The organism is Paenibacillus sp. MZ03-122A (assembly GCF_024213325.1).
Classification (GTDB): Bacteria; Bacillota; Bacilli; order Paenibacillales; family Paenibacillaceae; genus Paenibacillus; species Paenibacillus polymyxa_B.
This window is the reverse complement of sequence record NZ_JANAVI010000010.1, coordinates 115,344-173,014: the sequence shown is the minus strand read 5'-3', so window position 1 is coordinate 173,014 and position 57,671 is coordinate 115,344. Positions and strand designations below refer to the sequence as shown.

General features: G+C 45.8%; 51 protein-coding genes and 2 pseudogenes (2 of these 53 cut by a window edge). 12 read left to right on the top strand and 41 right to left on the bottom strand.

Annotation, left to right across the window (positions count from 1 at the left end; all coding sequences use genetic code 11):
• Nucleotides 1-1,262, bottom strand: partial view of an efflux RND transporter periplasmic adaptor subunit gene (locus NLX74_RS20145; protein ID WP_254329780.1) — the 5' portion only. It extends 199 nt beyond the left edge of the window; 1,262 of the gene's 1,461 nt are visible here — the first part of the coding sequence; the start codon lies at nucleotides 1,260-1,262; its stop codon lies beyond the left edge, outside the window.
• 13 nt (nucleotides 1,263-1,275) lie between these two features.
• Nucleotides 1,276-2,439, bottom strand: coding sequence for a TolC family protein (locus NLX74_RS20140; protein WP_254329779.1), 1,164 nt, complete (start codon nucleotides 2,437-2,439; stop codon nucleotides 1,276-1,278).
• 318 nt (nucleotides 2,440-2,757) lie between these two features.
• Between NLX74_RS20140 and NLX74_RS20135 the strand changes: the two genes are divergently transcribed.
• Nucleotides 2,758-2,946 (top strand): hypothetical protein, encoded by a 189-nt coding sequence (locus NLX74_RS20135; RefSeq protein WP_013370989.1) that lies wholly within the window; start codon nucleotides 2,758-2,760, stop codon nucleotides 2,944-2,946.
• Nucleotides 2,947-3,102: 156 nt separating this feature from the next.
• Here the strand turns inward: NLX74_RS20135 and NLX74_RS20130 are convergent, their stop codons facing one another.
• From NLX74_RS20130 to NLX74_RS20120, 3 genes are all read right to left on the bottom strand, one after another.
• A complete protein-coding gene (locus NLX74_RS20130; RefSeq protein WP_254329778.1) occupies nucleotides 3,103-3,426 on the bottom strand; it encodes an MGMT family protein in 324 nt (107 codons plus the stop codon).
• A gap of 116 nt (nucleotides 3,427-3,542) precedes the next feature.
• Complete coding sequence (locus tag NLX74_RS20125; protein ID WP_254329777.1) at nucleotides 3,543-4,703, bottom strand: rhamnogalacturonan acetylesterase; 1,161 nt, start codon at nucleotides 4,701-4,703, stop codon at nucleotides 3,543-3,545.
• A 237-nt stretch (nucleotides 4,704-4,940) separates the two neighbouring features.
• A complete protein-coding gene (locus NLX74_RS20120; protein ID WP_061832089.1) occupies nucleotides 4,941-5,363 on the bottom strand; it encodes a hypothetical protein in 423 nt (140 codons plus the stop codon).
• Nucleotides 5,364-5,531: 168 nt separating this feature from the next.
• Here NLX74_RS20120 and NLX74_RS20115 point away from each other — a divergent pair, with 168 nt between their 5' ends.
• The 4 genes from NLX74_RS20115 (at nucleotide 5,532) to NLX74_RS20100 (ending at nucleotide 9,401) form a co-directional block, all read left to right on the top strand.
• Nucleotides 5,532-5,957, top strand: coding sequence for a CHRD domain-containing protein (locus tag NLX74_RS20115; RefSeq protein ID WP_023988435.1), 426 nt, complete (start codon nucleotides 5,532-5,534; stop codon nucleotides 5,955-5,957).
• A 319-nt stretch (nucleotides 5,958-6,276) separates the two neighbouring features.
• Entirely contained in the window at nucleotides 6,277-7,467 is a 1,191-nt protein-coding gene (locus tag NLX74_RS20110) for an acyltransferase (RefSeq protein ID WP_254329776.1), read from the top strand.
• Nucleotides 7,468-7,577: 110 nt separating this feature from the next.
• Nucleotides 7,578-8,279 carry a response regulator transcription factor gene (locus tag NLX74_RS20105; RefSeq protein WP_254329775.1) on the top strand — a complete coding sequence of 234 codons (702 nt, stop codon included), beginning with the start codon at nucleotides 7,578-7,580 and terminating at the stop codon, nucleotides 8,277-8,279.
• Between the two features lie 15 nt (nucleotides 8,280-8,294).
• Nucleotides 8,295-9,401 (top strand): sensor histidine kinase, encoded by a 1,107-nt coding sequence (locus NLX74_RS20100; protein ID WP_254329774.1) that lies wholly within the window; start codon nucleotides 8,295-8,297, stop codon nucleotides 9,399-9,401.
• A gap of 12 nt (nucleotides 9,402-9,413) precedes the next feature.
• Here the strand turns inward: NLX74_RS20100 and NLX74_RS20095 are convergent, their stop codons facing one another.
• From NLX74_RS20095 to NLX74_RS20060, 8 genes are all read right to left on the bottom strand, one after another.
• Nucleotides 9,414-10,169, bottom strand: a complete 756-nt coding sequence (locus NLX74_RS20095) for a LutC/YkgG family protein (RefSeq protein ID WP_254329773.1) — start codon at nucleotides 10,167-10,169, stop codon at nucleotides 9,414-9,416.
• Entirely contained in the window at nucleotides 10,153-11,682 is a 1,530-nt protein-coding gene (locus NLX74_RS20090) for a LutB/LldF family L-lactate oxidation iron-sulfur protein (protein WP_254329772.1), read from the bottom strand. Before NLX74_RS20090 ends, NLX74_RS20095 begins: the two co-directional genes overlap by 17 nt.
• Complete coding sequence (locus tag NLX74_RS20085; RefSeq protein WP_254329771.1) at nucleotides 11,679-12,407, bottom strand: (Fe-S)-binding protein; 729 nt, start codon at nucleotides 12,405-12,407, stop codon at nucleotides 11,679-11,681. The genes NLX74_RS20090 and NLX74_RS20085 overlap by 4 nt, the downstream gene beginning before the upstream one ends.
• A gap of 267 nt (nucleotides 12,408-12,674) precedes the next feature.
• Nucleotides 12,675-13,433, bottom strand: a complete 759-nt coding sequence (locus tag NLX74_RS20080; protein ID WP_254329770.1) for a DeoR/GlpR family DNA-binding transcription regulator — start codon at nucleotides 13,431-13,433, stop codon at nucleotides 12,675-12,677.
• A 20-nt stretch (nucleotides 13,434-13,453) separates the two neighbouring features.
• Nucleotides 13,454-14,929, bottom strand: coding sequence for a rhamnulokinase (rhaB, locus tag NLX74_RS20075; RefSeq protein ID WP_254329769.1), 1,476 nt, complete (start codon nucleotides 14,927-14,929; stop codon nucleotides 13,454-13,456).
• Nucleotides 14,926-16,146: an L-rhamnose isomerase gene (gene rhaI, locus NLX74_RS20070; protein WP_254329768.1), complete on the bottom strand. Its 1,221-nt coding sequence runs from the start codon at nucleotides 16,144-16,146 to the stop codon at nucleotides 14,926-14,928. The genes rhaB and rhaI overlap by 4 nt, the downstream gene beginning before the upstream one ends.
• 346 nt (nucleotides 16,147-16,492) lie before the next feature.
• A complete protein-coding gene (locus tag NLX74_RS20065) occupies nucleotides 16,493-18,562 on the bottom strand; it encodes a bifunctional aldolase/short-chain dehydrogenase (protein WP_254329767.1) in 2,070 nt (689 codons plus the stop codon).
• A 265-nt stretch (nucleotides 18,563-18,827) separates the two neighbouring features.
• Entirely contained in the window at nucleotides 18,828-19,841 is a 1,014-nt protein-coding gene (locus tag NLX74_RS20060; RefSeq protein ID WP_254329766.1) for an LLM class flavin-dependent oxidoreductase, read from the bottom strand.
• A 237-nt stretch (nucleotides 19,842-20,078) separates the two neighbouring features.
• Between NLX74_RS20060 and NLX74_RS20055 the strand changes: the two genes are divergently transcribed.
• The 3 genes from NLX74_RS20055 (at nucleotide 20,079) to NLX74_RS25895 (ending at nucleotide 22,114) form a co-directional block, all read left to right on the top strand.
• On the top strand, nucleotides 20,079-20,561 hold the full coding sequence (locus tag NLX74_RS20055) for an RrF2 family transcriptional regulator (RefSeq protein WP_483311660.1): 483 nt from the start codon (nucleotides 20,079-20,081) through the stop codon (nucleotides 20,559-20,561).
• A 31-nt stretch (nucleotides 20,562-20,592) separates the two neighbouring features.
• On the top strand, nucleotides 20,593-21,474 hold the full coding sequence (gene hslO, locus NLX74_RS20050; RefSeq protein WP_069291826.1) for an Hsp33 family molecular chaperone HslO: 882 nt from the start codon (nucleotides 20,593-20,595) through the stop codon (nucleotides 21,472-21,474).
• 265 nt (nucleotides 21,475-21,739) lie between these two features.
• Nucleotides 21,740-22,114, top strand: a complete 375-nt coding sequence (locus tag NLX74_RS25895) for a hypothetical protein (RefSeq protein WP_367997050.1) — start codon at nucleotides 21,740-21,742, stop codon at nucleotides 22,112-22,114.
• Nucleotides 22,115-22,138: 24 nt separating this feature from the next.
• Here the strand turns inward: NLX74_RS25895 and NLX74_RS20040 are convergent.
• The 6 genes and pseudogenes from NLX74_RS20040 to NLX74_RS20015 all read right to left on the bottom strand — a co-directional run.
• A pseudogene (locus tag NLX74_RS20040) lies at nucleotides 22,139-22,385 on the bottom strand (YdeI/OmpD-associated family protein); the annotation flags it as partial.
• Between the two features lie 438 nt (nucleotides 22,386-22,823).
• Entirely contained in the window at nucleotides 22,824-23,540 is a 717-nt protein-coding gene (locus NLX74_RS20035; RefSeq protein ID WP_254329765.1) for an ABC transporter permease, read from the bottom strand.
• Nucleotides 23,541-23,553: 13 nt separating this feature from the next.
• A complete protein-coding gene (locus NLX74_RS20030) occupies nucleotides 23,554-24,504 on the bottom strand; it encodes an ABC transporter ATP-binding protein (RefSeq protein ID WP_235308254.1) in 951 nt (316 codons plus the stop codon).
• Nucleotides 24,505-24,594: 90 nt separating this feature from the next.
• Nucleotides 24,595-25,776 carry an alpha/beta hydrolase gene (locus tag NLX74_RS20025; RefSeq protein WP_254329764.1) on the bottom strand — a complete coding sequence of 394 codons (1,182 nt, stop codon included), beginning with the start codon at nucleotides 25,774-25,776 and terminating at the stop codon, nucleotides 24,595-24,597.
• 221 nt (nucleotides 25,777-25,997) lie between these two features.
• Nucleotides 25,998-27,053 (bottom strand): HAMP domain-containing sensor histidine kinase, encoded by a 1,056-nt coding sequence (locus NLX74_RS25890; RefSeq protein WP_323873420.1) that lies wholly within the window; start codon nucleotides 27,051-27,053, stop codon nucleotides 25,998-26,000.
• 1 nt (nucleotide 27,054) lies between these two features.
• Nucleotides 27,055-27,750 carry a response regulator transcription factor gene (locus NLX74_RS20015; protein WP_013310135.1) on the bottom strand — a complete coding sequence of 232 codons (696 nt, stop codon included), beginning with the start codon at nucleotides 27,748-27,750 and terminating at the stop codon, nucleotides 27,055-27,057.
• Between the two features lie 692 nt (nucleotides 27,751-28,442).
• Here NLX74_RS20015 and NLX74_RS20010 point away from each other — a divergent pair.
• Nucleotides 28,443-29,311, top strand: a pseudogene (locus tag NLX74_RS20010) (aminoglycoside 6-adenylyltransferase).
• A gap of 104 nt (nucleotides 29,312-29,415) precedes the next feature.
• Here the strand turns inward: NLX74_RS20010 and NLX74_RS20005 are convergent.
• The 12 genes from NLX74_RS20005 to NLX74_RS19950 all read right to left on the bottom strand — a co-directional run bounded on the left by NLX74_RS20005 (nucleotide 29,416) and on the right by NLX74_RS19950 (nucleotide 38,549).
• Nucleotides 29,416-29,760 carry a cupin domain-containing protein gene (locus tag NLX74_RS20005; RefSeq protein WP_061831375.1) on the bottom strand — a complete coding sequence of 115 codons (345 nt, stop codon included), beginning with the start codon at nucleotides 29,758-29,760 and terminating at the stop codon, nucleotides 29,416-29,418.
• Between the two features lie 116 nt (nucleotides 29,761-29,876).
• Nucleotides 29,877-30,212 (bottom strand): YolD-like family protein, encoded by a 336-nt coding sequence (locus NLX74_RS20000; protein WP_013310132.1) that lies wholly within the window; start codon nucleotides 30,210-30,212, stop codon nucleotides 29,877-29,879.
• A 12-nt stretch (nucleotides 30,213-30,224) separates the two neighbouring features.
• Complete coding sequence (locus NLX74_RS19995; RefSeq protein WP_254329763.1) at nucleotides 30,225-30,419, bottom strand: hypothetical protein; 195 nt, start codon at nucleotides 30,417-30,419, stop codon at nucleotides 30,225-30,227.
• 104 nt (nucleotides 30,420-30,523) lie between these two features.
• Entirely contained in the window at nucleotides 30,524-31,012 is a 489-nt protein-coding gene (locus NLX74_RS19990; RefSeq protein ID WP_235308250.1) for a hypothetical protein, read from the bottom strand.
• 84 nt (nucleotides 31,013-31,096) lie between these two features.
• Complete coding sequence (locus NLX74_RS19985; protein ID WP_023988407.1) at nucleotides 31,097-31,459, bottom strand: response regulator; 363 nt, start codon at nucleotides 31,457-31,459, stop codon at nucleotides 31,097-31,099.
• A 332-nt stretch (nucleotides 31,460-31,791) separates the two neighbouring features.
• Nucleotides 31,792-32,790 (bottom strand): metal ABC transporter substrate-binding protein, encoded by a 999-nt coding sequence (locus NLX74_RS19980; protein WP_254329762.1) that lies wholly within the window; start codon nucleotides 32,788-32,790, stop codon nucleotides 31,792-31,794.
• Nucleotides 32,791-32,844: 54 nt separating this feature from the next.
• Nucleotides 32,845-33,693 carry a metal ABC transporter permease gene (locus tag NLX74_RS19975; protein ID WP_254329761.1) on the bottom strand — a complete coding sequence of 283 codons (849 nt, stop codon included), beginning with the start codon at nucleotides 33,691-33,693 and terminating at the stop codon, nucleotides 32,845-32,847.
• Nucleotides 33,639-34,346, bottom strand: coding sequence for a metal ABC transporter ATP-binding protein (locus NLX74_RS19970; protein WP_025724201.1), 708 nt, complete (start codon nucleotides 34,344-34,346; stop codon nucleotides 33,639-33,641). The genes NLX74_RS19975 and NLX74_RS19970 overlap by 55 nt, the downstream gene beginning before the upstream one ends.
• Nucleotides 34,347-34,563: 217 nt before the next feature.
• On the bottom strand, nucleotides 34,564-35,586 hold the full coding sequence (locus NLX74_RS19965) for an ABC transporter substrate-binding protein (protein WP_254329760.1): 1,023 nt from the start codon (nucleotides 35,584-35,586) through the stop codon (nucleotides 34,564-34,566).
• Between the two features lie 64 nt (nucleotides 35,587-35,650).
• A complete protein-coding gene (locus NLX74_RS19960) occupies nucleotides 35,651-36,439 on the bottom strand; it encodes an ABC transporter ATP-binding protein (RefSeq protein ID WP_254329759.1) in 789 nt (262 codons plus the stop codon).
• Nucleotides 36,436-37,560: a FecCD family ABC transporter permease gene (locus NLX74_RS19955; protein ID WP_254329758.1), complete on the bottom strand. Its 1,125-nt coding sequence runs from the start codon at nucleotides 37,558-37,560 to the stop codon at nucleotides 36,436-36,438. Before NLX74_RS19955 ends, NLX74_RS19960 begins: the two co-directional genes overlap by 4 nt.
• Entirely contained in the window at nucleotides 37,557-38,549 is a 993-nt protein-coding gene (locus NLX74_RS19950) for a CobW family GTP-binding protein (RefSeq protein WP_254329757.1), read from the bottom strand. The genes NLX74_RS19955 and NLX74_RS19950 overlap by 4 nt, the downstream gene beginning before the upstream one ends.
• 234 nt (nucleotides 38,550-38,783) lie before the next feature.
• Here NLX74_RS19950 and NLX74_RS19945 point away from each other — a divergent pair, with 234 nt between their 5' ends.
• Genes NLX74_RS19945 through NLX74_RS19935 form a run of 3 tightly spaced genes read left to right on the top strand, consistent with a single transcriptional unit; the run spans nucleotide 38,784 to nucleotide 41,893 of the window.
• Complete coding sequence (locus NLX74_RS19945) at nucleotides 38,784-39,785, top strand: permease (RefSeq protein WP_165175431.1); 1,002 nt, start codon at nucleotides 38,784-38,786, stop codon at nucleotides 39,783-39,785.
• An 8-nt stretch (nucleotides 39,786-39,793) separates the two neighbouring features.
• Nucleotides 39,794-40,771, top strand: a complete 978-nt coding sequence (locus NLX74_RS19940) for a TIGR03943 family putative permease subunit (protein WP_254329756.1) — start codon at nucleotides 39,794-39,796, stop codon at nucleotides 40,769-40,771.
• Between the two features lie 18 nt (nucleotides 40,772-40,789).
• Complete coding sequence (locus tag NLX74_RS19935; protein ID WP_254329755.1) at nucleotides 40,790-41,893, top strand: CobW family GTP-binding protein; 1,104 nt, start codon at nucleotides 40,790-40,792, stop codon at nucleotides 41,891-41,893.
• Between the two features lie 317 nt (nucleotides 41,894-42,210).
• On the opposite strand, the gene NLX74_RS19930 is transcribed toward NLX74_RS19935, so the two are convergent.
• The 10 genes from NLX74_RS19930 to NLX74_RS19885 all read right to left on the bottom strand — a co-directional run.
• The gene (locus NLX74_RS19930; RefSeq protein WP_254329754.1) at nucleotides 42,211-46,782 is read right to left on the bottom strand and encodes an S-layer homology domain-containing protein; all 4,572 of its coding nucleotides are present in this window, start codon (nucleotides 46,780-46,782) and stop codon (nucleotides 42,211-42,213) included.
• A gap of 26 nt (nucleotides 46,783-46,808) precedes the next feature.
• Nucleotides 46,809-49,682, bottom strand: coding sequence for an S-layer homology domain-containing protein (locus tag NLX74_RS19925; protein WP_254329753.1), 2,874 nt, complete (start codon nucleotides 49,680-49,682; stop codon nucleotides 46,809-46,811).
• Between the two features lie 680 nt (nucleotides 49,683-50,362).
• Complete coding sequence (locus tag NLX74_RS19920; RefSeq protein ID WP_013310118.1) at nucleotides 50,363-50,608, bottom strand: type B 50S ribosomal protein L31; 246 nt, start codon at nucleotides 50,606-50,608, stop codon at nucleotides 50,363-50,365.
• 17 nt (nucleotides 50,609-50,625) lie between these two features.
• Nucleotides 50,626-50,784 carry a hypothetical protein gene (locus tag NLX74_RS19915; protein WP_254329752.1) on the bottom strand — a complete coding sequence of 53 codons (159 nt, stop codon included), beginning with the start codon at nucleotides 50,782-50,784 and terminating at the stop codon, nucleotides 50,626-50,628.
• Between the two features lie 332 nt (nucleotides 50,785-51,116).
• The gene (rpmG, locus tag NLX74_RS19910; protein WP_007430271.1) at nucleotides 51,117-51,266 is read right to left on the bottom strand and encodes a 50S ribosomal protein L33; all 150 of its coding nucleotides are present in this window, start codon (nucleotides 51,264-51,266) and stop codon (nucleotides 51,117-51,119) included.
• Between the two features lie 68 nt (nucleotides 51,267-51,334).
• On the bottom strand, nucleotides 51,335-51,904 hold the full coding sequence (locus NLX74_RS19905; RefSeq protein ID WP_235308233.1) for a hypothetical protein: 570 nt from the start codon (nucleotides 51,902-51,904) through the stop codon (nucleotides 51,335-51,337).
• Nucleotides 51,905-51,983: 79 nt separating this feature from the next.
• Entirely contained in the window at nucleotides 51,984-53,366 is a 1,383-nt protein-coding gene (locus NLX74_RS19900; RefSeq protein ID WP_061831361.1) for an MFS transporter, read from the bottom strand.
• A 92-nt stretch (nucleotides 53,367-53,458) separates the two neighbouring features.
• Nucleotides 53,459-53,926 (bottom strand): MarR family winged helix-turn-helix transcriptional regulator, encoded by a 468-nt coding sequence (locus tag NLX74_RS19895; RefSeq protein WP_254329751.1) that lies wholly within the window; start codon nucleotides 53,924-53,926, stop codon nucleotides 53,459-53,461.
• A gap of 217 nt (nucleotides 53,927-54,143) precedes the next feature.
• The gene (locus NLX74_RS19890; RefSeq protein ID WP_254329750.1) at nucleotides 54,144-57,173 is read right to left on the bottom strand and encodes a GAP1-N2 domain-containing protein; all 3,030 of its coding nucleotides are present in this window, start codon (nucleotides 57,171-57,173) and stop codon (nucleotides 54,144-54,146) included.
• Nucleotides 57,170-57,671, bottom strand: partial view of a TRAFAC clade GTPase domain-containing protein gene (locus tag NLX74_RS19885; protein ID WP_254329749.1) — the final stretch only. The gene runs 764 nt beyond the window's last position; 502 of the gene's 1,266 nt are visible here — the last part of the coding sequence; its start codon lies beyond the right edge, outside the window; it ends in the stop codon at nucleotides 57,170-57,172. Before NLX74_RS19885 ends, NLX74_RS19890 begins: the two co-directional genes overlap by 4 nt.

The following is a 57,671-nucleotide window of genomic DNA, read 5'->3' as shown; positions in this document are numbered from 1 at the left end:
CCCCCTTCGGATCTCAGCGCAGTCGCAGGTACGAACAGTACATTTTTGTGTATTCCCAAAATAACGGCCACATTCATAATCATGCCTGTTTTGAGCTTGCCTTTCGGGTCATGGACAGACAGTTCCATCAGATACGTCGTCATCCCTTCATCCGTAGAGGCTTCCGGTGAGACGAATTGCACCTTCCCTGGAAAAGATTCACCCGGATAGGCATTGGTAGTCAACACGGCTGAAAGACCCTTCTTTACTTTGACAATGTCGGTCTGACTTACCTTTACAACTACCTTAAGATCGTTGGAATCCGAGTTATTCATGACAATGAATGGAGCGGTCGGACTGGTCCCCACATCCCCGTTCACCTTCAAGATCACTCCGTCCCAAGGTGCTGTGACCTGAAGCTTGTTCAATTCATTTTTCTTCTGCTCCAGTTCCGTCGCCTGTCTTCGAACCTCTATCCGTGAGGCTTGAATATTGGATGCATCAGCAGGAACCTGAATTTTGCGAAGCTCTGCCATTGCCGTACGATATCCGATTTCAGCTTCTGAAATGGTGCGACGTTTTTGCGACATGATTTTGCGGAACTGCAGATCCAGACCATCATAGTCCGTCTGTGCTTTATCCAGTGCTTGCTCTGCCTGCTCCAATTCACTGTTGGACACCGCCCCGGCATCATGTAAAAACTTTTGGTCTTCATATGCCTTTCGCGCCTGTTCCAACTGCTTTTGGGAAGTTTTCTTCTGACTTTCGGCTTCTTCCAATTCAAATGATTCTTGCGCTGTATCGATAGCCATTTTGGCCCGAAGTACATTTGTCTTCTGAATTTCAATATCCTCTGCCTTCGGACCTTTTTCTAATTCAGCCAGCTTGGCTTTGGATATTTCCAAAGTATCAGACGCAGTCTGAATTTGCATTTTAATTTCTGAACTGTCCAGAAGAGCCAGCACCTGTCCTTTTTTCACCTTGTCCCCGGCTTTCACATTTACCGCTGCCAGCTTGTTATCACCTGCACTCGTGAAGTTTAACTTCACTTCCTTGGATGCTTGCACAGTGCCGGACGTGTCCAGCTTCTCACTCACATCGCCGCGCTCTACTTTAAGCGTCTCATCCTGAACTAAAGGTGCCTCCTGCTCCTTGGGCAGATTCAGATATACTGCCGCTCCGCCTCCACCTACAACCAGTAGAACAATTGCAGTCCATATCCACTTTTTTCTCCGTTTTTTCCGTAACTTGATTAAAGCATCATTTAAAACCGTTTCTGCCAACGCCGTTTCCTCCCTATGTGCTCCATGGCTTGTTCAACGTATACTCATTTTGATCCAACTCGAGCGCCAGCTCTTCCATTTGCCGTTCAATCTGGTTCACTTTTAGCTGATTATTTTTCAACTCCGTCTCGATAATTAGACCTCTGGCCCACTTTTTGCGTGATAACTCCAAGGCCTCTTTTGCCGTACGCAAGCTTTCTTCCAGTTGTACGTATTTCTTTTGGTTTTCCTTAACCGTGGCATACAAATTGCGGAGTGATTCAGCAAAATCCTTTTGACCTTTGGCGAGCTCCTCTTTGGCTGTATCGACATCCATTTTAGCTAGATCGTAAGCACCTGCGCCGCTATTAAAATCGAAGTATCTCACATTGAGCTCCGAAGTTTTGATACTATCCTCCAGCTTCCATAAATTCGGATTCATGTCTGTCAGCTGTTGTATATGTAATTCGATATCCAGTTTTTTGGGTTCCTTGTACACAGGTCGATCCACCATTTCATAGGCTGTTCCGTTAGGTTGTCCCATGAGGAAGTTCAGAGCATCCCTGGATTTTTGCAACGCAATTTTCCCCTGTTCTACTGTTTGCTGAGCCTGGTTTCTGGCCTGTGTACTCTCGTTTTTTGCATACTCAGACAGCTTGCCACGCGCAAATTTGGCAAGTGCAATCTTTTCCTCCGCTTGGGCGATTTCAAGCGCTTCTAGATCATTTTTCACTTGATTCTCTGCCACGAACACACTTTGATAGCTTTTCATCACATTAAAATAAATCTGGTCTTTGGCGAACTGCGCCTGCTTTTTGCTGGCTAAATAAGATAGCGTCGAGGAACTGTAATTTCTCCATGACGTTTCATCATCAACATACTCATTGTCTATAAAATCGACAGGTGAATTGCCCAGATCCTTTTCTGCATTTTTCAGTTCCATTCTGCGACGCTCTACGTCCCGTTCGGCGGTACGCGTATTGTAACTGTTCGTCTGTGCCCATTCCGCGGCCTGCTTAAGTGTCAATGTAGGTAAAGCCTGACCCGTTACGGATGATGTCTTCGATGTAGCCCCAGCGGATGGACTAACTGACGTACTTGATGCTACATTTCCTGATAAACTCTCAGCCTGTACAGTGGAGGCCAATCCTGATGATAAGGACAATACAAGCAGCACGGCAGCCGCTTTTTGCTTCATAGATGAATCTCTCCCCTTTCGTGCATTCTTCGAATCATTTCCATTCTTTTCGACATAAATTTCCACGAACTCTTTGCATTCTAATTGTACTTTCAGGTTTATGTTGGTACAAGGTGTCAAAACAATACATTTTTGTAACCTTTACTTCCAGATTACTCGCTTTATACTACTTTTCGTCCAATGGGATATTGATTCAACCTATGTTTACCTGAACTTTACCTAATTTTCAGCTAATTTTAAGGAAACCAACAGCATCTATTAAGGTTTGGAACATATACTAGAGAAAGAATAACAGCCGCTCACTGGGAGGGTTAATAGATGATAAAAGAATCTCGCATGACAACCACTAACGAACCGTCTGATTTGTGGATGACCCGCTTTTTACGTGAATCAGAACAAAAAAAGAAACAACTAATCCGGGAAGCCCGAAAAAATAACGATATACCGCTGATGAACAGCATTTCTTTTCACCTTGCCCAACGGGATCAGCAGCATCTTATCGGATAAAATGACAAGTGAATCTTATGCTATAAATAACAGATTACCTCTAGTTATCTGCTTCGTATGCTAGATGAAAAAAATCCGGGACAAATCGATAATTGATTTGTCCCGGATTTTTGTGATAATCAAATCTAATATAAAACCGCATAGCTTGTTCCGTTCCTATTCTTCCATCTCCGCTTGCGGATCATAGAGATATTGATCTAGTGGAATACGCCCGCTTTCATTAAAACGTATGCCTTCCTCCTCCAAATACAGACGCTGCAGGGATGCAGACTCATCCTCCTGCAAAGCAATCTCCCCCAAGCGATTGACTACTCTATGCCAAGGAAGTCGGTGTTTTTGGCTCAATGTATGCAAAATTCGCACCACCTGCCTGGCACCTCTTGGGCTTCCGGCCTTTGCCGCAATTTGACCGTAAGTCATTACTTTTCCCTCAGGGATCAACCGTATAATTTGAAGCACACGGGCAGTGAAAGGCTGCATGTTCTAATTCCTCCGTATTACTATTGCTTTTTCAATAATTATAGCACTATGAACAGAGGCTAAAAACCCCTGCTCCTACGAATGCAAGAAGCAGGGGAAAACCCATTAATTTAAATTTAGAATCCGCTCAGACCCTGCCTTTTTAAATCCTGTGCTACCAATCGGGCCAATTCCCTTGCACCTTCATAGTTTGGATGAAGTGTATCGCCATTCATATACAAGGCCAGTGTAGCGTCTTTACCAATAGAAGTGAAATAAGCTGAACTAAGAACATTCAGATCGACTAAAGGTGTTTGTTCCTCTTGAGCCAGCGCCAAAATAGCGCTTCTATACCATCTATTTTCTGCGTTGTGTACATGGTTAGCATTAAAGTCAGTGGCTCGTCCTTGCGGAGTTGACAGGATTACCGTCGCCCCCTTAGCCTTAACCTGCCGGATCATATCCCGCATCCAGTCCTTAAACTCCGCTTCGCTTTCGTTATGCTTTGGATTGGTGTCATTAATGCCCAATTGGAGAATAAAATAATCCCCCGGCTTGATATATTGGACGATGGCCTCCAACTGACCGTCCTGGTGGAAGCCTCTAGCAATTTGGCCTCCTGACGCCATATTGCGAATTTGAAAAGTATTCGTGTTCACAAACTCTGGCAGCAGTTGACCCCATCCCGCCTGCACACTGCTATCTAGCGGATAATAATTACAAACCGTAGAATCTCCACCGATATAAATCGTTCGATTCGTAACCGGATTGCTAGATAATTGCCTGATTTCCAATGCACTGAGTGTGAAGACCGCGCCCTCTTTGCCTTCAGTAACCAGCAGATTTAGCTGTCCGTCTGTCACTGGAATTTGAAAGCGATCCTTGGCCCCATTCCCTGTCATATTAATGACCTGATATACCCCTTCAGCCGCAATACTCGAACGAGAGGTATCTCCTAAAGTAACCGACACCTCATACAAACCAGGAGGAAGATCAACGTCAAAAGTATTCTCGCTTTTCGTACCTGTAGCCAGGAACCGTACCGCATCGCTTGCCACTCCAGTCCCCGAAGCACTGACATTACGCATATTCTCAGGGGTACGAAAGCCATAGCCACGTGCTGAGTCATAGGACAGCGAAGCGCTCACTCCAGTATAACCCGTTTCGACCGTACCTCCACCAAAATCAAACTTGTACTCGCCAGCGGATGCATGTGCCGGGGTAGCTATGCCCACACCTGGTGCACCACATAAAAAAGCTGCTAAAAGCATACCAGTCAATCCTATTTTCCACTTCATTCTTCATTCCTCCTCCAGATTTTCAATTGTATGAAGCAAAGGACATTTCGTTTTTTGTAAGCGCATACATAAAATTCTATCCATTGTTGCAGGGTTATGCCTATGTAATTCTTATGCAAAAGAAAAGTAGTTTATTCGTTAAGCTGAAACTTGTACTTGTACTTGTACACAAAAAAGCTTCGCAGTTACAACTGCGAAGCTTTATGAAGCATATTTCGTCATATCAAAATTACTACATTAATCTGCAACCAAAATTCCGTCAAAACTCTCTGGACCTACTCGTACTGTACCCAGCAGGTTAGCAGAAACAAAAGCTGTATAAACCAATTGTGGTGTAATCGGCGGGTTAAAGTCATCGGCTGAGAACGCAATCACCTGTGGAGCTAATAAACTCAAACTGAAAGTAGACGTAGCCGAATAAACAACAGGGTCAGTGACTAGGGTACCTCTTACAATAGTGATCGTTATCCCGACTAAAGCAAGCGGAAGTTGAAGCGATATGGTTCCTTTAAGCAGAACCCGTGGCGTACCTGTAGCTCCCTGTGTGTTTAATCCGATCTGCCCGAACAATTGAGGCGTATTTAAAACAGTGATCGGAATGGCAATAGAGTTAGCTGTCGAAGCATTTTGGGATGTTCTTCCATCAATAAATGTTCCCATGGTTTCCCCTCCTCTCTCTACCAGATATTCATAGACTATGAAAAAGTTTGTTTAGTGCTTGGACTGAATAACTTGTAAAACACACAACTTCTGATGAATAGGCTAATGTGCAGCCCTTTCTCTGGCCCTGTGAATACACTAAACCAACACTGGGAAAGGAGGGATGTCATGTCTAATAAGTTTAGAGCCACCTTAAGGGGGGCTAATGAAGTGCCTCCTGTCAGAACAAATGCGACAGGAACAGCCGAATTTCGTTACCGTCCAACGAGCCAACAATTAAGCTTTGAACTGACTGTACGCAATATCTCACGGGTAACCGAAGCGCATATTCATCTGGGACGAAGAGGTGAAAATGGCCCTGTTGTTGCTACACTGTTTGGTCCTTCGAAGTTTGGGATAACCGTTAGAAGAGGCGTCGTTAGCGGCGTGCTTCGTGCATGTGATCTTACCGGTCCGCTCAGAGGCAGAACCATTTATGATTTGGTGTGCCAAATTAGAGAGGGCAATGCCTACGTCAATGTCCACACGATCCGTCATCCGAACGGTGCCATTCGTGGACAGATTAGACGCGCACCTATCAAACGTTGCAAATAACGAATGAACATGAGTATAAAAAAGAACTTCCATGCCACTCATTTTGAGGCTATGGAAGTTCTTTTTAATTTCAGGATTTTGCAAAATTCGATTCCAGTCGCTCCAAAGTGCAAGATATAGACGAACTAAACCATTTCGATCTATATCTTGTTCATTGGAATTCGCTTATGGGATTTTTGCACAATCCTCAATTCTTAACAAAAGTTAAGAAGTTCATAAGCGTTTCTTAAGCCGTTCCCTTTCAGGTTGTTAAGAACTTTATCTTTTAATAGAAAGAGTTCGACAAGATACAGTTCACTCTTGAAAGGAAATGAAGCTTATGAAGCCTAAGACCAAAGAAAAAATTCCCGAATTACAGTTGGTCAGAGCCATGGCGATTTTAGCCGTCTTGATGGTACATGCCACTTCTTATGCAACGGTTCAGCTTACAAATTCCAGCCTATATGTTGTATACAATGCCCTCAATGTGTTGATGAAGTATGGAACCCCTGTATTTATCGCGCTTAGCAGCATGGTGCTGTTCTACAACTACAAGGATCGTCCGATGGGACGACAGCTCTTAATCCGCTTTTATAAGCAGAGATTGCTGTACATCCTCTTACCTTATGTCATGTTCTCTCTGTTTTATTTCATTCTGTCCCTTATGGCTGGCAGCTCCGAACCATGGAATATAGCCACACTTGCGAAGAGCTTTGCTCTGAAACTGGCCACAGGCAAAGCTTATACTCATTTATATTATATTTTTATCATGATGCAATTCTATCTCGCATTTCCATTCGTACTGTGGCTGTTCCAGCGTTGTCGGCAACTTCCACAATGGTCTATTGTCCTCGGGCTATTGGTACAGTGGTCATTTGTTATTGGAAATAAATTTCTATTTCAGGTTCAAAATAAGGGCAGTTGGGCACTGTCATATATAGCCTGCTACATGCTGGGTGCTGCTCTCGGTTACTACTACCCACAGCTGAAAACGTGGTTTCTGATGCGTAAGGGGGAACGAAGTGTTGCCGGCGTGCTGACATGGATCGCAATTTGGGGTTTATGGCTGATTTCAGCCACCATGCATGTCTATATGTGGTACGAAAATAGAATGTACGGAATCTCGTACAATTCGCTAGTTTTTGAACTTATGTATAATATGTACAGCCTGTCTAGCACGCTGGTAATACTACAGATTTCCTTTTTAATGTTTAGACGACAACATTCCTTTGTCACTCGCAAACTGGAACGTCTGGGCACACTGTCGTTTGGTGTGTATCTGATTCATCCGTTCTTCCTGCTCCTGTATCGGCAGTTTTCACCACATATCGGTTCTCCGCAGCTTATTCATGCGTGGTATGCCGGAGGTTTTTTCTTTGCACTTCTTTGCTCTTGGCTCGTCGTGTCGATCATCTCCCGTTTCCTGCCATTTGCTTGGATCTTGTTCGGTCAATTACCAGCAATAGAAAAAAGACAATTCAAGCAAGAAAACCGTATTTCTTCAACTGAAACAGCACTATCCAAAGGCTGAAGACCCCAAGCAAGCGAACTGAGATGAGTGTCCATAGCCTCCATCTTTAAAAAGGTATATAATACGCCCATATTGTTTACTGCTAGAAAGAACAGAAAGGGTGCACAACCATGCATAACGGAACCATTTTATTAGTAGACGATGAACCTGAAATTATTAAGCTGATGCAAATTTATTTGGAAAATGAAGGATATCGACTGCTCATGGCACGGGACGGACTGGAAGCGCTGGAGCAAGTCAGTCGGGAATCGATAGATGTGATGGTGCTTGATGTGATGATGCCCAATATGGACGGGGTTGAAGCTTGCATGAAGATCAGGGAAACCGAGCATTTTCCGATTATTATGTTGTCTGCGAAGGGACAAGATATGGACAAAATCACAGGACTTAGCGTTGGAGCCGATGATTATGTCACTAAGCCATTCAGCCCGTTGGAGCTGGTGGCGCGCATCAAATCTCAGCTGCGCAGAGTACGGAAATATACCCACTCTTTCCCTGCATTGGAGCATGAAATGATACTGGACGAACTCACCATTAATTCTGCTACGCATGAGATCACTCTCGCCGGAGAATCCATTAAGCTGACCCCGCGCGAATTTGCCATTGTCGAGCTGTTGGCCCGTAATCGTGGTCAAGTACTGAGCATGGAGCAGATCTATGAAAAAGTGTGGAAAGAGCAATATCTGGAATCCAACAATACGCTGATGGTTCATGTGCGTAAAATTCGCGAGAAAATTGAGACTGATCCGAGAAAACCCAAATACCTGAAAACGGTGTGGGGCATCGGCTACAAAATGGAAAAATTCGATTAATGGAGGATTTACGTCTTGAAGGCAAAACGATATGACACGTTGGGATGGAAGCTGACAGCTCTTAGCCTTGCCGCTTTCGCTCTAACCGGACTGATTTTGATGGTGTTTTATTATGGAGCATCCTTGCTGCTATGGCTGAACCCTTCCCGTTCATTTTTTGGCACCCGTCTGGTTCGCTGGACCGTAAATCACATTGGGTCCCCACTGATCATGCTGGTGGGCGGGCTACCTACATATATCTATTTCTTTTTCCTTTTTACCAAAAATACGATTGGCTACCTTCGCGAAATTACGACGGGGATGCAGGAGTTTGCTGATGGAGATCTGTCCTATACGATTCCTGTTTCTTCAGCGGACGAGCTGGGTACCTTGGCGAAAAATATGAACACCATGGCGGACAAGCTCCGTCTCTCACTGGAAGAAGAACGGGCTTCCGCCAAAGCCAAAAACGACCTGATCACCGGCGTATCTCATGATCTTCGTACCCCGCTAACATCCGTGATCGGTTTTTTGGAATATATTGAAACCGACCGCTATCGGGATGAAATTGAGCTGCGATATTATGTGAACATTGCTTATGAAAAGTCATTGACGCTTAAAAAGCTGATCGACGAGCTGTTTGAATACACGCGTGTGAGCGGTGGCAGTCTGCCACTGGAGCTGGAGCCTGTAGATCTCGGCAAATTGCTCACTCAGCTTGCTGAGGAATTTGTACCCTCGCTGGAACAGGCGGACATGTCCTACCGTGTCCGAATCGTCGAGCCTGTTCGGATTCTAGCCGATACAGACGAGCTGGTACGCCTGTATGAAAATTTATTTTCCAACGCTATTCGGTACGGAAAAGACGGCAAACGCCTCGATATCACCATAGGACGCGAAGACGACGAGGCGGTGGTAATCTGCACCAACTACGGCACCCCAATTCCTGTGGAAGATGTCCCGCACTTGTTTGAGCGGTTTTACCGGGTGGACAAATCACGCTCCAAGGAAACTGGAGGCACCGGGCTAGGCCTTGCGATTACAAAAAGTATTACTGAGCTGCACGATGGCCGCATTTCGGTTAGGAGTAATCGCAGACAAACAGATTTTGAAACCCGTTTTCCCCTCTATCATGCTCGTTAGGCGGTCTCCACGCTAGCCCACTAACAACGTATAGACGATGCCGGGTCCATGCACGCCAATCGTCAAATCATTTTCAATATCCGACGAGCGGCTCGGTCCAGTAATAAAATGAATGCCTGCGGGCAGTTGCTCACGCCCGATTTCGTCAAAGCGGCTTAGAATCTCGCCCAGTCGTGTTCGCAAGCGCTCTACGGGCAGAAGAATAATCAGTGCAGTTGGCAAAAGGCTGACTGCACGGCCTTTCTCCGGCGAGGATAACACCGCTACCGAACCGGTGTAAGCAGCCGCTTCGTCGGCGATGACGATGCCAATATCCGCCTCGGCGGCGCGGGCCTTCCAATCCTCGACTGGATCGGTGTTCCACACCGATAAACGGACTTCCGGCAGCACCGATTCCAGCTGGAGCGCATCCAGGTCCGGCTCATTCTGCCGGACGATATAGGCCGCTCCCAGCTCTCGCGCTTTGTGCGCGATCCAGTCTGCGGTCTGCTCCAAATCCGGCAGACGCACGACATGCCCGCCAACACTTGTAAAGTTGACGGTGAATTCCTCGATGCGCTGCTCCGCGCTCCATTCGAATTCGTGCCAAAATGCAGGTGCCCCGCGAAACAGCTGAACTGGCGGCTCGGTTTGTCGAGGACGCTTGAGCCGCGTCGCGATGCCGTCCATAAAGCATACCTGCTTAGCACGCGATTCTGCTTCCATTTGCTGAAGCCACGCTTCATGGGCCGCTTTTGCTTGCGCAGAAGGATTACTCTGTTCCCTCATGCTGCGTCCCTCCTTTACTTCTATCTGCCAAAATCTTCTCCATTCGGCTGAGAACATCCGGCTGCATCACGTTGCGTTCCTGCTCCAGCTTATGCTCCAGCGTGTTCCATTGCTGACGGAAGGATTTTTTCGCCAAAGAGGGAGCCACACGGTACGTATTCCATCCCTTTAGCGGGCCCAGCTTAAGGGTAATTTCGCCCTTACGGACGACCGCTTTCTGGGCAATCCGCCCTAGCCGAATCGCCGCTGCGAATCGCTTCGAGCTGGAAACCACGGTTGCAAAACCTTTCATCCCTACTGTTTCCAGCTTATCTCCTTGTCCCGCCTCTACCTTACGTCTACGCAAATATACCAGCATATCATGCAGCGGTATTTTGACCGGACAGGCTTCATAACACGCACCACACAGACTGGACGCACTCGCAATATCGTTCCACTCTTCAATGTTGCCATGAAGGGCAGGCGTAAGCACTGCACCGATAGGGCCACTATATGTCCCGCCATACGCGTGCCCGCCAATGTGTCGGTACACCGGACAGGCATTCAGGCAAGCCCCGCAGCGAATGCAATTCAACAGCTCTTGAAACTCGGGATTGCCTAGCTGTAGTGAACGTCCGTTATCTACGATGATGATGTGCATTTCGTCAGGTCCATCGGCATCCTGGCTACGCCGGGGGCCTGAAATACCAGACATGTACATGGTCAGCTTCTGTCCGGTAGCGGATCGTGGCAGTAATGTAGCCATGACCTCCAAATCCGTCCAGGATGGAATAATCCGTTCCATGCCCATCAACGTAATTTGCGTTTTGGGCAAAGTGGATACCATTCGTGCGTTGCCTTCATTTTCAAACAGGACCATAGAGCCTGTCTCGGCGATGGCAAAATTACACCCGGTCATGCCAATATCCGCTTCTAGAAACTTCTCACGCAGCTTTTTGCGGACAAAGCCCGCCAAAATCGTCGTATCCGCGGACAGTTTCTCCCCTGCTTCTTTGGACAGCAGCTCGGCAATCTGATAGCGGTTTTTGTGAATCGCCGGAATGACGATATGAGACGGGGGCTCTCCTGCCAGTTGAATAATATATTCACCGAGGTCACTTTCAATCGTCTCGATATCCGCACCCTCTAGCGCCTGATTCAAATGTAACTCCTCCGACACCATCGACTTGGATTTGACGACGGAACGAGCTTGGCTATGCGCAGCAATATCCAGTGTAATACGTACGGCATCGGCTGCTGTGTCGGCAAAATGGATATGCACCCCGTTGGCGCGGGCATTTTCTACAAATAGATTTAAGTAATAGTCCAGATGGGCAATGGTATGAAGACGAATTTGGCGCCCGCGCTCACGCCATTCCTCCCAATTTCCGTGCTGCTCTGAGGCCACCCGCTTACCGTTGCGCAGCCGCTCTGTAGTGAAACGAACTGCATTCCGCAGAAAATCATCATTGAGAGCCAGCTCTGCGCGTTTCTTAACCTTTTGGTTCATGGAATGTGAATGTACGGCGGTCATGCGTGCTTCACCCCTTCGTACAGCAGCTCAGCCAGATGCATCACCCGAACCGGTTCTTCCCGATACCGAAGATTTCCGGCAATGTTCATCAAGCAGGCCATATCCAGTCCGACCAGTACCTCGGCTTCGGTCTCCCTGATGTGGTCCACTTTTTCAGTCACCATCGCTCCCGAAATATCCGGCATTTTCACCGCGAAAGTCCCGCCAAAGCCACAGCAGTCCTCAGCAAAGGGAAGTGGTACTAATTGCAGCCCCTTTACACTGCCAAGCAGCTTCATCGGTTCCTCCTTCACGCCGAGCAAACGTGTGCCATGGCAAGACGGATGGTAGGTTACCTTATGCGGAAAAGACGCGCCCACATCGGTCACGCCAAGCACCTGCACCATAAATTGCGTAAACTCGTACGTCTTTTGCTCAAGCCTCCGTGCCGAATCGAGCCATTCGGGCTCATCCTTAAACAACTCCGGGTAATGATGAATCATATATGTGCAGGAACCGGAGGGGGATACGACAAAATCGCTGTCGTTAAACGCTTTCAAAATCGTTTTGGCCGCAGCCCTCGTTTCATCCCAATACCCGCTGTTATAGGACGGCTGTCCACAGCATGTCTGCACCTTCGGAAAATCCAGCTGAACACCATATCTGGCAAGCAAGCGTGCCATCGCTTCCCCTACCTTGGGATAAATCGCATCACTCAGGCAGGTAATAAATAAAGATACCTTCATACGGAACACCCCTTCCGTCTATGGAATTGCTATTACTTTATAACTGAAAAGTTACCTCTGGTGCCACTGCGCAGTCGGATGTTGCTTCCCATGGCTGTTGCCCCCAGATTTTTTACTCACTGCTAAAAATCCGGGGAAGTGATAATTTAGAAGCTTGCAGCGGGATTCTCGCTTATAACTTTTTTACATCATCAAAGAATCCCCTGCAACAGCGATCGTAAGATCAAATGAAACACAAAGCGGCCTTCACCTTGGAAACTCCCCGCTTTATACAACCGTAACTGGAATCGCCAGCTCCGCAAGTTGACTGCGAATCGGGTCCGACAACCGTGAATCTGTAATGATCTCGGACACTTGCGACAGGCTCACGACATGCGTAAACGCCTGCTGCCCAAATTTGCTCGCATCCGCCAGTAAAATCACACGGTCTGCAATGCTGACCATTTTCTGCTTCAAACGAGCTTGCAGTTCATTCGATTCGCTAATACCGCGATCCAGATGAACCCCTTGGCTGGAGAAAAACAATTTATCCACATAATAGGTTTCTAGTGAACGCTCTGCGAGCGGGCCTACAAATGACAACGAGCGTTGAAGCAACTGCCCCCCCGTCGAAATGACCTCGATTTTTTCCTTACCCGCCAGCTCTGTAGCTACCCGAATCGAATTTGTTAATATTGTCAAAGGAATATCCGGTAAGCTGGACGCCATATACCAGGCGGTTGTGCTAGCATCCAGCAAAATACGATCATTCGGCTGAATCTGCTTGACCGCTTCCTCGGCAATCCTACGCTTTTCCTCTGCGTTCATAATTTCCCGTACTGCATAGGGCGTTTCAGGTTGCTCGTTTTTGACACTAACCGCTCCCCCATGCGAACGGCGCAGTCGTCCCGCCTGCTCCAGGCGGTCCAGATCACGGCGGATCGTTTCCTCCGTTACTTTGCACAACTCACTCAATTCGGACACCCGTATGCTCCCTTTTTCATTAACGAGCTGCACAATCATCTCATATCTTTCTGCGACCAGCATGGCAATCTCACTCCACATCTTTAATGTACAAAAAGTCCCGCCACTCGCCGGAATTGCCCGTAGGCATCCTCCCACACTTCTGACTCGGCAGGTTCATATTCCTCCACGGAAATAGAATCTGCGATGACCCGGCGTGCTTCCCATATATCGGCGAACTTTCCCTGTGTCATCCATTGTACCGCAAGATTGCCGATTGCGCTCGCTTCTGCGGGTCCAGCCCACACGGGTTTTTGAATTGAATTGGCCGTCCATTGGCACAGCAAGCGATTTTGAATCCCTCCTCCGACCATATGCAAACCATTAAACCGTTGTCCTGACACCTGCTCCGTAAGCTCCAAAATGTAACGATACTTTAACGCCAGACTCTCCAAAATACAGCGCGTAATCTCTCCCGGCGTCTCCGGCAACGGCTGCCCAGTGTTGCGGCAATATTGACGGATACGTGTTTTCATATCCCCGGCGTGCAGGAACAGTTCATCGTCCGGATCAATCAAAGAAGTGAATGCTGGAGCCTGTTCTGCCATATGAACCAGTTCGGGGAAGGAATAGGAGTAGCCCTGCCGCTTCCACTCTCTACGCGCCTCCTGTAAAATCCACAATCCCATGATATTTTTAAGCAGTCTGTAAGTTCGACCGACCCCACCTTCGTTCGTAAAATTAAAACGAAGCGTATCGTCATTGATTACAGGCTGTGCCGTTTCCGTTCCCATCAGGGACCATGTTCCGCAGCTCAAGTACGCAAACGAGCGCTCCAGCGCAGGTACGGCAGCCACAGCAGATCCCGTATCGTGCTCTGCTACTGCAATCACAGGAATCGCTCCAATGCCCAGATCGGTCATGACCGACGAGCGGATCGTTCCTACAACATTTCCTGGTTCTAGAACCTCACTAAACCAGGAACGGGGGATATCGATTCCAGACAAAAGCTCTTCATCCCATTTTTGCTGCAACGGATTATATAATTGCGTGCTGGTCGCATTCGAAAACTCATTGTACATTTCACCTGTCAGAAAATACCGCAGCAGATCTGGAATCATCAAGAAATGCTTTGCCTGCTCCAGCAACGGTGAACTCGCCTTTCGCATAGCAGCCAGCTGATAAATCGTGTTAAACGTCAAAAACTGAATGCCTGTACGCTGAAAAATGGACTCTTTCCCTAGCCTTCCCTGTATTTCTTCCATCACCCCCTGGGTGTGCCAATCCCGATAATGATAAGGGTTGCCTAGCAGTTCTCCGGTTTCCCCAATCAATCCAAAATCGACCGCCCAAGAGTCAATCGCAAGACTGGACGGATTCACTCCCATATGTTTGGCTTTGAGCAATCCTTGCTGAACCTCGTGATACAGACGCAACAGATCCCAGTGCAGACGTTCCCCAACTTTGACCGGATCATTCGAAAAGCGATGGATTTCCTCCACCACTATACGTGAATCTGTCAATTCTCCGAGTAGAACCCTGCCACTGCTTGCCCCCAAATCATAAGCGAGGATACTCACCAGCTTGCACCACCCTTGCCTCTTTGTAAAATCTGCGTGCCATAATTAGATGCCAGGTAGGCTTTCATCGGGTCTGTAGGTAATCCCTGCTCTTCACGGATCACTCTGAGCAATGGTGCCACATCAAACTCAAACGCCTGGCGTACAGCATCCTCTGCACCCAGCACATCCTGGCGGTTTGCTGCATCTTCCACCTCTGCATGATTAATCAAGAGTGCCTTTGCATATTGAGTCTGCACATTCAACACGGAGCGAATCATGGCCGGGATTTTGGATTCAATATTGTGCGACTGATCAATCAAGTATGCGATTTTGTCCACGGTTTGGCGGATATCAGCTTCTATATCCTGAGCGGCATTTAAAATTTGATAAAAGATCAAAAATAACTCATACGGATTGGCAGAACCTACAATCAGATCATCATCTGCATATTTATAGCTATTAAAATGGAACCCACCTAGTCGCTGCTCATCAATTAGAAACGCGACAATATGCTCCACGTTGGCTCCCGGCAGATGATGCCCTGTATCCACCAGCACCTGTGCCTGCGGCCCCAGCTTGGTTGCGTAATTGTACGCCATGCCCCAATCGGCAATATCCGTATGATAAAAGGCTGGCTCGAACGCCTTGTATTCAATCAGCATGCGCATGTCAGGTGTGAGCGCCTTATACATTTCACTGAGCGCTTCCAGCATCCAATTTTTCCGTTTGCGAATATCCCCCTGACCGGGATAATTCGTTCCGTCTGCGAACCATAAGCTAAAATCGTTAGAGCCCGTTTCCTTCGCAATATCCACGCATTCCAGCAAATGGTTGATGGCCTTACGGCGGATGGCCGGGTCTACATTGGTGACACTGCCGAGCATGTAGTCCTCGTCTTGAAACAAATTGGGATTCACGGCCCCAATCCGCAAACCGAGGCTTTCGGCATGACCGCGAAGCTTGCCGTAATTGTCTACTGTATCCCACGGAATGTGGATCGCAACGGATGGACATAAGCCTGTCACAGTATGAACCTGCGCGGCATCCTCCAGCTTTTCGAATGGATCACGCGGCACGCCCGTTTTCTGAAAGACTTTAAACCGTGTACCTGAGTCGCCATATCCCCAGGATGGTGTTTCTATGCTAAGCGCTTTCATCTTTGCCTTTACTTGCTCCAAGTCAATGCCTCGTTGTTGCTGTTGCTCCTCGAATAAGGCGTACGCTTTGTCACTCATCGTGGTTCCTCCTTGGAAAATAAAGTGAGTTACGGGGGGAGGCCGCTTCGCGTGCGGATTGTTCTTCCGATCGCTGTTGCAACGGGATTTTTCATTTTATAACACATGATAAGGTTAAAATCCCGTTGCAAAGGCGAACACTTCGTTTCTTCAGAACAATTCCGCCCGCTCCGCTGCTGACCACCCATAAAGTCACTTCTATTTTTAAAGTGTTAGTGTGTATATAAAGGATGAGAACGCGTAAATAAGTAATAATGCTTATCTACGTGTTTTTCAACTAATTAACAAACCCTTCGGAACTATGGTCATGTGGCTTGGATTAGTGTATTTGCCTTCCTTAGGCTTCCTACCGTGTAAAGGCTGCGGGGACGCCACCGTCGATGGTCAGCATACAGCCTGTCGTTTTCTCTGCCTTGGATGAGGCGAAAAAGGCAATGCCCTCAGCGATATCCTGCGGATAAATGTTGACCAACAGCGTCGTCCGTTTGCGGTAATGCTCCTCCAGTTGGTCGGGCTCGATGCCGTAGGCGGCAGCGCGCTCGTTGCGCCAATTGGAGTTCCAGATTGCCGAACCTTGCAGAATGGCATCCGGCAAAATGGTGTTCACGCGGATGCCATATTCACCACCTTCTGCGGCAATACAACGGGCTAAATGTGCTTCCAGCGCTTTGACCGAGCTATAGGCTGTTACATTTTTACCTGCGTAGACTGAGTTTTTGGAGCCGACGAACACCATGCTGCCACCAAGTGTCTGCTCCTTCATGAGCTTGAACGCTTCTCGTGCAACCAGAAAATAACCCGTTCCCAGCACATTCACATTTAAATTCCATTCCTTTAACGATGTTTCATCGAACGGACTGGATGTAGCAAGGCCTGCATTGTTGACGATGATATCTACACCGCCATAGGTCAATGCCGTTTCTGCATAGGCAGCCTGAATCTGCTCCTCCTGCGTCACATCCATTTTTACGGCGATGGCACGGTTTTCTCCGTAGCTGCTATTTATCTCTGCGGCTACCTTTTGCGCGCCTTCCAGATTCAGATCTGCCAGTACGACATGTGCACCTTCATCCACCAAGCGACGTGCGGTTGCACTGCCAATCCCGCCTGCACCGCCTGTAATGAACGCAATTTTACGGGAAAATTCAGCTTCTGCTGGTGCGAGTGACAGCTTATAAAGCTCCAGCGGCCAGTATTCCACGTTGTATGACTCGTTCTCGCTGAGTGAAACAAACTCTCCTAACGCCGTTGCTCCTCGCATGACAGCAATAGCACGATGATACAAGGCGCTGCTTACCTGCGCGTTGCTCCAGCTTTTTCCTGTGTTGATCATACCAATACCCGGAATCAAAATTACGCGTGGCGCAGCCTCAAACATAACATCTCCCTCATGCCGATTGCGCTCGAAATAAGCTTGATACTGTTCCTTATAGACCGCTATACCCTCAGCGAGCTTAACTTTCAAGCCCTCTACGTCCTCCACATTCGGTATCCAATCTACATAGAGTGGCTTCATCTTGGTATGAACCAGATGATCCGGGCATGCTGCCCCAACCTGGGATAAAACAGCAGAATCTCGGCCGTTCACAAACTCCAACACATCCTCCGCGTCATCAAAGGTGAGGATCATCTTTTTCTCATCACTGACTGCACCCCGGACGGATGGCATAACTTGGGACGAAATGCTTCGGCGCTCTTCAGAAGTAAGCGCTTTATATTTTACGCCTCCAAACGCCTGCTTTTCCTCTTGACGAGCTTTAATATAGCTTTCTGCTTCTTGAATGATTTCGATTGTTTTCGCATAAGCCGCTTCGGATGTGTCTCCCCACGTAACCAGACCATGCTTTTCCATCAATACCAATTCAGCTTGTGGATGATCGATTACACCTTGGGCAATCATTTTCGACAGCTTAAAGCCAGGACGGATATAAGGCACCCATACAAAACGGTCACCGAAGATTTCCTTAGCCATTTCCTTACCGTTGTGCGCACAACACAAGCTAATAATCGCGTCTGGGTGTGTATGATCGACATGTGTAAAAGGCAGAAAAGCATGCAATAGCGTCTCAATTGAAGCCCGTGGATGCTTGGCATCTATCATACAGTTCGCCAAATATGCGACCATATCCTCGTCAGACATATCTTCCCTTTCAAATAAAGGACGAATATCCTCCATACGAAGCCCTGTGAAGTTATGCGCTTTCATTGTTGCGAGATCGGAACCACTGCCCTTAACGTACATCACTTCTACTTCACGCCCACGAAAATCTTGTATCATCGTTTTGGCCGAAGTGTTACCGCCTCCCCAGTTGCACACACTCCTATCTGTGCCAATCAGGTTAGAACGGTATACGAGCTCTTCCAGCGTGCTTTTCTGCTCAGATACTTGTGAAGAAATCCACAGACTTTGTACCATAGGAAAAAGACCTCCAAGTTCAGTTTTAGTTTTGAAAGGCTTTATTACAGTGGTTTTTCTTTGTTTATGGAGACTATAACACTTTTGTTTTAATTTGAAAATGAGTAATACAAAAATAATCAAAAATAAATTTTAATTTTTATCTATCTAAAAAAATGGATATATTCATTTGGTAAACGATCATTGCCACGCACAAAATAAAGGCCATGTCAGAATCGGTTATAAGAACCTTTCTGGCACGGCCTCATTCGTTTAACTCATCTAATTACCCAACTATACGCATCACTTTGGCTAGCAGCTCGTACGAGCGCAGGCGCGCCTGATGGTCATATACCTGAGAGGTTGTAATCAACTCATTGGCTCTCGTCTGGTCGATTATCAAATCCATCTTTTGCTTGACGGTGTCGGGACTGCCGATGGCTGAATACCCCAGCATATTACCACGAACCATCTCCTTCTCGTGCTCACTCCATAGCTTTTCCATGTCATCCACTGGTGGCTTCAGTCCTCCGCTGTGCCCGCGCAGCACATTTAGAAACTGCTGTTCTTGTGAAGTGAAGAGCCATTTTGCTTCTTCATCAGAATCTGCAACAAGCACATTAACACCGACCATCACATATGGCTTATCCAGTGCTTTGGATGGCCGAAAATTGCGATGGTACAACTCCAGAGCCTGTAGCAAATGAGCCGGGGCAAAGTGGCTGGCGAACGCGAACGGCAGCCCAAGCTGACCTGCCAGCTGTGCGCTGAATCCGCTTGATCCCAGTAACCAGATGGGAATGTCCAGCCCTTCTCCAGGAACCGCTCTTACTCCAGGAACGGCTCCGTTCAGCGCTGGATTCAGGTAAGAACGCAGTTCATTCAATTGCTCGGGGAAATCTTCCCCAGTACTGTGAAGCCCTCGCCGCAGTGCCCTCATTGCAGGTTGATCCGTGCCTGGAGCCCGGCCAAGTCCCAGATCAATTCGTCCCGGATAGAGCGACTCTAGGGTTCCAAACTGCTCTGCAATCATGAGTGGAGCATGGTTAGCCAGCATAATACCGCCTGAACCGACCCGAATTTTGTTTGTATGTGCAGCTACATGCCCGATGATCACGGACGTAGCCGCACTGGCGACCGCCTGCATGTTATGATGCTCCGTTAGCCAGTACCGATGGTACCCCCATTGTTCAGCATGCTGGGCAAGATCCACCGTGTCACGGAAGGAATCGGCAGGAGTGCCGCCTTCAAGGACAGGTGCAAGATCTAATATAGATAGTGCAACGTTACGCGTAGTCATTATATATAAACCCCCTGTCAAAATATTATTTTATGAATTTTCCTCAACGCCTTAATTCTTTGACCCATCAATTGATGCATCAATTATGATAATGTGTCCCGTTATAAATTGCAAATGATTTAAATTTTTAGTTTTGTTCAAAAACAGTTTACTTTTACGAGAAGCTCGTCTATCATGCATTTATGTGGATAATCATTATCCATATTAGCCTGGTTATAAATATTGAGGTGATTGCTAGTGCATATGAAAACAGGTGTCGAACAATCTGTCTACGCTCTTCTTCTACTCACGATGCTGCCGGACAAAGCTGTTTTACCTGGTGAGGCCATTAGCCAGCAGTTAGGTGCTTCGCCTACTTATTTTCATAAACTGTTACGTAAATTGGTTAGCTCCGATTTGATTACTTCTGTACCTGGTGTCAAGGGCGGGTTCAAATTAAAGAAAAAACCTGAGGATATACGGGTATTTGATATTTATCTGGCGATTGAAGGACAACAGACTCTCTATTCTTCCAGCGGTATCTACAACGATATGCTTGAATTAAAGAAAGACGATCAGTGTTGTTTACTGGCAAATTTGATGGAAGAAGCGGAAGCCTCCTGGAAAGCCGTTCTGAAAAGAGAAACCATCGCGTCACTATCCGCTGACTTTTTTAAAGAAGGATATGATGACAAAATGACTTCTTTGGAGAACTGGATTCAGGAAAAAATGGTCTTGTAAAGAATTCTAATGAACAGAAAGGAATATGAACATGAACGATTATTTAGTAAAAGCTCTTGCCTACAATAACCAGGTACGGGCTTATGCCGTGAGAACAACGGAAACGGTAAGTGAAGCTCAACGGCGTCATTATACCTGGCCCACAGCATCGGCTGCATTGGGACGTTCTATGACGGTCGGCGTCATGCTGGGAGCCATGCTTAAAGATGAGGATAAACTGACGATCAGGATTAATGGCGGCGGACCTATCGGCACTATTCTTGTCGATACCAACTCCAAAGGTGAAGTTAGAGGTTATGTAAAAAATCCACAAACCCATTTTGAGCTTAATCAGATAGGGAAATTAGATGTCGCCAGAGCTGTAGGAACAGATGGAGCGCTAATTGTATCTAAAGATATCGGCTTAAAACACCCATTTGTTGGACAAGTCCCTCTCGTTTCGGGTGAACTGGGGGAGGATTTCACATCTTATCTCGTCCAATCCGAACAAATTCCTTCTTCTGTAGGAGCGGGAGTTATTGTTAACCCGGATAACTCTATTCAGGCGGCTGGAGGTTTTATTATTCAGCTGATGCCAGATACGCAGGAGGAGGTTATCAGTTTTATCGAGAGACGCATTGAGAGCATTCCAAGCATCTCCGCAATGGTCATGGAAGGTCTTACGCCAGAGCAGATTCTGGGTCAGATTTTGGGAGAAAGCAACCTGAACATACTGGAAACCATGCCTGTGCAATTTCATTGTCCCTGCTCAGAAGAGCGCGTTACCAATGCCATTATCAGCTTAGGGAATAAGGAAATAGAAGATATGATCCATACCGATGGACAGGCTGAAGCTCATTGCCACTTTTGTAACGCACACTACCATCTTACCAAAGAAGATCTCGAAGGCATGCTAGAAACAAACATCATTTAAATATGGGCTGTTCCCAAAAAGTAGGTTTAGCTACTGGGGAACAGCTTTTTTCTTTCCCAATGCTTCCGATGATTACTTAATCCTAAACACGGTAGACTTGTTCATGATGTAAGTGGTAATGTTATATTATTCCAATCACTTGAAATGAGGTGCGCTATGCTCGAAAAAGATACGCAGGAAATTTTAAAACGAAGATTGTGCTGGAGGTCTTGCAGGAAGAGCAGACCGTGAACGAGATTGCCGCCAAATATGAAATGAGTCCGTGATGATTAGCTGGTCGAAAGCCGAGTTTCTGAGCCGGGCGTCTATGGTGTTCGAGAAAGGGACGAGTGAAGCGGACAAGATGAGAAAGGAATACGAAAGCAAACAGGAGCGCTTAGAAAAGCTGGTCGGTCAACTTACCGTTGAAGTTGACTGGCTCAATGGGAGCATTACACATCTTCCGGCAATCCCCAGTTCATTAATGAATTTCGGCATTATCGGAATGATCAGCCCGATGCCGGTGAACACCGGAAACAGGTTCAGCATAAGAACACATCATATCCCCCCTCATAATTTAAGGGTTACTGCTCCCTCTGTAATTCTAAGCAAAAAAACACCTGCTCTTCGGCAGATGTTCCTCGCCTTTCGTATTTCTTGAGAATATCCGATCCATTTGTCCGTTCTAATCGTTCAACCCTTTGCCCTCCAGAATGGGCTGTGTGTATGTTTCAACCCTTGAAACGCGCGTTTTGAACTGCTTCGGTTCTGAAAAATACAGCAGATACGCTCTCTGGCGTCCGAGCATCAACGCTTCAAACGCCGTTTTTAGGTCCGGTCGCTCCTCGAATTTAAGCCGCAGTTCTTCGGGAACCGTTACTCGGCATGTTTTTCAGTTCCACTGCAAGACCGGCTTCCTCCATCCAAACAGCGCCTCCTCCTAAACACTGTTGGACAAATAGCGCGCTCAGGGTCAAAGATCATCTTTTAAACGGGTTCTATCCGCTCGTCTATAATTTCTATACGGTGATCTTCCATATTCAATTTAACAATACCGGGATAATTTAATATAATGAAATAATGCGAGCCGTTGCATTCAATAATTTTCGAAAACTTGCTCTGATCGTTATATTTATGCCCTTTGTCACTGGCAGTTTTATATACTGAAAAGATGAATCCGTTAAATCGAAGATCGCTGTGCACTCAACCGAATGTGGGAAAAATAAAGTTTACGGCCGCTTTGATAGATATGGTGGTACACTCTCCAATCCAGCGCTTAGTTTATCGTCAAGCATGAACGTGCGAGCAGCGGAGAGATTGTTGTTCCTTTTCATAATTGATATATCTACAACTCAGTGCATGTAGCGCGTTTATTGCTGCTCGGCAAATCTCCACCAGGCAAATGTTCCGACTATTCCGGCTATTCCCGTAGACGCAAGAATGATTATACTACTCAACTTTAAAAACCCGGTGCTTTGAAATACCGACGGGATGGTCCACGGAAAATAGGGGCCGAATCCAAAAGAGGCCAAAACATTTGAGAGAATGACGATTATCAGGATGAGTCCTAATGGTGCCAAGTATCCCTTGCTCACATTGGCCAGAAGAGTGCCTGGTGTGGTAACAATAATAAACAATAGCGATGTTATAATGAATTTAAAGAAGATATTCCAAATAAAAGAAGCTAACCCGCCCGCAACTCCTAGAATACCCCCCACGGTAAAACCTATGGCAAACATATACATGGAAAGTAATAGGCTCCATGCTAAAATTACAAGAAATTTGGACAGTACAATTTTCGATCTGGAAACGGGCTTTGCAAGCAAATCTTTAATTGTTTTATCCGAAAACTCTCGTCCAAATACCCATGCCGCGATAAAGGTGTACCCGATAAGTCCCAGCGGGGCAAGACTATCAAGCAATTCGGTTAAATACATTTTCCAATTGATGCCGCCGGCGTCACTGGATAAAATAATTCCGACTCCCATCATGATTGGCCCAAATGCAAAAATAAGAAATACCAACCAAAACACATTGGCGCGGATAATCTTGCGAATCTCACAATGTAAGACAGAAAAAATATTCATTATATATTCCCCCTTATATATTCCCCCTTGTCATACCAATTGTGCGGAGAAAATATCCTTCCAAATCCTCCGTAATCACTCGAAGCAATGTTGGCGGTTGATTGGATTTAACCAGCAGTTCGGCCAGTCGTTCAGGACTATCCGCTACGTGGTCATCGGTTAGTTTAATATAGCCGTCTATTATCTCCTCAAATTCATATCCATGCTCTTCAAGCACCTCCTTTAAGGCATGTTTGTCGCGGCCATTCACCACTAAGTTTTTCTGTAACGATTGCTCCAGCTTATCCATTGCGACTTCTTTAACAAGATGGCCATTGTGAATAATCCCAATGCGTGTGGAAACTTTCGAGAGTTCCTCTAACAGATGGCTGGATATAAAAACAGTTACGCCGAAATTTTTCGCTAGATTATATAACATATTCCGTATCTCCGCCACGCCTGCGGGATCGAGACCATTTATCGGCTCATCCAATATTAGAATTTCCGGATTGTGAATCATTGCTTTCGCAAGTCCCAGGCGCTGTTTGTTTCCTAAAGAAAGATTCTTTGCCTTCTTCTGTTTGTGCAGCTCAAGCCCCAACTTATAGATAACCCGATTTACGGAATCTTTGTCAGGCACCCCTTGCATGCGTCGTGCTATGTCAAGATTTTCAACTACAGTTAAATCGGGATAAAAAGTAGCCTCCTCCAAATATCCAACCTTGTCCCATAATTTATAGTTTCCGGCATCGACCTTTTCACCTAACATATAGAGCTTGCCGGAGGTTGGCTTGAGCATCGCCAAGAGCATCTTTATGGTCGTTGTCTTTCCAGCACCATTCAGTCCCAAAAATCCAAATATCTCTCCTCGGCTCACCTCCAGCGAAAGATTGTTCAATGCGATATAGTCGCCAAATTTTTTGTGCACTCCCTCAATTTGTATGGCGGGCGTTCCGCCATTTTTTTCCTTTGATAAAATACTCAAAGCCTTCAACTCCTCCATAAACAGAGAGCTTATTCAGGATTCTAAGTACGACACTCCTGAACAAGCTCAATCAGAAATTTTTCAATATATCTACTTTATGATGTCCTGGCAATCGCTTAAGCGAGGCGAGGCTGGCCCAAGCCCAATTGAGCAGAGCCAATTCAGCACTACCTCATGTAGCACGTTGATGTTGTCTACCTGACAGTGTTCTAATCCGCCAAGTCGTCTATCCTCTATCGGGTAGAACGTCTTGTTTTTCGAACCCGCTTGCTCGTAATTCTTCAAGGCTTGTGTCAGCGGATTTGGCTGAACCAATATCTCTTCCGCTCCGTGCATTACAAGAAGCGGACATTCTATCTGGTGGAGCACGCCCTCAAGATCATAGGCAAAACGCGGATTCCCCGCAAAGTCCTCCAAGCTTTTTGCCCCCAGAATTCTCATGCCATGTACGGCCAGACTCGGTGGCATCCATTTAAGCATGGCATCCCAATCAAAGGCGTGCGTACCGCCGTCGGAGATGACGGCAGCAATCCTGTGATCGAACGAAGCGAATCGCAAAGAGTCGTAAGCCGCAAAACTCTCACCGTGCACGATAATCTTATCGGGATCGACTTCCGGCCGCGTTAGAAGAAAGTCGATTGCTCGGGAATGGAAAGCCTCACTGTCCGCTCGTCTTCCTTTTCCCTTTTCGTACAGCGAGAGGCCGGTGCCAGGCTGGTCATAGACCAGAAAGTTATATCCACACGAAATAAAAGCGGGACCTAGCCAGAAATAGTTTTCAATTGACCACTCGTCGCCACCGTTGAGAGCAAAAAGGGTCGGCTTCGGACCTTTTATCCAGGAAGGGGAGAAGAAGTAACCATCCAACTTGACATCTTCGTAATCGACTTGGATCTTCTCCGGTTGGACATCGAAGTACTTTCCCGCAGCTTCGAAGAGTTCATTTACTTTCTTAAATATACGGATTTTCTCGGTGTCATCATCCATCACCGCATATTCCGCAATTCTGTAGTAATTGCAGGCACGAATGTAGCAGTTTCGTGCTGTATACCAGTTTCCAGCCGTTTCGGCCTCCTTGCCGTGTCTTTCCAATGCCTGAGCCGTTATGAGCCATTCCCTGTGCCACGTGTCCTTGTCATCGGGGTCGATTTTTTTGCAGGCCTCGTAGATCTCGGTGACGTCCGTAGCACCGAGGCTTGCCATACCCAAAGCTTTGGTGACTTGGTATGACATCATGTAGTGATTGGGCCAACGGCTGAACTCAATTGACATTGCAACATCCTCCTTTTCCAGTTCTAGTGATTGTAGTTTTTTTACTACAAGTAATTTTTACAACACAAAGATAAAGCTTCTTTAAAAGAAAAATAAATGTTTATAAAGAGAATATAAAAAACTATAAACCGCTGAAAAAACAAAAAAGGCTGCTGCCTGGGTGTTCACACCCGGCAGCAGCCTTTAACTCCTGTAGTAAAAGAAAATGTGCAAAAATAAAATCAGTGTTGTGCGGCCAAGGGAAGGCTGAATCTTATCCCCAAACCGCCATATTCGGAAGGGTAGGCGCAAATTTCGCCCCTATGATGTTCAATAATGGATTTACAGCTTGCAAGACCCAGACCCAGCCCGCCCTTTTGGATTTGCCGCGATTTATCTACAGTGAAAAATTTGAGGAACAGAGAAGATATATCCTTATCCGGCACTCCAATTCCATTATCTTCGATTTGAAAAAAGGCATGCTGTCCTAGCGGGTATCCGGTCATATACACTTTCAGTTTATTTTTCCCTCCATATCTTACAGCATTGCTAAAGAGGTTGCCGAAAACCCGACGTATCATCGGTTCATTGACCATCAGCAATATATTTTCCGTGAATGAATGGCGGCAAGTAAGCTCGTTGTCAAGTCCCGCCAACTCATACTCATATTCAAGGGCAATGTTTTCGAATAATTTTGAAGCTTTTACAGGTTTAGCTACCATAGATTCCAACTCCAGTTTTTCTTTGGTGAAACTGGAGAAATCATTGATGAGTTCGACCATATATCCTGACTTCCTTTGAATCAAATCATAATATTCCTGCTTTTCAGTTTCTGGTAAATCCTTGTGTGTAGCCAGCAGTTCAGTAAAACCATTAATAGATGTCAAGGGTGTTTTCAAGTCGTGGGCAATTGCCGCGATCATATCGATCTGCTCTTTGTGCGCGAGTTGAAGCCGATGCTCCATCTTATTGAAGTGCTTATAAAGTTCTCCGATCTCATCATTACTTCTCAGAGCTAGCGGAGGCAGTGGATGTACAATATTTACTTCTTCAAGCCTGGTATTCAGAAGCTGAATGGGTTTCTCTATGCAAAAATGAATATAGATAATCAGAATAATAAATATGAAACAGGCAATTGCAAATATGGGCAGGAGCAATGCTATATATCGCGAGTCCAGCAATGAACTGCGTATAGGGGAATATACTGCAAAGACAAGCTTCAGATACATTCCAATCGAAAACATGAATATTATAAACATCAGCAGGAACAAAAGAGGCAGCTTTATTTTCAGTTTCATACTATTGCTCTCTTTCCGTGTATTTATATCCTATGCCCCATATTGTTTTAATAAAGTCATATTCAGAACCAAGTTTCTTACGGATATTTTTTATATGAACCGTTACGGTATTTATTTCTCCGTATTCGTCTCCCCAGACGTTTTCATATATCTGCTCACGAGTCAATACATGATTGGGGTGGCGCATGAGGATAGACAGAATCTGAAATTCCTTCGTTGATAAGTCGAGCTTCCTGCTATTCAGAAATGCTTCAAACGTCTTATCGTTCAAAATGAGCGGAGCATCCGCCTTTTCGTTACTGGGACTAAGTTCATCCCACTCTTTAAAAAGCCTGTCCACTTTTCTGAAGTGAGCCTTTATCCTGGAGACAAGCTCCTGAATACTGAAAGGTTTGGTCATGTAATCGTCTGCTCCTATTTCGAGCCCGACGATTTTATCAATGTCCTTATCACGCGCACTTAAAAACAGAATTGGGACATTATAAGAATTTCGGATACTTCTGCAGACATCAAGTCCATCCATATCAGGCATCACTATATCAAGAACGATGAAATCAATGTGATTTTCTTCCAATGCAGATAAGGCTTCTTTCCCGGAACATGCCGAAATTATTGCAAATTGCTCGTACCTTAAACTCTTTGTGATGAGTTTTACGATTTCTTCATCGTCGTCTACAACTAATATCGTTTTTGGCATCTTTATACCTCCCAACCTCTTTAAATGGACTGCATTTATATAACACACAAGAGCCGCATGGACTCGAATTGACAAAAAAAGTCGCGCTCAAAGCGCCTCTCCAGTTCCGGATATTTCTCCTTTGGATGCCAGTTGAGGTAATAGGATTTCTTGAAGCAACATGTTGATTTCTTTTAAAAATTTATTGTCCGGACTTCCTCCCAGAAAAATGCCTTGGGGGTTGCTCAATACAGCGTTATCCCCATTATTAGATAAAAAATTCTACCCGGTATGGTGCCGCTAATGACACCTTGAATCGATATGTGATGCTTCATTGTATTAAAAAGACCGAATGCCTTATAAAAATAAGATTCTGCGAGTTCCATTCCTTGAATCATGTGATGAGCACACATCTGTCTGATTTGCCTCCCATAAGCCTATGAGAGTTTCGATGGTCTGTACTTGATGCCTCGCTTCATTATGGATAAAACATACAATTCGGTCAAGTGTACTTTTGGTAATGAAGAAGGCCTCGGCAGCACAATTGAATGGCTTCTGTGTATAGGCTATTGTAAGGGTAGGAGACTTTTCCCAGATAAAAGAACTTACAGGAGGTTGTTTTCCTTGATGATCCTTGAGCTAGTGGCCATTATTTCTATTGCTCCCTTGTCCACGTTTTTCTCCTTTCGATACCGTTTGTGGAGACAACTATTATGAGAAGTGAACATGAAATGCTTCATACCATTCTCCATTTTGCTCAAGAGGACGAACGGGTACGTGCCGTGATTCTGAATGGTTCACGTGCCAATCCACATGCTCCACGGGACATTTTTCAGGATTATGATATCGTCTTTCTCGTATCCTCCATGGACAGCTTTATTCAGGAACGTCGCTGGATCAACCATTTTGGTGAATTGATCATTATGCAGACGCCCGATGAGCATATGGAACCTACCCCGATGTCCCATGATCGCTTTGCTTTTCTCATGTTATTTACGGACGGCAATCGCATAGATCTTACACTCTACCCTACGAATAACATCGCCAATTGGACCCGAGACAGCTTAAGTGTACTGCTGCTGGATAAAGACGGGCTTGTGGAGCCTTTCCCACCGCCAAGTCTTCAAGATTATAAGACGATACCTCCAACTGCCCAAGTCTATGCGAATTCCTGCAACGAGTTCTGGTGGGTCAGTACTTATGTGGCTAAAGGGTTATGGCGACAGGAGCTGCCCTATCTAAATTTATGCTGGATCGGCCTGTTAGAGATGCGCTCCACTTGATGCTGGAATGGCATATTGGTATACGAACAGACTTCGCGGCAGATCCGGGTAAACAGGGAAAATATTTCGAGAACCACCTTGAGCCTGGACTTTGGACGCTCTACATCCAAACGTTTGCGGATGCAGATTATGAACATATGTGGCAGTCTCTTTTGATCATGGGAAATTTATTTAGAGAAGTTGCCTTGGAAGTAGCGAACTATTATGGCTACGAATATCCGACTCTGGACGATCAACATGTTACGAACTATCTCCATCACGTAAAAGCTCTCCCAGCAGATGCTAAGGGCATTTATTGATAAAAAAAACCAGTCGGCACTTGATTTTCATGTACTAGGCTGGTTTTATTTTTATACTCTAAGTTATTCTGTCCTATATGCTCCTTTAGGTCTGCTCCAAAATATTATTTTTCGGTCAGAACCCGGTCACCTCTGCTCGCAGGCTGAGAAATAACCAAAAATTCAACATCCTGATTCGTTTCATTAAACATTTGATGAGGCACCATAGGAGGAACCTCACATCCTTCCTGAGATCCTAATTGGATTCGTTCACCATCCACTTCAAGTACCGCTGTGCCTGATAAAATAAAGAAAAATTGGCGCGCATGATGATGATAATGTCTGACCTCATGTGTATTTCCGGGCATCCGCTCATGAATAATGCTCAAATCATTATTTTTCACCAAGCGCCAACCATCACATTGATCTCCCCATATATAATGTTCCGCATTATTTTTACTAATTTTCATTATTGAACTCCTCCTTTTGCAATTACAGTTTATTTTATATATGAATTCATAGAGCTACAATCTTAATTATAAAACGGCAGGACAAATATAAAAAAGTCCGACTTAGTCAGACTTTTTTATATATCTGCCTCGATAATTTCCTCCAACTTAATCCAGCTAAAATCCTCCTCCCCACGGGACAGTTTCACTTCTCGCCGACTTGTATTAATCACCGTGACCAATCCACGAAGCTCCTCATCATCAAACGGGTTGAACACTTTTAGCGTAATAGGCTTCCGTTCGTTATAGGATACGATGATGGCCTGTTCAATCTGCTGCATTTCCTGATCGTCCAGTGCTGGCTTGCCGCGCCTTCCTTGCTCCTTCATCAGTCTTAAATATGCCTCCCGATGCTCAGGCAAAATCATGCGCGAGCTTTCCCATATGCCATTTCCTTCAAGCTTTTTCCCCATCATAAGCCCCTCCTATGCTGTTCTGGTTACCGGATGCCATGCCAATACATGATCTAATCGAAAAACACGTGGCTGGCCTGTCTGTAGACAGGTGGCTCGTATCAAGCCATTCTGCACACGGTGCACCTCGATACGCCGATGAGACAGCTTGCCCTTCCGATCCAAATACACGATTTCCATGATCTGCCCCACGTATTTTTCCAACATGATCCTTCACTCCTTATCAGAACGTTTGTTTGTATTATATGCGAACATGCGTTTGATTATCAATGTAAAAAAATCCCCTGAGGGATTTGACTCTCTCAAGGGAATTAAAATTCATAGGTGGATAGCTTAATATCTTCTTTATTCAAATCTTTCAGCGGGTAGACAGGGCCATTCCAATAAGTCAGAATATCGATCGGCTCATTAGTACCATGTTCTTTTAAAGAAAGAGATAATTCAAGTAATAAATGTGGAAGTTGATAAGAGCTTGTTAAAAACTGATATTCCTCTGGACCTTCACAATCTTCTGCCCGATAGAACACAAAGTATCCCTCGGTATGATCCCCAATGAGTACAATATAACGAGCAAGAAACATAATTTCGCCATTGGCAAAAGGAATGGAATGTGTCGAAGCAGAGATCAAATCAGTCTCTAATCCCTCAATACGAAGGGTAAGTTCATTGTTAAGAGCATCCATTCTTTCTCTTTGTTCGCTGATGAGGTGTTCATAATTTACAGGGACAAGCCCTCCATTCTTGATCGTAGCGATCAATTCGTCTATAAATACTTTTTGAGACAACACTCGATTGCTCATCCTATTCATCTCCATATTCGTGAAAATAAGCATGGAATTCTCGCTTTAATATGTTCAATATTTATGTATTAAAATCTTGATTCATTAACTCCCCAGCATTTTTGTGACTGCATTCACGACCCTTTCCATCTCAAATGGTTTAACAATAAAGTCTTTTGCACCTGCCTGAAATGCTTTTATAATCGCTTCCTGCTGCCCCAAAGCAGAACACATCAAAATGTTGGCTTGTGGATCAAGCTCTACAATCTTTTTAACAGCCTCAAGTCCGTCCATCTTAGGCATATTAATATCCATGGTGATTAAATCGGGACGAAAGTGTGCGTATTTCAAAACAGCATCATACCCATTTTCTGCTTCCGCGATAACAGCGTGACCTAAATCCAAAAGAATATCCTTAAGCACAGAACGCATAAATAAAGAGTCATCCACTACTATAACTGTTGCCAAATTAATCTCTCCAATCCGTTGTCAAATGATATGCACGCCCAAACTTCAATATCGGTGAATAAACTAGTAATATTAATAGAAAGAATCTGTAAAAATAAAAACGCTACCAATGAATTATAAAAGAAATTTGAAACTAGCTACTACAGCATTAGTTTTCAAAAAAACGTTTCACAATGACGTAAATCTTTCCTGTAAAGCAAATTACAAAGCACTATATATCTACTGTATCTAGAGCACTAGCCAAAAAAGTACAATCTTCTTAGACAGACATAAAAAAAGACGCTGGTATCGTTCCCCAACGTCATTTTTTGTACTATTCGTTTAAGGTCTGTTTATTCATTCAAGGCTTTTTTCAAAGCCTCCAGATTGTTTTTCATCACACCAAGGTAATCCAGGTTCTTCTGTTTGTCTTTATCTGTCAACCCTTCAAGCGGATTCAGTACATCGGTTTTTGAACCGATTTCAGTAGCTACGGTCTCAGCGACCTTCGGATCAACAAGAGTTTCAAAGAAAATCGTTTTAACATTATTTTCTTTGGCAAATTTGATAATACCCGCCAGCTTGTCCGGTGTAGGCTCTTGCTCTGGAGATAAACCGGCAATGGGTACTTGGGTTAGACCGTATTGCTTAGCCAAATAGCTAAAAGCAGCATGCTGCGTAATAAAGTCTTTACGTTTTACATCTTTCAGACCCATTTTGAACTCGGTATCCAGTTCTTTCAGCTTAGCGATATAAGCATCGGCGTTTTTCTCATAATCAGCTTTGTTTGCCGAATCGGCTTTTACAAGCCCTGCTTCTATAGCTTCTACTTCTTTTTGAGCTAAGACTGGATCAAGCCATACATGAGGGTCCAGCACATGATCGTGATCATGGCCTTCCTCTGCGTGTGCTTCTTCTCCTTCTTCCTCCTCAGCAGTCCCTTCCATCAGGTTCAACCCTTTGCTCGCTTCAACTACAACACGCTTATCGTTGGACGCGCTGCTCAAAGCCTGTTCTGCCCAACCTTCGACAATACCGTTATACACAAATACGTCAGCATCCTTAACCTGTGCCATATCTTTAGCGCTCGGTTCCCAGTCATGCGGTTCAGCACCAGCAGGAATCAACGCGGTTACGTTAGCATGGTCTCCAGCAACTTGCTTCGTGAATTCATACATTGGATAAAAAGTGGTGACTACATTCAGCTTCTTACCACTGTCTGCTGTTTGTGCCGCATTCGGCTCGGTTTGGGAAGCATTTGTAGCTGCATTATCAGATTTGGCTCCGCAGCCAGATAAAATAAGTGCTAGTCCCGCAGACAATACAAATGATTTTTTGAACCATGTATTCATATTCATAACTCCTTATGTGTTAGATTTTTTGGTAAATTCTCACTGTAATTACACTCACTGGCCTGTCGCCTTCTTCCGCCGGGAAGCCTGTTGCTTGCCCAGCTTACGGACCAGCTTTTGAATACCAGCTCCTATAATCAGGAATAATAACAGCACCATGGCAATCGTCCCCCCTGGGGGAGTACTGAGTTCATATGATGCCGTTAAACCCATAAATACGCCGATCAATGCAGTGACCATAGATATCCCGATGGCTGCCGCGAAGCTCGGTGCAATTCGAATCGCCAGCGCAGCGGGCAATACGATTAGCGAGGAGACAAGCAGCACACCAACAATCGGCATGGCTGCGGCTACAATCATCCCTGTTAAAATACTAAATGCAAATGAAATGGACTTGACAGGAAGACCATTGGTCTTCGCCGTTTCTTCATCAAAGGTAATCTGATATAAAGGACGCCGGAATACAAAAAAGAAAATACCTCCGATGATAGCCACTACAATCATCAACATCAGCTCTGTCTGATTGACCGCTACGACCGAACCAAACAAATAAGCGGAAAATCCTTTGTTGATGCTCTGATTCAGATTCATTAAAATAACGGCCGTCGAGAGGCCACCTACCATAATAATAGCCACAGATATCTCACTATATGTTTTATAAGACCTGCGGACATATTCAACGATAATCGCGCCGATTACGGCAACAACAAATCCGGTTATCGTCGGGTTAATGCCTAAATAGGCACCCGCTGCCACCCCTGCCAGCGATACATGCGATAGCATGTCCGCCATGAGAGCCTGACGCCGCAGCATCAGGTATACTCCAAGCACCGAGGCCAGCAGTGCAATTACCCCACCGGCACAAAATGCCCGCTGCATGAAGTCGTAGTGCAGCATTTCCATCCGCCATCTTCCTTCCTTTCAAGCTCAATAATTCGATCCAGATAATGTTGTACTTCCGATAGTCCATGGGTCACCATGACCACGGTTCTTCCATATTCCTTAACCTGCTGATTCATCAGATCGTAGAAATGATGGCGGCTTTCCTGATCCATGCCGGTCGTGGGCTCATCCAAAATGAGCAAATCCGATTCCTGAGCGAGCGCTCTCGCCACACAAATGCGTTGCTTTTGTCCACCGGACAATTCGCCAATTTTACGGTGACGCAAATCCCACATGCCTACCTGACGCAGCGCTTGCTCAGTCAGATCATGATCCTCAGACCGCATACGGCGTAACCAAGAGCCATGAGTATATCTTCCTGAACGGACAAATTCCAAAATCGTACTTGGAAATCCGCCATTGAAAGCAGCAATTTGTTGGGATACAAAGCCGACAACGAGCTTTTTGCCTTCACCTGTACGGTTAGACATAAACACCTTGCCCTTCCAAGGCTGAAGCAAGCCGAGTAATAGTTTGAGCATGGTTGATTTGGAAGCACCATTCGGTCCGGTAATAGCCACAAATTCTCCCGAAAAAATTTCAACATTGGCATCCACCAAGTTAGGAACATCTCCGTAGCCAAATGTGACCTGTTCCAATGAGGCCAATAACATGACGCAAATCTCCTTTTCCTTTAAAAAGCCTGGAGCCATCTGAGCGATCATTATTTGCGCAGATTCTCCAGGTCGTTTATGATCATTAAACCATCTACCGTAATTATTACGATTTGGTAATAAAAAAATAAGCGTTTGATAAACGTAACCTTTACGCATTAGCAAGTTTAACAGTTTAGGCAAGGTTCGTCAATGTTTTGGCAACTCTTTTGTTTGTTTACTTCATTTTGTCCGGGTACAAGCCTTCAGCCAAGGTTTTCAGTGCAATCGGTGCACGTACACCTTCAGCTGCCGCGGATAATGGCAGGACTATAAACCGTTTGTTTTTGATCGCTTCCACACCAGCCAGCGCAGGCTTGCTCAGGAGCAGCTTCTCTTTATCAGCCAGTGAAGTATCACCATAGTCGAGGATGACGATCACATCAGGGTTACGGTTCACAACCTCTTCCCAGCTTACTTCGGTGAAACTTTTGTCAATATCATCAAAAATATTTTTCGCCTTCACACTTTCAATCAAAGACGTTAGATAATTGTTGGCAGCCGTAAAGGGCTTGTCTTCTCCGCTGTCATAAACAAACACCTTGGGTGCCTGCTCAACAGTACCAATTTGAGTCTGAATGGACTTCACTTGTTCACGAATGTCATTTACCAGCTTTTCTGCACGCTCCTCAACCCTGAAAATACGCCCAATATTTAGTATATCCTGATATACATCTTCTAATATGGGACCCGGCTTGTTTGAGGACTCCTGTACATAGGTCAGCACCCCTTGTTTGGCTAGCTCCTCACGGGAACCCAGATTTTTATCATTAAAGGCACTCTTCCAGCCTGCATAGGCAAAATCCGGTGCAGCGGCCATAAACACCTCTTTGGACGGATATTGTTCGGCCAGTACCGGAATTTTGTCATATTGATTCTTATATTTCGGTAAAATCTGATCATCCAAATACGCAGTTCCTACCATAGAGGATTCCAGTCCAAGAGCCAGCATAACCTCAGTCGCGTGCTGGTTCAGTGTAACCGCGCGTTTGGGCGCCTCGGGAAATGCCATTTTAACGCCCATGTTCTCAAGCTCTACCGACGTCTTATTGGTTGCCGATTGCGATGCGGCAGGTTGCTGCCCGTTTGCCGATGGATCGCTTGTTTGAGCCGTGTTTCCTGCTGCGCAGGCTGATAACAACAGCATCATCGCCAAAGCGATCATAACCAGCGGTAACGCGGGCTTGCTATATTTTTTCATATGTACCGTCTCCTCTTTTATTTGTAGTTTATCTTACCTCATCATATCACCTGTTCTGTTCGCATCATGGATAGCCTCCTCTCCTGAGAGAATCCGGTAAAAAGGTAATATTCGGCTTCCCGGTTTTTGGATGAATACAGATTTCTGTCTCCACCCCGAATACACTCCACAGCAGGTCTGGCTGAAGCACATCCTCTGTTATGCCGGAGGCTACCACTTTGCCTTCTTTTAATACATACATTCGATCACAATAAAATGCCGCCAAATTCAAATCATGTAGTGCAGCTAGCGTAGTTATCCGAAGTGTTTTGACCAAATCCAGAATTTGCAGCTGATACCGGATGTCCAGATGATTTGTTGGCTCATCCAAAACAAGAAATTTCGCCTGCCCGGCCAAAGCTCTGGCGATCAATACCCGTTGCTTTTCGCCGCCAGACAAGCTGGCAAAGCCCTGATCCGCCTGAGCATTCATGCCTACCCGCTCCAGCGCCTGCTCGACCAATTCATGATCGGCGACAGTATCTGCTTCCAGCAGTTTCTTATGCGGATGGCGACCCATCAGGACGATGTCCCGTACTGAAAAATCAAACGTTTGCGGCGCATCCTGACTCACCACTGCCATTTGTCGGGCCGTTTCTTTATACTTCATCCGCAGCATATCTTGGCCATCCAACGTAACCAAACCACTGTCAGGCTTTAGCACACGATACATATTTTTGAGCAACGTCGATTTCCCGCTGCCATTCGGACCGATCAATCCGACCAGCTCCCCTGCTTTTACCTGGAGACAGATGCCGTCGATCAGCCGTTTGTCGTGAATACTGAAGGTCACGCATTCGACTTCTATATTCATTTTTCGCCTCCAAACGAGTAGGAACTACGACGCAGCAGCCACACAAAAAAGGGTCCTCCGCACACAGCCGTCACAATACCAAGCGGCAGCTCCTGTGGAGCCAGCACGAGCCGGGCACATACATCAGCCCACACGACAAAAATAGCTCCCGCCAACAGACTGACGGGCAGTACACGCCGATGATCTGATCCCACTATCAGCCTAACGATGTGCGGAATCATAAGCCCCACAAAGCCAATTGAGCCACTCACTGATACGACTGCCCCGGTTAAAAGAGACGCCACAACAACCAGTAATACGCGGAACGTCTGTACGTTCACCCCTAGCGTTACTGCGGTTTCTTCACCCGTTAGCAAAGCATTCAGCGAACGGTATCGGGTCAGGAGCACAGCCGTTCCAACGGCTACAATGAGGCTTGGAATGAAAAGCGTGTCCCATTGAGCACCTGCCAAACTTCCCATCATCCAATACATCGCGTCACGAATGCCTTTTTCATTCGGGGCCATCGTAACGATAAAGCTAGTCACAGCCGACAGCATCATGGACACCGCCACCCCTGCCAGCAATAAGCGGGTCGTCGATATGCTCCCAGCCACACGGGCTAACGCGAACACCATAAGCATTGCAGTTAACGAGCCTATAAAAGCAGATAAAGGCAGCGCAAATCGTCCTAAAAATCCAAAAGCTCCGAACACAATTACCAACGTGGCTGTCACCGAAGCCCCAGACGAGACTCCTAAAATATAAGGGTCCGCTAACGAATTACGAATTAATGCCTGTATAGTCGCCCCTGTAACAGCAAGTCCTGCTCCTACGACAACACCTAGCAGCACGCGTGGAAAGCGGATTTCCCAAACGATATATTGCTCAGGCTTGGTCCATGTCACGGGTATCCACTGGTCCAGCCAGGGAAGATGAGACAGTGCAATTCGCCATATCGTCCCCGGTGCGACAGCTACAGGACCGAGCATGACTGCGAGTGTCACCGAAAGCAACAGCCCAGCAGTCAGCAGCAGAATTGTTGTAAATCCCCAAGTAGACTTGCCAGCTAGGTGTGCGCGAGAATTATGTTGTGATGGATTAGGTCTTGATGGATTAAGGTTGCTCATTCTCGAAGTCATGAACTACTACTCAATGGCTTTTCGGCCGCTTCCAACTTACTCAATTGTTCCTCGATCTCGGAAGCAGAGAAATTCTCACCCATGACAACCGCTACATCGTTCACTGGCTTTTGCGGGCGGATCGGAATGGTTTCCAGCTCCCGATAGGCAAACTGAAACATCATCTGACCCTCTGATTCCAGAAACCGCACAATTCCTTTGGCCCGGTAAATTTCAGCTGGCAAACTGCGGAACAACTGTTCAAACTCGGAGCGTGGCACAGGTTGTCCAAAGAAATGCGTGTGAACCACTACGTGGTCGTAGGAATGATAATGCTCCCCATGTTCGTGGTCATGGGCGTGGTCATGGTGATCATGAGACTGATGGTCAACGTCCATACGCTCCTCTCCTTGAGTGGAGAAAAAAATATCCGCGTCCACGTCACTTCGTTGCGTGCTCACAGTCAGAGCATATGGATTTAACTCTTTTACGAGGGCCTGTACTTTCTGCAACTCGCCCGTAGCCAATAAATCGGTCTTGTTAATAATCAGTTTGGAAGCGCACCGAAGCTGATCCTGCATCAAACGAAGCGACTTGCCTCTCTCGTTCCCCGAGGCAAAATCCAGAAATTGACGCGCGTCTATGACCGTGATAACGGATTGTAGAATCATAGAAGAATAGATGGAGGCGTCTGTCACTGCATCTACGATCTCCATCGGGTTAGCTACTCCAGTACATTCTACAATAATCACGTCCGGCTTATATTCCTCAGCAAGATTCATGAGCTCGACGCCCAAATCCCCGCGAATAGTACAGCATATACAACCACTGAGCATTTCCATCATGGGTGCTTGGCCATTCACCAAACTGCCGTCCAGATTAACATCACCCAACTCATTCATCAAAATGGCTGGCTTGAGGCCCTTCTCCTTGTAGTAAGCCAGCGCATGCTGAAGAAGAGTGGTTTTACCGCTACCCAAAAAACCGGATAAAACAACTATCGGTATCATATAACCCCTCCTTGTCTTTACAACATTTAATATGGATCGTACCGTAAAAGTTTCCTTCTTGCAATCATTTATCGGATTTTAATCGTAATAATTACTAATAACAAACATAAATATATATGACCACTCTTTGAATTGTCAATATAGGAGGTGAGACAAGCACAATCCAGCGGGCATGATTGTCCCTCTACAGACATAGGATGTAGATAAGAACCCTTATTCCCAAGGAGACGTGGAATGAAAAACAGTACGCTGTTGAAGATGCTGCCTTTTATGATTCCGTTTGCCTTTCTCATCCCTGTGCTTGTCACGCTATCTCCCCAGTGGCTTCGTTTGTTAGATATGGGCCAGCTGCAACCGTTAAAAACGGTATTTATGGGTATTTTTCTGGAAGCTGTTCCGTTTCTCCTTATCGGTGTACTCGTCTCATCCCTTTTGCAGTGGCTTGTACCGGAGACATGGATTCGCAAAATAGCGCCTGCGCATCCTGTACCGGGTGTCCTGCTGGCCTCCTTACTAGGTATGCTGTTTCCTATCTGTGAATGCGGCATGATCCCTGTCGTTCGCCAATTAATGCTCAAGGGAATGCCTGCCTATATGGGTATCACTTTTATTTTAAGCGGGCCCATTATCAATCCCGTGGTATTGGCTGCGACGATGATGGCTTTCCCTTCCCATCCCGAGGTCACTGTCGTTCGAATGGGTTTGGCTTTTGCCGTCTCCGCGATCATCGGGCTGATCGTGTATGCCTTTGTGCGAGTGCATCCGCTCAAACGGTCGTTGCTCTCTTTTAACCAGCAAAAGCAGAACAATCAGACTCATCGGCATAGTCGCACATGGCGGGGCTTTTTTGTACATGCTGGTGACGAGTTTTTGGACATGAGTAAATATCTCACTATCGGCGCATTATTAACAGCCTGCATTCAAACCTTCATCCCACGTGATGAGATGCTTTCGTTAAGCAACGGAACGGTCGGATCGTACGCCTTTATGATGGGTTTTGCCTACATACTGTCGCTATGTTCCACCTCCGATGCCTTTGTAGCCACTGCTTTTTCACACACCTTTACACTAGGTCCGCTGGCAGCCTTTCTTGTACTCGGTCCGATGTTAGACTTCAAAGGCACGCTCATGCTGCTAAGCACCTTCCGCACTAAATTTGTCGCCATCCTGGGCTTGCTCATTGTTTCACTCGTCCTCGTGGGTTCTATAGCTGCAGAATGGTTATTGGGGAGGTGAATACAACCGTGAATTCAACCTTTAGCATCCGCTGGCAATATGGTATGCGCTCCTTGCTCCTAATCGGATTGGCTGTGTACATTATCTCATTAAACCGTACGAATGCACTTCATTACTACCTAGCTCCCCATATGCAAAAGCTGCTCCTACTCTGTCCTGTACCACTCTTGTTCATCGCATTGGCGATGGCATTACACGGAATCATCGGAGAGCGGGACGGTGAGGATGTATGTGATTGTGAGCATCCGTTGCCGCAAAGCTGGTTCAAAAAAACACTCGTATATGGAATGCTGCTCATCCCGCTCCTGTTCGGTTCTCTGCTGCCCAATCAGGCACTTGGTAGTGATATGGCCGCCAAAAAAGGCATGTCCTTCACGTATCCCAATCCGGATATCCGACGAAAAGCAGATATACAGACCACAAAAGCATCCACCTCCTCCCTTTTATCAACTGCATCTTCTGTCCCAACTTCGCCCCCTCCAGAGGGAAAATGGAGTCAGGAAACGCTGGATAAGCTGTTCGTTCCGCCTGACAAGTACAATGTAGAATTCGCCGAGCTGGCGAAACGCCTGTATCAGCAACCTATCATACAGATCAAGCCGGAGGTTTTCTCCGAAACTATTGGCGCCATTGAGTTATATAAACAAGCTTTTGAAGGAAAAAAAGTACAGGTGACTGGCTTTGTCTATAAAGACGACAACCTGCCGGGTAAAGGCCTATTTGCAGTAGGAAGATTCCTCGTCATGTGCTGTACTGCCGATGCCATGCCATTCGGGATCATCGTCCAATCCCAGAAGGCCCCGTCCTTTGACAAGGATACCTGGGTGACCATTGAAGGAACACTGCATGCCACACAAAAGGGCAACGTTCCGGTACTTGAAATTCGATCCGAAAAAATAACCGCTGTCGAGCAGCCAGAATCCCCTTATGTCTATACCCAAGCAGACTCGGTAGCTACCTTTGATCGCTTGAACACAGTACACTAAACCCACCAAGGAGGGAAAATGATGAACAAAGTTCCTGTTATTTTAATCAGTGGTTTTCTTGGAAGCGGCAAAACAACGTTGCTTTTACGCCTGTTAGCCCATACTCGCCAAATTCCCCTTCGTGCTGCTGTTTTAATGAACGAAATGGGTGAATATGATGTAGACAGCGCTATAATTTCAGAGGAAATGCCTGACGTAACAGTAGAAGGATTGCTAGAAGGCTGCATTTGTTGCAGCAAAAGAAATGAGCTGGCAGGGGCTCTGCATACCCTGCTCAGCCAGAAGCCAGACCTGATCTTCATGGAAACCACCGGGGTAGCCAACCCCGAACAAGTACTGGAGGAGCTTCGCTCCCCTCTACTGGCAGATCGGCTTTATCTGGTTCACAGCATCAGTGTTGTGGATGCTGAGCTGTTCCATGAATACAATAGCCGATTTACGGCTGATAAAGAACTGGTTCGCACCCTGCACGGACAACTGCGCACCGCAGACTTTATTGTGGTGAACAAGACGGATGCAGCAAGTAGCCGTGAAGTGACGAAGGTCGTCAAGAGCATCCGCAAGCTCAACGATACGGCCAAGCTGCAAACTACTGAATATAGCCGGATTGACCTTGAACCACTACTAGAGCCTGTTCTGGCCTCCGCATCCGTTGCTGCGAAACCCATACAGACACTTCAACCTGCACCTGCACAAGTCCAGTTCACCGATGCAGGTGTACCGTCCGTTTCCATTCCCGTCAAAAGTATCGGAAGCACCAGTAGTGTCTCCAGAAGTACGGCTTTCAAAGTTATTGCGGCACACAGTCATAACCACGATCCTAAGCAGCCTCATTCGTTCTCCCGTCTGGAGAGCCTAACGCTGCATCAATATTCTCCTCAGCCACTCGAAAAACAACGATTGGAAAACCTTTTGACCGGGTTAGGTTCCTCGTTGCTTCGTGCGAAAGGTTACTGCGTGCTTCCTCAAGAAGGTACAATGCTTTTGCAATTTTCAGGAAATCACTTGGAGTGGCAGCCTACTGCACTTCCTGTGAGCCAGGGATATGTTACACTCATTGGAGAACAGCTTGACAAAGCCTCCATTACCGATCAATGGGAACAGTGCTTCGTGTCGCTGTAATCGACATATTCGGCTCGTAATGATGAAAATTTCCTTTGGTATGTCTACGAAATTAATAAGGCTGTTCCTTTGACTTTTAAAAGTCAGGGAACGGCCTTTTTTTCGTAACTATCATAAATTTGCATATAAGCAGTATGTACCTTATAGGATGCCATGTTGAAAATTGGGAATAAAAAAAGCTGTCGAGAATGTCTCGACAGCTTGAGTATGACTATGCAGAGTTATACATTAATTGCTTGGCGACATCCTACTCTCCCGGGGCCCTTCGGCCCAAGTACCATTAGCGCTGGAGGGCTTCCCGTTAATTCAACAAAATGTTATGGAGTATGATGACTAAAATATTGAAGCGTTCCGGTTGGAAAAGAATTCCATTCCCCTGAAAGATTATAAGAGGTGGAACCGGACTTAATCCCCGATTTTCGGATAATAGTCCCATTATTCGGCATAAATTGCGCTTTTCCGTTAGGATCACCTAAGACGTCGATCGTTACACCGTTCTTTTTCAGGACATAGCCTGTCGTTACATTGGTATTCGTTTCTAGTAACATCAATTCATCATTATAGTATGTCGCAGGAACAATGTCGAAAAAGTCATAAAAGATGGAATCGATATATATATAAGGCATGCCTTTCCAAAACGAATTAATAGGCTGGCTCCACACCTTGGGAGTATTTGTAGCTAAATTGTATTGATGAATCTCAAGTGAGTATCCTGCATTTTCTATAGGTTTAGAAGTATCTCCTACCGGATTGTAAAACAGCTCAATAGCAGTACGGGTTTTATCCACAGATAGATACTGGGAAAAATATAGATCCTCCGGTCCTTGAGGATTTGAGGTCACTTGGAATACAGCGGCAGATCCGTTCGCCCCGATTACCCAGAAGTATTGAAAAATATCCCCGTTCCATGTCCAAACCGTCCCATTAAGAGGGATTGGCCCAGTAAAGGTGGAATCTGCCGTACCCGAATAGATTTTAAATGAAGTTTCACCCGGGAACACTGTTGACATGTCATAAGTAATCGGATCTTTGACCCCTTGCTTGGTTCGGATTTGAACAATTCCATTCGTCGCCAGAGGAGCATTCGTTACCTGAAAATTATAGGTGGCTGTTCCGCCATGCCCGTCATTCGCAGTAATCGTTACCTTGGTACTTCCTGTCTGATTACCCGGAGTAAGAGTCAACGTTGATCCGTTAACCTCTGCATTTACCATACCGGTTGATTCAACAGTAGAAGTAAACGTCAGGGCATCCCCGTCAGCATCACTGAACAATTGAGATAGGTCGTAGCTTCTTGCATTCGTAACTCCTGCAGTCAACACTTGTTCATAAATGGTCGCATCTACTTGAGGCGGCTGATTAGAAGATGGGTTAGACGAACCGGATGATTGGACACTGACTTGGAAGGTGCTTGAAGTTTCCCCTCCACGGCCATCCATAGCCTTGATTTCTATGATTGTCGTCCCTGCACTTAGTGCCTGAATTTCCAATTGAGCTCCAGTGATTTCCGCCGAAGCAACGGACGGATCAGAAGAGGTTGCCTTAAAGGTCAACGTATCCCCATCAGGATCAGTAAAAACGGAACCTAAATCGAGTGAGTAGACCGCACCACCTACAGTAAGCGACTGGTCCGCAGGTTTAGTTTCTACTGGATACTGATTCTGTGGAGTTCCAGCCGTGACGGTGGTTTTGAAAGTTTCGATCATTTTCCCTCCCCAGCTATCTGTTGCTTTGATCGATACCGATGTACTACCGATCGTTAACGGTGTAAGAGTAAGCATATCTCCATAAACGGCAGCCGTCACAACAGTCGGGTCAGAAATGCTATGAACATCGTAAGTTAAAACATCGCTATCAGGACTGGAAAAGAAATCATTTAAGGACAATTGAATATCGCCTGTATTTATTTCCTTCATCTGTTCCGGAATCCCTGTGGAAATCGGGGATTCATTGACGGTAACATCAAAATCAGTAGTGACCTCGCCCCCGCGGTCATCTTTTGCTTTAAGCTGAATCGTTGCTGATCCTGAGGAAACTGCATGGACTGTGGCTATGTATCCGTTAACGGATACAACAGCAACTGACGAATCCGAAGATTCTGCCAAAACGTCCACAGGGTCGCCATCGGGATCGTGGAATACCGAAGATAAATCCAGGATATAATCCACATCGCCTAGATTCAGTGTCTGATTACCCGGCTTCTGGTCTATAACCGGATTTTGGTTAGATACAGCAGTTACTTCCATTTGAAACGACTGGCTTGTGCTACCTCCATGGCCATCAGATGCCTTAACAGATACTGATGTGCTGCCAATTTTTAACGGTGTAATGGTAAGCGTGTCCCCATTTAGCACTGCAGTCGCAACCGAAGAATCGGAAATATCAATGCTGTATGACAATGAAACCTTCTCATGGTCGGTAAAGAAGTCGTTTAAAGATAATTGAATGTCGTCTGAATTGATTTGTTTCGTCTGATCCGGAATTCGCAAGGATACCGGAGGTTCATTAACGGTAATATCAAAATCGGTCTTAACCTCGCCTCCAAGGCCATTTCCCGCTTTTAGCTGGATGTTTACTGTTCCTGAGGAAACCGCATGAACTGTGGCCTGGTTTCCATTAACGGAGACCGTCGCAATGGATAGATCCGAGGATTCTGCCGAGATGGTTAGCGGATTGCTGTCCGAATCAAGGAACACCGGAGATAAATCCAGGATGTAGTCCGCATCGCCCACAGTGAGCGTTTGGTTGCCCGGCTTCTGATTTACAACCGGATTTTGATTAGGTACTGCAGTTACAACCAATTGAAACGACTGGCTTGCGCTGCCTCCCCGACCATCGGATGCCTTGACGGTAACTTGGGCATGTCCTACAGCTGCCGGAGTTAATACCAATTGATCACCCGTCAGGGTAAAGGTAGCAATGGAAGGATCATCGATCGCAACCTCATAAGTCATAGGATCATTTTCAGAATCCGTAAAAAACGATCCTAAAGATAAGGTTACGTCGCCGCTCCCCAACTGTTCGTTTTGATCGGGGATACTCAATGAAACAGGAGATTCATTGACACGGACCTTGAAATTCGTTCCCGCTTTTTTCCCGGCCTGGTCATCTGCGGCGATCGTAATGGTCGCAGTCCCTTTGCCAACAGCCTTGATAAACAGGTTTGTTCCCTCTACTCGGACTGTACTGATTTTTGTACTAGACGACACTGCCGTATATTTGAGCTCGGACTGCTCCTCGTCCGTAAAATGACCAAGTAAGTCAATCTGAAGTTCAGAATCGCCCACCGTTACGGCTTGATCGTCATATTTGGTCACTAACTTCGGTGCTGTATTGGTCACAACCGTAGAACGCGAGCTACCAGAAGAAGTTGTAGTGACTCCAGTGACTCCTGATACCGTCGAAGAAGACACACCTACTGCAAATGAAGTATTCGTGACTTGGCTGGAGGAGCTTACACTAATATTTGCAGCAGAGTTATTTACTTGTAAATTTGAAATAGTTCCAGCTACCTCCAGACTGATCGGAGAGGAACTGTTCACAGCCAATGTATTAATGGAGGCCTGGCCTGTCAGAGCTACGGGCTGATCACTGTTGACCGACAGTTGCTTAATAATCCCCTGCAACTCTACTTGCTTGGCACCGGTAAGAACATTCAACTGCTGTATCGTTGAGGATGAATCATTTTCAATCGTTGCATTGGAAATCAACGACATTTGATCCACCGTCGAATTTCCTTGAATGACTACGTGGACATCCTGTTTGGATACCTCGACATCCTGCAGCTCAGATGTGTTAAACAATACGGTGTTCTGGTCACCGCCCTGAATATATGTTTTTCCTTGTACCGTAAATTTAGAGGCATAGAAATCATGTTCAAGGCTTGACGTAACTGTAAAACTATTTTTGACATTCAAATTCATAACCGAAATGTAATCACCGTCAATAGTTAAATCTCCGTCAATCGAGGAGTTATGACCATCTAATACAAGATTGCCGCTGAATTCGGAAGCTTGCCCTATCGGAGCTTGCCCGCTCGCATGGATGACCAGTTTGGTGATCGATTCAATGGTCCGCTGTGATGCTACAAATTGAATATCTGCTCCTTTGAGAATCTCTTGGTTAGAGGTTTGCAGGATTCCTTTAACTGAATCCGAGAGTTTATATTCAATCCCGTTAATCCAGGCCTTTCCATCCTCTACTTTTTGGAGTTGGACTACATGGTCCTTAGGGAAAAAGGTAGACATCATATACTGGGCTATATCTTGGCGCTGAACGGACGATTTAGGTTTGAAACCGGACTGATCCGTCTTCATGGAGCCCGACTGTAAAGCCGTATTAACGTATGGCCGTGCCCACGGACTGACCCGATTCCAATCAGTAAGTTTAGCAGACTCCGTGGCGTCAGCTGTAATAGGAAGCCCGGCGGCCCGCATAAGCAGAACCGCAGCCTCCTCTCTGGTAACTGCCGCTTTGGGTCTGAATTTGGAGCCGTCGTCTCCATTCATGAGTCCTGCACGATGTACAGCCTCAATATAGGGACTCGACCAACTTTTCGGGTCTACATCCGAGAAACTGCTGCTTGCTGCTTTAGAAATAGAAAGTTGCAGAGCTTGAGTTAATAGAACCGCCATTTCTTGACGGGTCAACAAATCCGTTGGCCGATAGGATCCAGATGGGTCACCATGCAGAAGTCCAGCTTCAATGGCTCGCAGGATGTTTGTCTTTTGCTCTGAAGCAATATTATTGATGTCTTTAAAAGGCAGACTGGCCAGAGCTGCTCCGTTTGATGCACCGCTGGCAGCAGATGCAATCGTCTGCAAAGCCGTTGGAGCAACAAGTGCAGCCAAGGCTAATGTAATCAGCCATTTATTAGGTTTAGAACTCATGATGTTCCCTCTATTCTTTGTATTCATTATGGTGCCTCACTACTAAAGATGCCGATATTATCCGTATAATCGGTTCCTTCATCAAACCATTCACTTGCCTCGTAGTCTGCATTTCCATGGGTAACATCGGATTGTCTAGCTAAAGTGGTATGAGGCTGAAACACTGCCGTATCAATCAACTGATTATCGTAATAAAGCGATAAAGTAACAGGTGCTGAATCATCGTTATAAAATCCCATGTCCGTGAAGTAATCTACATGCGCATCACCAAAATACATGGTATCTCCTATCACGAAAGTAGCTCCACCTGGAATAAAAGCACCAGCGTCTTGACTTATTTCGATCGAATTTCCACTATCACTGCGTTCAATTCTAATTTTTGAAGCATCCAATTCCTCAGAACCCGCATTATAAAGCTCAATAATTTGCATCATAGAGTCGCTCTCCCCCCATGCCAACTCGGAGAAGAAAAGTCCCTTCTTTTCTCCAGCAGTGACTTGGAAGATCGTTTGAACGGTTCCCCCCTTCCCATCATCTGCGGTAACTGTGACTGTAGCACTTCCCACTGCAAGCGGAGTAATTCTCAGTTGGTCGCCTGTAACGGAAACCGTTGCTACGCTAGGGTCCGATGAATCAGCGGAATACGTCAGTAAGTCCAAATCTTCATCTGCAAAAGTTGAAGCAAGTCCAATAGTTGTGTCCACAGCACCTGCTTCTGTAGAAACATCATTAATCGTGCTTTGAACAACAGGAGCGTGATTAGCAGCAGGTGAAGGGGTCACCGTTAGAGTGAAATTCGTATCCACTGTACCCCCGTTTCCGTCATCTGCCGTTACCGTAATCGTGACCGTACCCGCGTTCACTGGCGTAATTTTCAGCTCGCTTCCGTTTACTGCTGCTGTTGCCACGCCCGTATCCGTCGAGGTTGCGGTGTATGTCAGCGCGTCGCTGTCTTCATCTGCAAACACACTCGCAAGGCTCACCGTCTTAACTCCATCCGCGGCTCCTGTCGTCACATTGCTGATCGACGTTTCCACCGTCGGCGCATGGTTCACGGCTTCCGGGATCACCGGCGTGATCGTCACGTTGAACTGGCTGTTTATTGTCCCGCCTTTGCCGTCGTTCGCCGTAACCGTGATCGTGGCTGTTCCGGCGTTCACTGGCGTAATTTTCAGGTCGCTTCCGTTTACCGCTACTGTCGCCACGCCCGTATCCGTCGAGGTTGCTGTGTACGTCAGCGCGTCGCTGTCTTCATCTGCAAACACACTCGCAAGGCTCACCGTCTTAACTCCATCCGCGGCTCCTGTCGTCACATTGCTGATCGACGTTTCCACCGTCGGCGCATGGTTCACGGCTTCCGGAATCATAGGCGTAACCGTTACGTTGAACTGGCTGTTTATGGTCCCGCCCTTGCCGTCGTTCGCCGTAACCGTGATCGTGGCTGTTCCGGCGTTCATCGGCGTGAGAGTCAGCTGACTTCCATTCACTGATACCGTCGCTACGTTTGTGGCTGAAGTTTCTGCTGTGTAGGTCAGCGTGTCTCCATCAGCATCGGTAAAACTATTTGCCAAATTAATCTCTTTAGGCTCATCTGCTGCATTTAACGTAATATCAGTAAACCCGGTAGTAACGCCTGGCGCATGGTTAGTCACTGATTTTGTTGAAGTTCCACCTCCGGAGGAAAATGTCACGCTGCTCGACGTAACTGTAGTCGGTTCTTGAACCGTTCCGTCAGCGGACTGAATTTGTCCAATCTGCTTTTGTACTTCGCTGTAATTTTGGATAACTTGTGAAACGGATGCATCTTTAGGCAGCTTAATCATTTCAACTTTAAAATTCGGGTTCAATGTCACTTTAGCGTTTGCGTTGGCAACTTGAAGCTCCCCGATTGTTCCGGTTCCTTTAATAGAAATACCATTGCCGGAATTCACATTAAGATGGTTTACGTTTCCATTCAGCTGGATATTAGAAACACCGTCATTAAGCTCGATTACTCCTTTGATATCCCCTTTAATCTGAACACCATCACCTAAAATTCGAAGCAGGCTGCTTTCCGGTAGACCATTGGTGTTTAACACAACATCTTTTTGCACGATTTCTAATTGTTGCAGCCCGTCCACATTACGATTGCGCGAATTAAACTTTAATTTAGCTCCTTTTAGCGCATCTTTATTGGAGTTTCCGATTAACTCTTTCAAATTCCCCTCTATTAAATAAGGAACATTATCGATTGTTACAATGTCCCCATCAATGCTATTGATCGTAGCTGTTTGCTCTTGAGATTTGAAAATATCCAGCAGGAAAGGAGCAATATCCTCCCTTTTTACTTCACCGGTGGGATTGAGCTTGCTGTCATGAATGTCAATTAAACCCAGGCGAAGTGCTGTATCTACCGATCCAGCTGCCCATTGGCTTACCAAGGACTGATCTTTGGGTAAAATGCTTGATCCGCCCTCTGCATTAACCCCTCCGACTGCACGAACAAACACAGCTGCCAGCTCTTCACGTGTAACAGGATCGTTCGGACGGAAGTTTCCTAATCCATCCCCGGATAGAAACCCGGCTTTTTGTGCGGCTTCTATATATGGGGCAGCAAATTGTTTACTTTGCACATCTTTAAAAGTAGAAGAACTCGAAATAGGGTCCAATTTTAAAGCTCTGACCAATAATACTGCGAGTTCCTGACGAGTTAATGTTGCTGCAGGGCGAAAAGTTCCATGAGGATCTCCCGATAAAAGCCCTTGGCGTACAGCTTCTTGGATGGCCGCCATTTTATCACTCGTCACATAGGATGTATCTGAAAACAAATTATTGGTAGGCGTTGCAGCGTAAGCAGAAGTACCAAACGCCGCCTGAAGAGCAACAAGAGCGGCTGCCCACTTAAGTGAATAAACTTTCAATGGTTCTACCTCCTAATTTACTTTTGAGTCAAACGACCCTATTCGATCTTCGAAATGTTTCTACATAATTCAAAGATAATAAAGCTTATTCACTGTATTTACCGATAAAAATGTGTTTATATTAATCTTTTATTCATATATTTGTCGAAAATAAGTGATTTATGTCGTTTTCAATTAATATACATGAAACCACTGAACCAATTCTGAACAAAAGCTTATCTATAATGATGCCTAGTTGTATCAAGTCTCTAACTATATCCTTCAAATAACTTATTTCCGCAAATGATTTATCGGAACCCTCCCTTAATCGCGACTCTTGTGCTAAAAAAAAATAATCGCAGGCTAGATACCTGCGATTATTTTTAAATTAAGACAGCCTATGCGAAGTATAGAATTACGTTTTAAAATGATTAGTTACCAAGATTAGCAATGCCGCTACTGAATATCTTAAAACGTTATATTCGTATCTTTTTTTCATCATAACCCTCGTCGACTATTGTTCATCTTCATTTAGCATTAAAAAGCAGCAGCTTCATGGACTGTTACAGAAGAGTGTTAAATTCGAGACTTGAAAATACATTTGTTATTCGCGTTGTTTCGGATGTAACTATCCGTAAAAAATAAAAAAGCTAGGTTTACGAATTATTGGCATAATCCGTAAACCTAGCTCTCGACGAGTCTTACTTAAGGTTATATTTTTTGTTAAAGCGATCCACACGGCCACCGATATCCACGTTTCTTTGTTTACCAGTGAAGAACGGGTGGGAAGCGGAGCTAGTATCTACACGGATAACTGGGTATGTGTTGCCATCTTCCCATTCCATCGTTTCTTGCGAATATTTAGTGGAAGCACTCAGGAAAGTAAATCCACAGCTAGGGTCCAAAAAGATAACTTTGTTCAATGTTGGATGAATATCTTTTTTCATTAGTTTCACCTAATCTTTCATGTAGTTTTAGTTTCAAACTCAAACGTACTGGCGCAATACTCCATCAGTTGGCAAAAGAAACGGTTATGTCCCAGAAAAAAAGACGACAGATCATAACGTTTGCGCTCAAGCTCGTAAACGACAAGCAAACGATGCCGCATATACGCATCGCCCATTGCACGAACGCTCCGGATCTTTCGTCAGCCTTCATCGTTATATAAGCATATAGTGAATGGTCCTCCGGCTCGTCCCAAATGCTGACACCAGCACAGGAGAACTCGGTAGCCACGTGCTTTCGATTCAAAAGGCAAAGCGTACCATGTAGCTTGGCATCTAACATACAGCCTTGAAAAAAAGCCGTTTTCTTAGGTGCAAGCTTTAACTTTGGACGCTCTGTCCACTGGACTAATTCAAGTTTTCGCCGGTTCCATAACGCAGGCTTTTGCAAACTTAACAGGCTTCGCTCAGGAAGCAGAATCATTCAGGTTGCTATGCAGCAAACCTCAAATTATCTAGTTTCACGATGGATCGTGTACTTTTTCAGACGCGGAGAGTATTTTTTCATTTCAAGACGCTCCGGATGATTTCTTTTGTTCTTGGTTGTTGTATAGTTGCGATCACCGGATTCGGTGCATGCCAAGGTAACAATTACGCGCATTTCTCTTCCTCCTTAATTGGAATACATGGTATACAATTACAATAGTAATTTTTACGATTAGTTCTATTCTATAATTCATGCTCCGCTTTGTCAACCTTAGAGTCACGGTTTGTCGCTTCTTCGACCGTGTTCCAGCGATTACGGTACTGTGCAAGCTTATGATGAAGTTCCTGGGGTTCGCTCGAAAGCACCAATCTGACATTTCTAATCCATTCTCCAAATGATGCATAGGAAGCGCACAAATTTGCAGTTTCAGGACTCATGTACAAAAAAAGTGGGGTCGTATACTTTTCCGCCAAAAAACGGATGGCTGCTTCAATCGGCGTATACTTTTTACGCTTACCTTCCCAGTTCTCAATCACAACAGCACTCAAAGCTTGCTCCCGTTGCCACTCTCCCAGCTCGTCCACCCGCTTGTAATACGAACGTACCGGCTGCTTCCACATTCTTCTGACGGTTTCTTCATGTAGCGGATACAACACCAGCTTTGTAAAAGATAATGCAGCCCCCGTTTCGGCAAAAAGCTCCAGCTCTCTGGCTGTAATCTGCTCGAACGTATCATAGTAGACCATGGTCCCTTTATGCGTCTCGATCGGAGGCTCATAACCATAGGGTACATATTGAAGGTTTCTTGTCATGCCGGACACTCCGTCCTTCCATAATGAACTTTTCCTTCTATATTATACCCTTGTTTTGGCATGAGTTTACATCAAATGTTTATCCTTGCTCAACAGCAGGCGTATTACGGCGTGAACCCCTTCGGAATTGCAACGCATAAAGTCCCATCGTCACAAGCGCAATCAGTGCAAGCACCGTAAAAATATTGCTAAAATTGAATACCTGCACATTAGATACGACAGGATTCAAATGAAAGGACGACGAACTATCCAGCGTTTTGCCCAAAATACTTGTCGTGATCGCCCCGGCAATGAAATTCAGCAGAGATAGCAGCCCCATTCCAACACCAATCTGGTCTTTCGACAAGGTACGAGAAATCGTGTTGGACATGGCAATTTGCATGAAGGTCTGACCTACGTTTCCGAAAATAAGCAAAAATAAAATCAGATACGGAGAGGCACCCACAAATGTAGACAAGCTGATAAAACAGATAAACAAAAGCGATACAGCTGTATAGACGAGAAACGAATTTCCTTTGCTATCCGCCAAACGCCCTCCTCTTTTACCCAATAGAGCCGAAGCAATAGCAGCCGGAAACATAACCAGTCCAATTATTGCCGGCGTGAGCTGATTGAGACTGTTCAGAAACTGCGGCGCCAAGTACGGCAATCCAAAGCTAATCCCCGTCCCTAAAAAAGCGATAAGGAGCCCGTATGAATATTGCTTGTTACGGAACAGCTTCGGCTGGATGAATGGATCATGCGCAGTGTTAATGCGCCATATAAACAGTGCGAATAACACCACACCTACCAGAAAAAACATCATATTGGTTTGCGAAATCGAAAGTAATAAGAAGGCTACTGTTCCACCCAGTAATAATCCACCAAGAAAATCGAACTTCTGATCCTCTCCACGCTGATCGTCCAAATATTTGCGGAAGAACGGCAATGCGATCAGTGGCAGCATGGAAATGACGAACAAAAAACGCCAGCTTGCAAAGCCTGTGATCAAACCGGAAATAATCGGAGCCAGTGCAGTACCTAACGCCAAGCCGATTGCTGTGACGCCTAAAGCACGTCCCCTTTTTTCAGCCGAGAAATAACGGACTGGGACGATCATAGCAGTTGCCGGAATAACAGCAGCCCCTGCAGCCTGAAGCAAACGAGCTACAATGAGCATCCAAAATTGATTGGCCAACAGTCCAATAAGCGAACCCAGTGCAAAAAAGATAATCCCAAACGTCAGCAAATCCTTAAGACGATATTTATCTGCCAATTTGCCGTAGGTCACCGAGCCAACTGCATACACGATCATATAGCCAGTCAGCAACCAACTTACATCGGAAGCACTAATATGAAACTCCTCTCGAATCACAGGCATAACGACATTAAACATAAACGCGTTCATCACTGAAAAAACAAGTGTGAAAGCTAGCACTCGCATAAGCTTATCCGCATTGGGATAAGTTTGTTCATTTATCATTTGGTTGTCTCCCTCTCCTGTAAACCTCTTATCTAAGATCATATTTCACTGTTTTTGATACCCCTATCCGGGCAAATTCTCTATATATCCGCTCAAACGCGGGTGTCCTCAGGGTGGTAGTCGCGGAGAATTTTTTTAAGCAGGCCGCGCAGCGTCTCCGATTCTCCTACAGATAATGTTTCACCTACCGAGCTTTTAATTGCCACAATAGTACGTTCAGCTACTTTGTGAATCTCTAAGCCTTCCTCAGTCAAATAGATTTGCTTCATTCGTGCATCTTCCGGGTGACTTTTGCGTATTGCCCAATTTTTCTTAACGATCCCGTTAACCAGGCTGGTAACGCTTGATTTATCAATAAGCAATAGCCTTTCCAAATCCGTATTGGTGACTCCAGGCGAGACCGCCAGTATATAGAGCGTCTGCGATTGTGGGGAGGTGAGTCCCAAAGGGCGCAGTGCCGTTTCAATTTCGCGCCGGACAGTAGTGAAAATCCATTTAATTAAATACATCGTGCTCTCTTCCTCACAAGGAAGACAAACGGGATACACCTCACTTCCCATCTCACTACGAACCTCCATATCCATCTAAATTTAATAGTTTGAATTCCAACTAATTTTAATCAGCTGCCTACTTGGTGTCAATACTTTCGTAAAATAATGCTTTACTAGATAAGATGAATTTCAAATTACGAATTCATTCTTTATGGAAATTTATGTATAGTAAAAGACGAGCCTTGAAGGAAGCTCGTCTTTTACTTTATTTCTGTTTTATAGTTGCTTAGTCTGCACTCTTCACTTGAACCAGCGGGTATTCTTCTCCATCAACGGTAACCGTGCTAGCATCGTTCAGCTCCAGCCTTTGCCAAATGGTCAACAGCGTACGATAAGGATACTTCTTTAGATCGTACTCCTTTGTCTCTGTACCATCACCGGACGTGCTGCCTATGGTTTTATCGGCTGCTATACCACTACCCTCAGTAGAAATCTCCGAAGTCGAGCCTCCGTCCGTGTTGCCTGTCACTGCTCCAGACTGATCGCCGCTTGTTCCACTGGATGTACTACCACGAGCTGTTGAACCACTGTCCGTGGATTGTCCATCTGCTGTCGTACTTTTTGTAGTGGCGCTCCCAGTGATTACGTCACCGGATGGATCATTGTTCGCATTACTGGCTGCTTCCTTGTCGTTCTGTTCAGCAAGCGTAAAATTTTCGTATAAGTGCTCCTGTTGGTCCGCCCCGACAATGACGAGCTTCTTCGGCTTAAATTCTGCCTGCTCTGTCGATGTCTGAAACGCAAACAACAGCTTGACCATTTTCGTAGTGGACTTGGTATTAGGCACATGTGTCACTATCGCCGTAGGCTCCTCTTTTACGGGCACTGTAGGCTCAACAGGCTGTTGTACAGGCTTCGGAGCAGCAACAGGCGCAGGTGTGTCACCAGATCCGATCACCCCGGTTGCTTTCAGGCCGCCGAGCGTACCTATAATGACAATCAGCACGATCCCGGAAATCACCCCACCTTTACGAAAACGACGAAGTGTTTTGATCAACGGCGTGTCCGTCTCCCGCTTTGCTGCCAAATAGAAATTTTTAAAAGCAGGCTTTGCAGGTTCGAAATATTGACGCCACAGCGTTTTTTTATGCAGTCCCTCTCGTCCTTCCTTTTGGAAGAATAGAAGTAGCGCACGTCGATACGACGGTTCGAAACCGCCACGTGGCGTAGCAAACTCGGGGTGTTCTTCCGACCATCGGATAAAGCGGTACATCGTATCGTTATCCTTCGCCCATTTGCGGATCGAACTGACCAGACGAGCGAAGTCCAATATTCCTTCTCCCGGCCCGTCAGAACGATAGAATGCAGGCAACAGACGGGCAAAATGGCCTTCCGCAAGCTGCTGGGGCAGCCAGCCATAAGCCCAATCCTGTACCTTTTCTACTTCGCCAGGCTCCAGGCCGTCCAGCACCGACGGTTCCGGTTCCTCCGTATTAAACCAATCGTAAGCCGCAATCAATCGCACTGCTTGTCCCTTGAGGGGAGCAGGCAGCTTTCCAACCCACTGCACCAAATCGGGACGTGTAAAAAATGGAATCTGTACGACCTGATCGGGTGATATTTCTTTTAGCTCTACTTCGGTAAGTAAATACCGATCCGACGCTTCCTGCAGGCGCTCTGTCAATCCAGATTGCTCCAGCGGGGACAGTTTGCCTACAGCAGAGCTGCTGTCCCATTGACGCAAGCGTTGGTGAATGGCAGCCACAGCCTCTACTGGTTTTCTTTCGGCACGCAGTCTGCCCATCAATGCAGATTCTGCCAAAAGCTGAAAATCGGCATTCGCCGACACTTCGATATACCGACTGCCCCATTCGTGCACAACGGCCAGCAGCCCCTTGGCATCCGGTGTTCTTTTCATCTGACTGTCCATGTAGGGAATGAACAGCATTTTTGTAAGCGCCGGATTACCCAGCACTTTCGTAAAATATGCCTTGCCTAATGACGGATTCTCCTCAATCGTATGGTAAATATACGTGACTGCTTCCGTATTTCTGGCAGTATAAGCATTGTTTAGCGAACGGATTAAATATTCCACCAACCGATTTTCGCTGCTGCGTGCATGAACTTTATAATAGTCCTTGAAACTATCGACTAGACCTACATCTGGAATATATCCATCCTTCACCCGATCAAATTCATGATCAAAAAACGATAGAAACAGATCATTCAGCCTCATTTTACGTGGCAGCGAATCGGGTGGCGATAAATAATCAGTCAAGCTTCGTAATACAGCGATTCGTTGTTCGTTGTATAATGCCCGCTCTCCCTGCTCAATTCTGTACAACGTAATGAGCTCATGATAGCTGGATGGCGTCAAATCACGCCCTGCCTCCATACCTGTCAGCATTTGCTCGGCAAATTTGAAGAAATCATCCGGCGTCTCACCATTCAGCAACGTACGGACAATCCAGTCAAAATACGGCTGTCTCACCTGCTCTGCATCTACATTAAGTATTCGACTATGGTTAGACAGGTCAAATACAAAGTCCTTTTCCACATTCCGATCACCAGGACGCAAACTAAAAGGCTCAACGAACATCAAGTGAATGCCTTTTCTGCTGTTCGGTTCCTGTGCATATGTAAGAAATCCGAGTCTGTTCCGAAATGCATAAGGCAGTGCCGCATACAGCACACCCAGTAGCTGCTTGGCTGAAGATCCGACTGCTTCTACAGGAACATTCAGCGCTACATATACCTTTTTGCGACCCGCTGCGGACATCATGACTGCGTATAAAAGCTGTTTGAACACTTCTTCGCTCAGCTGCAATTGAGCCAGCACTGTAGACGGGTCAACAGCTGGAAATACACTTCCACCCGGTAGACGCTCCAATTCCGGTAAATCCGTTCCCTGCTCAATATCATAGGTATCAACAAAGGATGTGTTCAGCCACTGCTTATAGTCAGACGGAGATTCACCATGTCCGGCTGGAATCACATAGTTGTGCGTGAAAAAGGCGCTCCGCAGCCCAGTAAAATCCGCAGCCTTATAAATACTGCGGCCAAGCACTACATCCCCAGACTCCGTCCGTACCAGATGCATGGCTTCTGGATAGACGCTTTCCTGCTTCTCGCCACGCGCCGTCAAGGCAGCAGGCGCATCATATACACATAAGGGATGGAGCACCTTTTTAATAAAAGAAGCATCCAATCCTTTGGAATTAGCCACTGTATCGAAGCCTTCCGTAGAACGGAAAATTCCACGCCGTTCCCGTGTGTACATCTGCTGTTGTATCAAATGAGAGGTAGAATAACTCACTGTGATTCTCTCCCCTCAATGTACTTCAACTTGTAAAGTAGCCAAATGAATGGCTCATCCACACGGATCGGACTAACCAATCCTTGCAGCTTTTGCTCCACTGGATTGCTACCCAGCGCGGAAACCGCGAAATAGGCCGTATCCGTAAAATATACATCCATCGTGCCCTTGAACGGCTTATCCACCTTTTCGATGAAGCGTCGAACTTCGCCATCAATGTTAGCGAACTCATCCAAATCCATATATTTGCGATGCTCCATCGGATTAAAAATATTGCTATTCGTCTTGATGTATGTGCCTTCTTCATCTGCCAATGCAGTAAGCATATCACTTTTGGTCAGGACGACAGCGGTCGGAATGTCCGTTTTCCCTTTTTCCTGATAAGCGATAAAATCACCGAACATCGTAAGTACGACATCACGCGGTTCATCATATTGCGAGACCCATTCACCCGGCTTATCGCCAAGATTAATCTTAATGCGCTCCCGAATAGAGCGA

Bases quoted from the DNA above. Each gene is read 5' to 3' on its own strand.
- NLX74_RS19935 (WP_254329755.1), top strand. From the start codon at position 40,790: ATGATGAACAAAGTTCCTGTTATTTTAATCAGTGGTTTTCTTGGAAGC.
- NLX74_RS19970 (WP_025724201.1), bottom strand. From the start codon at position 34,346: ATGTTATTGGCCTCATTGGAACAGGTCACATTTGGCTACGGAGATGTT.
- NLX74_RS19915 (WP_254329752.1), bottom strand. From the start codon at position 50,784: ATGGGCGATGCGTATATGCGGCATCGTTTGCTTGTCGTTTACGAGCTT.
- NLX74_RS20005 (WP_061831375.1), bottom strand. From the start codon at position 29,760: ATGAAAATTAGTAAAAATAATGCGGAACATTATATATGGGGAGATCAA.
- NLX74_RS20080 (WP_254329770.1), bottom strand. From the start codon at position 13,433: ATGCTGGTCGCAGAAAGATATGAGATGATTGTGCAGCTCGTTAATGAA.
- NLX74_RS19965 (WP_254329760.1), bottom strand. From the start codon at position 35,586: ATGAAAAAATATAGCAAGCCCGCGTTACCGCTGGTTATGATCGCTTTG.
- NLX74_RS20115 (WP_023988435.1), top strand. From the start codon at position 5,532: ATGTCTAATAAGTTTAGAGCCACCTTAAGGGGGGCTAATGAAGTGCCT.
- NLX74_RS20120 (WP_061832089.1), bottom strand. From the start codon at position 5,363: ATGGGAACATTTATTGATGGAAGAACATCCCAAAATGCTTCGACAGCT.
- NLX74_RS25895 (WP_367997050.1), top strand. From the start codon at position 21,740: ATGATTAGCTGGTCGAAAGCCGAGTTTCTGAGCCGGGCGTCTATGGTG.
- NLX74_RS19960 (WP_254329759.1), bottom strand. From the start codon at position 36,439: ATGAATATAGAAGTCGAATGCGTGACCTTCAGTATTCACGACAAACGG.
- NLX74_RS20125 (WP_254329777.1), bottom strand. From the start codon at position 4,703: ATGAAGTGGAAAATAGGATTGACTGGTATGCTTTTAGCAGCTTTTTTA.
- NLX74_RS20090 (WP_254329772.1), bottom strand. From the start codon at position 11,682: ATGACCGCCGTACATTCACATTCCATGAACCAAAAGGTTAAGAAACGC.
- NLX74_RS20095 (WP_254329773.1), bottom strand. From the start codon at position 10,169: ATGAGGGAACAGAGTAATCCTTCTGCGCAAGCAAAAGCGGCCCATGAA.
- NLX74_RS19895 (WP_254329751.1), bottom strand. From the start codon at position 53,926: ATGGGAAGTGAGGTGTATCCCGTTTGTCTTCCTTGTGAGGAAGAGAGC.
- NLX74_RS20065 (WP_254329767.1), bottom strand. From the start codon at position 18,562: ATGGTACAAAGTCTGTGGATTTCTTCACAAGTATCTGAGCAGAAAAGC.
- NLX74_RS19995 (WP_254329763.1), bottom strand. From the start codon at position 30,419: ATGTTGGAAAAATACGTGGGGCAGATCATGGAAATCGTGTATTTGGAT.
- NLX74_RS25890 (WP_323873420.1), bottom strand. From the start codon at position 27,053: ATGAAACTGAAAATAAAGCTGCCTCTTTTGTTCCTGCTGATGTTTATA.
- NLX74_RS19990 (WP_235308250.1), bottom strand. From the start codon at position 31,012: ATGAGCAATCGAGTGTTGTCTCAAAAAGTATTTATAGACGAATTGATC.
- NLX74_RS20025 (WP_254329764.1), bottom strand. From the start codon at position 25,776: ATGTCAATTGAGTTCAGCCGTTGGCCCAATCACTACATGATGTCATAC.
- NLX74_RS20135 (WP_013370989.1), top strand. From the start codon at position 2,758: ATGATAAAAGAATCTCGCATGACAACCACTAACGAACCGTCTGATTTG.
- NLX74_RS20015 (WP_013310135.1), bottom strand. From the start codon at position 27,750: ATGCCAAAAACGATATTAGTTGTAGACGACGATGAAGAAATCGTAAAA.
- NLX74_RS20085 (WP_254329771.1), bottom strand. From the start codon at position 12,407: ATGAAGGTATCTTTATTTATTACCTGCCTGAGTGATGCGATTTATCCC.
- hslO (WP_069291826.1), top strand. From the start codon at position 20,593: ATGAACGATTATTTAGTAAAAGCTCTTGCCTACAATAACCAGGTACGG.
- NLX74_RS20035 (WP_254329765.1), bottom strand. From the start codon at position 23,540: ATGAATATTTTTTCTGTCTTACATTGTGAGATTCGCAAGATTATCCGC.
- NLX74_RS19930 (WP_254329754.1), bottom strand. From the start codon at position 46,782: ATGAGTTCTAAACCTAATAAATGGCTGATTACATTAGCCTTGGCTGCA.
- rpmG (WP_007430271.1), bottom strand. From the start codon at position 51,266: ATGCGCGTAATTGTTACCTTGGCATGCACCGAATCCGGTGATCGCAAC.
- NLX74_RS20105 (WP_254329775.1), top strand. From the start codon at position 7,578: ATGCATAACGGAACCATTTTATTAGTAGACGATGAACCTGAAATTATT.
- NLX74_RS20130 (WP_254329778.1), bottom strand. From the start codon at position 3,426: ATGCAGCCTTTCACTGCCCGTGTGCTTCAAATTATACGGTTGATCCCT.
- NLX74_RS20060 (WP_254329766.1), bottom strand. From the start codon at position 19,841: ATGACTACGCGTAACGTTGCACTATCTATATTAGATCTTGCACCTGTC.
- rhaI (WP_254329768.1), bottom strand. From the start codon at position 16,146: ATGAGTGACAAAGCGTACGCCTTATTCGAGGAGCAACAGCAACAACGA.
- NLX74_RS20110 (WP_254329776.1), top strand. From the start codon at position 6,277: ATGAAGCCTAAGACCAAAGAAAAAATTCCCGAATTACAGTTGGTCAGA.
- NLX74_RS19950 (WP_254329757.1), bottom strand. From the start codon at position 38,549: ATGATACCGATAGTTGTTTTATCCGGTTTTTTGGGTAGCGGTAAAACC.
- NLX74_RS20000 (WP_013310132.1), bottom strand. From the start codon at position 30,212: ATGGGGAAAAAGCTTGAAGGAAATGGCATATGGGAAAGCTCGCGCATG.
- NLX74_RS19920 (WP_013310118.1), bottom strand. From the start codon at position 50,608: ATGAAAAAAGATATTCATCCAACATTGAACAAAGTTATCTTTTTGGAC.
- NLX74_RS19905 (WP_235308233.1), bottom strand. From the start codon at position 51,904: ATGACAAGAAACCTTCAATATGTACCCTATGGTTATGAGCCTCCGATC.
- NLX74_RS19975 (WP_254329761.1), bottom strand. From the start codon at position 33,693: ATGGAAATGCTGCACTACGACTTCATGCAGCGGGCATTTTGTGCCGGT.
- NLX74_RS20140 (WP_254329779.1), bottom strand. From the start codon at position 2,439: ATGAAGCAAAAAGCGGCTGCCGTGCTGCTTGTATTGTCCTTATCATCA.
- NLX74_RS19980 (WP_254329762.1), bottom strand. From the start codon at position 32,790: ATGAATACATGGTTCAAAAAATCATTTGTATTGTCTGCGGGACTAGCA.
- NLX74_RS19945 (WP_165175431.1), top strand. From the start codon at position 38,784: ATGAAAAACAGTACGCTGTTGAAGATGCTGCCTTTTATGATTCCGTTT.
- NLX74_RS19955 (WP_254329758.1), bottom strand. From the start codon at position 37,560: ATGACTTCGAGAATGAGCAACCTTAATCCATCAAGACCTAATCCATCA.
- NLX74_RS19900 (WP_061831361.1), bottom strand. From the start codon at position 53,366: ATGATAAATGAACAAACTTATCCCAATGCGGATAAGCTTATGCGAGTG.